Here is a 57,671-nt window from a genome sequence, read left to right as displayed (position 1 = left end):
CAGGAAACTGAACAGATTTTGCAGCAGCAGCAGCAGCACCGATTGCTGCTGTTAGTTGCTCCCGCAAAAATTAGCCAAGATTGCCCTGATTCGTTCCGCCACAATCTGAATATCGAGCTGCCGGCTAAGTTAAGAGCTTTTTTGAACCAGCACTACCCCCCCCATGGAGATTTATGCCCGGTTCAGTTTTACGGAGACTATTTCAAAAAAGCGATTTCTGATATTGATGTGGAGCGGTTGCAGACAGTGTTGTCTCCCGTACCGACAGCTATACTGTACAGCGATATCAGCGATTATGAAGTTAATTTTCATGTGGGTTTTTGGGGAGTCATCAATCAGAGCGTTTCTCTAGTGGCAATGCAGCCTTGGAATTGGGAAGAAGTTTATCACCACTTGGAGGCGGAGGGGAAAGACAAAAAGCTGAGTCTGCGGATTATTAGACAAATAATTGTGACTATTCACAAGTTATTGGCGGCTTTTTTAGCTGATTTGTATTATTTAAATATCGATTTTACTCACGAACCTCAGTTATTTAAATTAGAGGGGGAATTTGCTCAGGAATGGTTTTCTAAAGATTGGGCCCAACCGTATATTGAAACTCTTAAAGAAATTCAGGAGCAACAGCGAATAGTTTATAAGGGAGAGATGCGGCGGCTGGCGCTGCGAGAGGCGAAAGCTAAGGCGGAACGCCAGCGTTTGGAGGAGGCTGAACTCAAACGCAGAGAGGAATCTGAGGCGGCAGCTAAGCGGGTGAAGGAATTAGCTCACAAATTAAAACATCAGAAATGGCGGTGTGTATATACGCTGCCTGGACATTCATCGTTTGTGAATTCTCTGGCGATTAGCCCTGACGGTAAAATTATGGCTAGCGGTAGTTGGGATAAAACTATTAAGATTTGGAATTTAGAAACGGCGGAATTAATTGGCACTCTGACGGGACATTCCGATCGCGTAAATTCGGTTGCTATTAGCTCTGACGGGAAAATGTTGGTCAGTGGCAGTTCGGACGAAACAATTAAGTTTTGGAATTTGCACAGCGGTGATTTGCTGTGTACTTTTCCGGGACATTCTATGGAGGTGAATTCGGTGGCGATTAATCCGAAGCGCCTGGTAATTGCTAGCTGCGGCGGGGCTGATAATACGATTAAGCTTTGGAATTTGCGGAGTGGTGAGTTGCTGCGGACTTTGAGGGGTCATTCTGACAATGTGAATGCGGTGGTTTTTAGCCCGGACGGTAAAATATTGGCGAGTGGCAGTTCGGATGCGACGAGCAAGGTTTGGGATGTGGAAAGCGGCAAGTTGCTGCGGACTCTTTCGGGGTTGAATGTTGGGGTGAATTCTGTGGCGATCGCCCCAGACGGTCAGATTCTTGCTAGCGTTAGCAATGATTATACGATTAAGCTGCGGAATTTGCACACGGGCCGTTTGTTGCGGATTTTAAATACTAATTATGCGAAGGGAAAGGGTGTAACTAATTTAGGAACGAATGAGGCGCTGCATATTTTGCAGAATTATGTGAGTCGAGGCGATTCGGTTGCTATCAGTGGGGACGGTTTGACTTTGGTTAGTGGCTGTGATGATAATACGATTAATATTTGGAATTTGCAGACGGGGGAGTTGTTGAGCGCTCTTCAGGGACATTCGGGTACGGTGTACTCGGTGGCGATCGCACCTTCGGGCAATTTGCTAGCCAGTGGCAGTGCGGATCAGACGATTAAGATTTGGCGCTGCGATTAGTGACTGGGCCCAAAAGCATCGGGCATTGCTCAGAGGAAGAGCATTTTTGTTCCGCCCTTGCGGGGAGAGCTTTTGGGGGAATTTGAAAAAAAAATTGGCTGGGGGGGTTGCGCTGATGACTATAAGTTTGCTATATTAAGTTTCACTGCTGGTGTAACTCAGTTGGTAGAGTAGCTGATTTGTAATCAGCCTGTCGCAGGTTCAAATCCTGTCACCAGCTTTATAGCAGTTTTCAATCGGATTAAATATCGCATTAAATACAGTAGGGACACGGCACTGCCGTGTCCCTATCTGATAGGTGCTATTTTGTTTGTACCTTTGGGGCGGCCTCGCGTATCCACCCCACAAGAGTTCCCCGAAAAATAGGTGCACAAGTTAAATGTGCGACAAATTACAAGGCTTAACCTAACGCAGCGCAAGCTTTTTTCAACCATTCAATTGTTGCTGCATCAAGTACGGGTTCCAGTTTCTCGACTACAGCAGCATGATAATTATTCAACCACGCTAGTTGAGTCTTTGACAGCCGATCGACATTTATCAATTTGCGCTCAAACGGAATATACGTCAGCGATTCAAATCCGTACCAAACGGTACCGTTTTTAGATGGCATTTCCCTGACAACATAGAGATTTTCGATGCGAATTCCGCCCCATCCCGGTTCGTAATATCCAGGTTCGATGCTAGTTACCATTCCGGCTTCCAGGGGATACTGCACAGATTTGCTGATGCCGTTGGGCCCTTCGTGACCGGCTAAAAACGCGCCGACTCCATGCCCTGTACCGTGTCCGTAGTCTAGCTGTTCTTGCCATAATACCGCACGGGCGATCGCATCTAATTGCGCTCCCGTTGTTCCTTTGGGAAATTGCTGCATTGCACAGTTGATGTGCGCGATTAAGACTGTTGTGTAGTGTTCTATTTGTAGCGCCGTCGGTTCTCCGATACTTACTGTTCTCGTATCGTCGGTTGTACCTGCTAAATATTGCGCGCCTGAGTCCAATAACAGTAGTTCCCCCGGTTTTAACGTTATTTCAGGACTGGGGGTGCCGTAATGTACGATCGAGCTATTGGCTCCCGCACCGGCGATCGTTCTAAAAGTTAAAGTCTGAAAATCTGTTTCTTGCTGGTAAAATCTTTCGATGCTTTCCTTGACATCAAACTCTGTCACTACCTTACCATTTTCTAGCTGTTCTGTCAACCACTTTAAAGTCAAAGTTTTCGCTCGACTTGCTTTGAAATTGGCTGATTTCATCTGCTCAATTTCTACGGGATTTTTGCGAGCTTTCATCCCTTCTACCGGATGAGTATCAAAAACTATTTCGATGTTGTAGAACTGCGCTTCTTGATGGTTTAATATTAACTGGTACGTGCCTGCGGTGCTGTGCTTCGGGTCTAAAAGTACCCGAATTTTATGTGGCAAATTTACGCAAGTTTCTAATGTATGCGGATAGTCTGCGTAGGGAAGCAAAGTTACATCCGCCCGCAATTCTTGCTTGATTTCTAGTGAAATTCGCTCGGGATTTGTAAACAAAAACGCTGAATCTGTGGTGACAATGGCATAGGATATGAAAATGGGAATGTGGGGAATATCCGAGCCTCGGAGATTGAACAGCCAGGCTATTTGATTCAGGTTGGTAATCGGAAGCACATCAATGTTGGCTTTTTGCATCGCTTCCCTGACTCTGGCTAATTTTTCGGCGGCGGTTTCTCCTGTCAGGGATACAGGTAGGCTAAATATGGGATCTGCATCAATCGCGGGTAAAGTCTCTGCTGTTTTCCAAGGAGTTTGCGATCGCACTTTGTCTGTCAAATTCTCCCGGATTGGTATGAGATCAATCTCCGCAGTTGCAAATTTTTTCACCCAATTTTGATATTGCTCTGTCGCTACGGTAAATGGGTCAAAACCCATGCGAATTTTTCTTAATTTTTCAGCAGATTCTACAGCCAGTTTTTCTAAAGTTTCAATTAAGGTTAAATTTCCTTCTAAACCGAGTTTCGATATTTGAATAATTCCAGTATCGACTTGCAATTCGGCTTGTTCGTAATAGCGGGAATCCACAAACAACCAAGCGGAATCTTTGCCAACCAACAAATCGCCGGCGGAACCCGTAAAACCGCACATCCAAGCTCGCCTCTGCTTCGCTGCTGGAACTGATAAATTTAAGTGTTCGTCAACCGCTGGGATGAAATAGCAATCTAATTCATAATCTGCCATCAAATCGCGCAAGTCTGCCAGTTTTGCAGCGGAGGTATCTTGGATATTTGTATTTGCTTTTAAGTTAGTGGCAACCATTTAAAAATTTCCTATTTTACTTGTTTAAAATTGTCTTCAAACCTTTAACTAATCTCCTAATACCTGCGGTGGCGGTTGCTTTTTCCAAAGCACCGTAAGCAACGCGCAAATAGCAGCCGCTATCCATGCCGAAGGTTGTACCGGGAAGCACTGCTACGTGATATTCGCGAATTAATTTTTCTACTAATTCCATTGTATCGATTTCAGTATCAACTTTCAAGAAAAAGTAGAATGCTCCAGCGGCCGGGGAAATTGTACACAAACTTTGGATGCTATTGAGTTCGTCTAATACGAGTTGTCGCACAGATGCGATCGCCCTTACATAATTATCGCAGTAACCTCTACCAACTTGCAAGGCTCCCAGCGCTGCATACTGAGAAATTACTGGGGGACAAATTAAGATTGTATCTTGAATTTTTCTCACTGAAACGAGCAAGTGTTCTGGGATTACCATATACCCGATCCGCCAACTCGCAAAGCCGTAGGCTTTGGAGAGGCTAAACAGAGAAATTGTATGTTCGCTGCTGTGGGGAAAAGCGGCGGGCGAACAGTGTTTGACGCCGTTATAAGTAAAATATTCGTAAGCTTCATCGCTGATGTGATAGATGTTGTGCTGGCGACAAAGTTCGTTAACTTCCCGGAGTGCTTCGACCGAATAAACAACACCAGTGGGATTATTTGGGGAAATGGTAACTATGGCTCGTGTTTTGTCAGTAATGGCTTTTTTTATAGCATCGATATTAAGTTGATATTTGGCGTCAGTTTCTACTATCACTGGTCGGCAATTTGCCATAATTGCCGCCATTTCGTGGTTGAAATAATAAGGTGATTGGATAATAACTTCGTCCCCCGCTGAGGTGATAGCGAGAATGGCGTTGGTAAATCCCATATTGCTGCCGGCGGTAACGACAATGCAGTTTTTGCTATTAATTTCTATGTCGTTATCGGTTTTTAGTTTAGCTGCGATTGCATCCTGTAATTGTGGAATTCCTTCGACAGCTTTGTATTTGTGATTGTCGGGATTTGCAAAGAATTCGGGGATTTTTTCAAATGATTCTTGTGGCGGATTGTAGTAAACTACACCTTGTCCTAAAGATATTGTTCCCGGATTTTGGCGAATCAGTTCGCCAACTACGGGAATTATGGGCGACTGCACCGATTGCATTCTAGTGGGGTAATTTTTCATATAATATTTTGTTGCTTGGGGGGTTAACTAAATTATAGATTGAAAATAGCGATCGTGCTAAAATGGAATATCAGCTCATAACAGGAGAAAGTTCCTATGTCAACGATGACTGTCAAAGATGTTGAGCAAGTTCAAACCGCTTTTTCCGAAGCTGGTTTAGATTACCAAATTGAACTAGAAGACGGGAGACTTTCAATTATGGGCCCATCTGACATCGTATCCAGTGAAATCAGCAGCCGTCTCATTGCCTTTCTTTTCGCTTGGGTAAATCCCCGCCGTCTCGGACGAGTTTTTGACTCCGCAGGCGGCTTTATTATGCCAGATACTAACGTCAAAGCGCCCGATGTTTCCTTTGTGCGCGCCGCACGATTGCGCCAAAGTCCGCGTTATTTTGGACAGTTGGTTCCCGATTTGGTGGTAGAGATTAAGTCTCAAAGCGATCGCACGCAGCCTATCGAAACCAAGGTTTTGAAGTTTGTTGAGCTCGGAGCGATTGTTGGAATTGCGATCGATCCTGATGCAGAAACAGTGAAGATTTATCGAGCGGCTGGCGAACCACAAATTTTACAAAATGGCGATATCTTAACATTACCAGAACTTTTCCCCGGTTGGGAATTGCCCGTTTCAGAATTGTGGCCTCCTATCTTTACAGAAGAAGAAACACAATTCTAGAAAAACTACAATATATCGCAACAAGTAGAGACTTAAACTCTTTCAACTTCTATTTTAGAACCTTGGGGGGATTTAGACACTTTAACTTGTGCTGGCAACCTTTCGCCCAATTCTCGAACGTGGGTAATCACTCCAATCAGCCTGTCTCGCTGCCGCAAAGATTCTAAAATTTGAGTAACGCTTTCGAGAGTTTCGGTATCTAAAGTACCAAATCCTTCATCGAGAAACAAGCTGCCCAAGTGAGCTCCTTGAGACAGTTTTTCTGACAAAGCTAAAGCCATTGATAAGGAAGTTGCAAAGGTTTCGCCGCCGGAAAGGGTTCGCACTCGTCTAGCTTCCCCGCCGTTCCAATTATCTGCTACCCAGTATTCGCCGTCTTGGTTTTTTAGTTTGTAGCGATTTTCGGTTAATTCTTGCAAAATTAAGGTGGCGCTGCCGACTAATTCTGCTTCTAAATGTTCTAAAATGTAGGATTGAAATTCGTTGGATTTGAGGTTCTGCGCTAAGGTGTGATAAGTTTGCTCTTGTTCGGTGAAATTTGTGATTTGCTGTGACAGTCTTTCGGCTTGTTCGACATTTTGGGCAGCTACTTGAATCCAAGCTAATAGTTCGGCGCGGTTGTTGTTGGCTTGTTTGAGGTTTTCTTGGGCGGTCTGTTTTGCCGATCGCACTTGTGCTAAATTATTCTCATCGGTAGTTCTGCCTGCGATCGCCTCGCTCAAATCTTTCGCCCGCGTCTCTAACTGAATTTTTGATTCGCGGTGAGAGCGAATAGCATTTTCCCATTCTGATTGTTCCTTAACTGTCGCAACCGCTGCTAAAAATGTCTCTTCTGTGAAATCAGCGGCTGTTAATTTTGCTGACCAATCCATGTTTAACTGCTGTTTATGAGCCTGGGCTTGTCCAAAAGCTTCTCCAGCTTGTTGCTCTCTCTCTGCGGCTTGAATAACCTTATTTTGAGCAGTTTGATATGATTTTTCGGCAACTTTCAGCAGATTTGCCAAGTCTTGCTTGTCTTGTTCTAAGACTTTTGCTAAATTAGCATAAGGTTGATATTCGGTAATTTGATAGAGCGCATTTACACAACTTTGCAACTGCTGCTGCCGACGGTCTGATTCGGCGATCGCATCTTGATATTCCTGCTGTTTAGCTGCTTGAGTGGCCACAGCAAAATTAAATTTTTGTTGAAAATTATCATATTCCAATGATGCGAGTTGGAACTGCTGTTCGGTTTGGCGGTATTGGCGATCGCTTTCTTTAAGGATTGCCAATTCCTGCTGCAACCCCAAGCTTTCCCAATGAGAAGTCTCCAGAACTTGAGTGATTTGCTGCTGCAATTCGGCAAATCTATTCGCAGTTAATTCGAGCATTTGAGCAATTTCCGACTCTTTTTGCCGGCAGGCTGAAACTGCACTTTTTCCCTCAGCAGCCAACCTTTGAGCATATTGAAAAACCTGATTTGCATCCGCCAATTTCCGCCGCAAACCAGCGACATCGACAATATTAGAATCGGGCAAAGGAGGGAGCCGATCGCTCTCAGGATGCACCCCCCCACACACCGGGCAAGTATCGCCAGAATTCAGCGACATTCTGACAGCAGCAACACTCTCTAAACGTGCCGCTTCCGCATTAGCTGTCTGGGCCGCTTCTAACTCGCGATCGCACTCTTTTAGTCGGATTTCTGCTGCTTCTAAATTAGTAGCAACCTCCACATAATTTTGTTGAGCGCTTTCCTTCTCTGCAATAGATTTCTCCAACTGTTCTTGCTGAGTCTTTTGCTGCTTGGTAATTAGCTGCAATTCCATCAATAAGGGTGCAATTTGCTGCAATTGCTCTAAACGCTTTCCTCCCGGCGCATACTGTTCGAGCTGTGCCGCTGCTTGAGTAACTCGAAAACCCGCACCTTGAATTTTAGTGTTAGCAGCTTGCAGTTCTTTATCTGCTGCCATAAAAAAGCGGAGTTTTTCCTGTTGATTTTTTTGGGCAAGCGCAACTTCTTTTTCTAATTGAGCGCGCTGTTCTTCATATACTTTAGCAGCAGCTAAAGCATCTTCGCGAGCCTTAATTTGTGGTGCTAGCACCTCTTCTTTAGCTTTTGCCGCGTCAAATTGCTGCTGCTCTACTGCTAGCTCTGATCGAGCTTTAATTAACTGCTTTCGCGCTGCCACCGAGGCACTTTCGGCAGTTTCATACTGACTCCGAGCCGATCGCACTAAAGCCCAATCTCCCTGTAAATGATTGGCAGCTTGCGCTCTGTCTAAACGCTGTGCTAAAATTGCAACCTCAGCCGAATTAGCATTTAATTGGGCCAGTTGTTGTTGTAACTCTTGCCAGCGAGCTATTTGCGAAAATAGCTGTTCCTCTTCATCTAGATCCTTCTGAGCTTTCATCACAGCGCGATCGAACTGGGGCAACTGCTGCTCTAAAATCAAAAGTTGCGATCGTCTTTGAGCCACCTCCTCAGCCGTCGGCGCACTCAAATCCGCTAGCTGCCTTTCCACCATTTCCCGTTCCTGTTTCAGCAACTTTGCGAGTTCATTTGTTTCCTTCCGCATCTGCTCAAAAATCTCAAATCCCGCTAGCTGCCGCAAAATTTCCCGGCGTTTTGATGTATCCCCTTTAATAAACTCGTCAAACTTGCCTTGAGGCAGAACAATTGCTCGCGTAAAAGTATCAAAATCCATTCCTAAAATCTGTTCAATGGTATTTTGAACAGCAACGATACTCGTCCCCAAAGTTTCCCATTGACCATTTTGCCAGTTGTCCAAAATCACCTTATTTTCAGGAGATTTCGGACGGAAACGCCACCTTCGCGTCACCCGATACTGTGCCGAACCCACAGCAAAACGCAACTGCACTTTTAAATTTTCGCTGCCTTGACTTGCCAAATCACTTACTTGTTTGCCGCTGCGAGTAGTAGTGCCAAAAAGAGCGTAAGTCATCGCATCTAACAGTGAAGATTTGCCCGCACCTGTAGCACCAGTAATTGCAAACAAATCGAGTTGAGAAAAATCTAAACGCTGTTCGCGGTGGAAGCTGGTAAATCCTTCGAGAATAAGTTCGAGTGGACGCATACTGATTTTAGTTTTAGGATTTGGGGTTTTAGATTGTTATATTCAGGTCTACTGTCTTCCTTCTACAGTCTTCCCGATCCCCCCTAACCCCCCTTAACAAGAGGGGACAAGAGTATTATCAAAGTCCCCCAACAACCAGGGGAATTTAGAGGGATCTAGACTCGACTACAAGCGACATTGAGCGTGGGTTTCAGTCTTAACACTATTTGAAATTTGAGATTTTGGATTTTGGATTGTATCTTTTTACCCATTTAATTGTTAACTGTTTCCTTAAACTTCTTGTACAAATTTTTAAATTCCTCCAATACTGCCGGTTTCGGTGTCGTTCCCAAGCGGTTTTGATAATAGTTGCAAAACTCTGCTGCCGGATCGAAATTATTGGGATCGATATTAGTTATTTCTGTTGGTTCTAAGGCTGCATCTGGATAGCGCGGTTCAATTAACAGCGCTTGAGAACAGATTTGGCGCACTCGATCGGCAAGTCCGATTTGCGGACTGTCCAATTCGACAATTACTTTCAAGAAACCCGGATGATACTGATGAGCTTGTAAAGTTTCATCGAGATTGTCGTTATGACATTTAAGCACTTTTAACGGCTTGTGGCAAGCCACAGGCTTAAATTCCACCTTGGCCTGACTTCCCGGCTCAACTTCTATCAAGCAAAATCCTTTTTCCTGTTCCGCTTCTCCAAAATCTAACTGAATTAAAGAACCGGAATAATAAGCGGGAGAAGTCTCAGAAATCCGCTGGTGAATGTGGATGTGTCCGAGGGCAACATACTGAGCTTCCGGGGGCAGAGTTTGCGCTGACAGCAGGTATTTTTCTCGCGTGTAATAAGCGACTTCAGATTTTGCCAATCGAGCGCCGTCAATGCTCATGTGTCCCATGAGAATATTGACAGTATTGTCTCTAAAATCCCTGGTTAAATCTTCCAGTAAATATGCTACGATTTCGCGGTAATCTTTTCGGCGATCGGCATCGCCCGACTGCCAGAGAGAATTAGCATCTAATAGTCTTTGTTCGGAAGCAAAAGGCATGGCTCCCACACAAAGTTTACCACTTTTAGTATTAAGATTAATTGTGCCGCCGTCGGCGGAAAGCCTGGGTTTGCCTAAAGCGCGAACACCGGCGAGGGAAAGCAATTGTGCGATGCTGTCGATGCGGGATGCCGAATCGTGATTACCGGCGATCGCAATTGCGGGAATTCCTGCTGCTTGCAGTTCGCAGAAAAAGTTATAAGCAATGCGTTCGGCGTAAGCGGGAGGGTTGGGCACGTCGAAAATGTCGCCCGCAACGAGCACAGCATCGACATCCAAGGCTTTTGCTTGCTTCAAAATCTGTTCCAGGGCGATCGCAATTTCCGAAGTGCGATCGATTCCTCGAAAACGTCGCCCTAAATGCCAGTCAGCAGTATGAATTATTCGCATAGTACGAGGAGTTTTTTGTTTATGTTAACTGAGATGTTGTACCATTTTCAAGAACGGGCAAGATGCCCGTTCCACAAAGAAGGAATTTCTTGTGGAACGGGCATCTTGCCCGTTCATAAAAGGCTGATTTAAAATGGTAAAATATCTCAGTTTTAATACTTTGTGCGATCGCGGTATAAATATCTGTCACAGTTTATGCCTCTTCCTGTTCTCGAATTGCTGTTTCAATCTCATCAGGATATGCCTCAGCATAAGCCCAAGCATTCGCCAAATCAGCGGCACCCAGAGTCGGATAGTCTTCTAGGAGTTCAGCTTCAGAAATACCTAAACGGCGAGCATTCACCAGCACCCAAACAGGAATTCGCGTTTCTCTGATGCAAGCATCGCCGCCGCACACGCCGGGAGTCTTTTGAATTCCCGACCAAAATTTTCTTAAACTTTGGGCTAGTAATTCTATAGCTTGAGCCTTCTCTTCGGGAGTTAAAGCCAAGAGTTGGGGTTGCAATTCTTTCAGTGTCGTATTTGCCGTTATTGAGTTCATAAATATTAACTTTTTTTGCCATACAGGTATTCTAGCACTGGTGGCTAAATCAAAACTTTCATTCAACAGGCTTCACATCGTGAAACCGAGTATAATCAACCACCCGCCCTCCCGTCGCCGATTTCAAAAGAATATCTACAAACCGCATATTCCACATAATTTCAGACGCCACAAAAGAATGTCGCGCATGAATAGTTTGCGAAACTGTTTCGTCAATTCCTGTTAAAGTAATTACAATTTCCGCTTGCTGTTCCATCAAGTCTTGGGCAGTGAGTTGGTACAAAGGACTGCTCTCGTCAATTGGGTGCATAACCGTCCAAGTTAATGCAAAAACCGGAGAGTGACTCCGCATCAATTGCAAATCGTAAAAACGCCGCATAAATTCTCCTTCCGGTGTTACCTCGTCACGGATCAAAGTAGCTCGCTGCTGCGCTTCTAAAATTTGGTTGAAACGCTGATTTGCCGTGCGGTACATCAGAGTCGGAACGCCGTTAAAAGGAGCGATCACAGCTACGCGGCTGAAGATAACTCTGGCTGTTGGTCGAGAAAATCTAGCAAAAGCCAGTCCCGTCACCATTGCCACTCCCCACAAACCAAAAAGCGCTTGGATCGCGACTATAGTATTAGCGTAATCCGTGCGCGGATACATAGCGCCGTAGCCGATCGTCGCCATTGTTTGCACGCTGAAATAAAAGGCATCTTGGAAAGAACCCGGTCGCGCGTTAGCAATGCAATCTCCTCCCGCCAAGTAAGCTAAAGCAAATAAAGAATTTGTGACTATATAGGAGAGACAAATAAGCATGAAAAATCGCGGCCAAGAAAGAGTTAGCAGCCTGTGGTACAGGTCGGCAAAATGCAGGCGCGGTACTCCCAACTTGACAATATTTAAGGGCAATTGTCCTTTGCGACTGACTAAACGAGCCTGTGGCTGGCGGTTTTGGTGAGTTTTCATTGCGATTTGTAACTGCGGCTGTTTCAATTTGTAACTATTGCTTTGACCGGGAAAACTTATCCTTTAGACTGATGTCTGATTCCAAAAATTCGGATAAAAGCGGAGTTTAGAAATGGTTGAGCTTAACTGGCATGACTATCTCGTTATGGTTTCTTTTGTGGCTTCTATTGCGGGTCTAGTCCTGCTGGGTGATAATCGCAACTCGCAGCCAACGGACGATCGCACTTTGAGCGAGGAAATCCTAATCAAGATGAGCTTTACTTACTGGATAGTGTACTGCATCTCTTTTTTCGGGCTGAAACTTCACCTACCAGAAGATAGCTGGTTATTGCTCAGTTTGAAGCTGACTACGGTTCTTTCTTACTTGTTGACTGCTTCTAGCATACTCAGCCTGCCGCTGCAACGCATGGCTGTCCGACGAGTTGAAGATTAAAAAAAAGGCCTTTGTAGTGAGGACTTCAGTTCTTTCGATCGCGGTGAAGAAAAACTAAAGTCCTGACTGCAAAGCTATTTGATTTATATTACCGGGCAATAAGCTCACAGCTAGCTGTGAGCTTGTTTAATGGTTTATTATCTGAGGGATGCAGACTAACGCGCCCAAAATCGCTAGGGTCGATCGCACTTATACTTGAAATTGCCACACTCTTCATGCTTTCCCTTGGCTGCGGCAATCTCATCGAGTATCCGTTGGCGAAGCGGGTGGGTTAGCACATAGCATGAGGTGGCATTAGTGAGCCGCCTACACTGTATGCGATAGCAAAGCGTGTAGGGGTATGTTACTAACTTAGTTGCTCAGGATTTAAAGCCTTTAGAGCTTTTCTTTTTATCCTGCGGTTTAGACTTTGACTTATTAACTTCGCCTAAAGCTTCCTGAAATAAGTTGTGCAGGTGCAGGGGAACGCTGGCAATTTCCGGGAGTTCGGGTTCTAAGGGTTTTTTAAACTCTTGCAGCAGGGCATCTAAATCGCGATCGATCTGAAAATCTGTACGTTCCAATACAGTTTGCAAAATTTGTTCTAATTTCGCTGGATTAACTTTAGCTAACCGCTGCCAAATCCAGACATTAATTGCAGGATCTTCCAGATAGTTACGCACCAGCTTTTCGTAACCGGGAACGGTTGAAAAGTTTTCGGCTGCTAGCAGTGCAGTAAATTGAGCGTAAGTAGACAAAAAGGTTTGTCCCCAGCGAGGATGAGAAAGTGCTGTCACCTGTTCGGCTTTCTTGAAGCGATCGGGCAATTCGACTTTCGGCATTACCATTTTTGAACTAGCATTGCTGTCGATCATTACCTCAACTGCGTTAGCATCGGCACCTGCTGCCGCGATTGCTGCTGCTTTGACTTCTTCTCGATCGACTCCGGCATCTTCAACAATATCCGCCAGAGATTTACTTTCATCAATGCCGATATCAGCTAGGCGTTTTTTAGTAATGAATTCCTGAAATTCAGCCAACTGTTTATTCAGGTGATATCCCGATAGCGTCAATTCATCACTGCCAAAAAATTCGGTAAAATCTTCATGGTACTTTTCTACTGACTGCCAAGCTTGCTCTAACAATTCCGGGGCATCGCTGTACAGGTTCTTGTTGTGATTTTGCTTGAAATTGCCGATCGCCACCGCCAACTTCGGCTTACCCAATTTCCCCTTCAGGATGGGAGAGCTCGAAAGTATCCACCAGTCATCGGTAAGGGGAGCAATCCGAGCCAGCAAGATTTCTCCTAACTTAAAGCGAGACATTTCTGCTAGAAAATTAGGAGTGTTGGGCTTGACAACGTAGTGCTTTGCTGTCAGCCAGTTCATCAGTTCAAACTTGTCGGGGGAAAGTTGAGTGATTTCAAATAAGCCAGTGAAGCTTCTGTGCTCCCAACTTTCGAGCAAGCTACGATCGCTCTCGGTTAAATCCGGCTGACTTTCGACAAATAGGTCGATCGGCGTTTTGTCTCCGACTTTACCTTCGACTGTAAAACTGTCAATCACTTGATTTTGCTGAGCAATATCGTAGCGCTCGCCGGTCGATCGAGCAGCAGCATAAGCTTCCAAAGCTACCGCCAACTCTCCCTCAGCATCCAGCACAAAGTCAATTAAATTTTGCTTGAGTGTCCAAGCTCTTTCCAACATTTCATCCACAAGTAATACCAATTTTGAATGAGAGGATTTAGATTAACAATTATCGGACTTGAAGCCACCGACGCTTTACGATCCGGCTCCGATTGAAGACAGCCCATCGCGATCGATGTCTCAGTCCTGAATAAGTTTAATTTTAAGGCTAATAGTAAAAAAAAAATGTTAATCTCAAACGGAACCATCCCGATTTTGTAAAAAGCATTTTTTAGGAGTGCGATCGTCCCGCAGAGCAAACCCTCTACGTCTCTAGCGAGTTCTCACAGCGAACAGTCGTGTAAAATAAAAAGCCTGCTGAAAAATGCGATTTCAAGGGAGCATAAAAATACCCTCTCCGATGTAGAGAGGGGCTGAAAATCCCCAAAAACTTTGCTAAACTCGCGTTAAAAACTGTGCCATCTATCAACAACAGTCCAAGGCGCAGCAGCCGGGTTTTTTTTATCAAACACTTCCCTCCATTCCGGTACCCGGCTAAAAATAACCGAAATGCTTGAGTTTGTGTGTCTTCAAGACTGAGAAATACTTGGTTTCAGCCCTTAGCGGCCGTCTTTGTCAATGTCCCCAGGAACAGCGCGTTCCACCCGATCCCAAGCGTCGCGGGTGGCGTGCTTAGCTTTTTCCCAAGTCACATTAGACTTACCGCGATTTGTTTCGTAGTCGCGCTGCAAATCCGGTTCAATCTCGTGGAATTTCTTACCAGTAGCGCCATAGCGGCTGTATCCCTCATAACCGGTGCGGTATGCAGGCTGATAGTCTTCGTAAGTTGCGCTCGTGTCCACGTAAGGACGGGAACTGTAGTTGCTTTGCCAGTAAGCATCTTCTACCGTGGGGTCGATCGCCTCGGCCACACCTTTGCCAACCAAACCGCCACTAAACGAACCCACAACAGCGCCTACAACTGCTCCTACAGGCCCGCCGATGGCACCGCCGATCGCAGCGCCCGCAGCACCGGCACTCGCCGCACCAATACCCGTTCCCACTGGATGAGCCCCTGTTTCCCCCGAAAGCGGGTCGAGGTTAGCATCAGGTTCATGTACCGTTTTTTTGTCATCGCTCATGATATTTTTTTCCTTTTATCTAACTCTAACTATTATTAAATTTACCTTTTAAATTCATATCTATTCATCTGCCTTGAGGATGAAGCTGCTAGCTTTCAAATAAAGGAAATGATAAAACAGTTGTGGATTCAAAAAGTATTTTTACACGCTACTGTCAAGCGATAGGGTGCGCCGAGGCGCACCCTAGATAATTATGTTCAAGTGAATTCTGAGATTTTCTCACTTCTGTACTCACCGAAGCTGTGTATTTACCAGCAACTTGAGTTAGATATAAATCTCTTGATTTATTACTTTCCCGTGACCTTTTCGATCAAATCTTCAGCTTTTTGAACTATGCCTTCTTGCGGGTGTTCTCCCTTGTACTCCTTTAAGCTTTCGTCGTAAGCTTTCTCGACCTTTGCAGGATTTTGAGAAGTTTTGACTATTTCATCGTAAGCTGCTTGGGGATTCAGATCCTCGAAACTTTCTGCGGGGTCAGTCATTTTAGCTTCCGGCTGCGCCTGAGTTCTGTCTTGACCTGCGTAAGCAGCCTGACTGGGTACTAACGCTAGACTTAGCAGACCAATGAAAGCCAGGGTACAGACCAGCAAAATGCTTTGGCTCAAAATTTTTCCGACAGATTTTAAAACCCGCTTCATATCAACTTCTCCTCGTATTTTTCCGCAAAAATTATGGTGTTTGTCGCTTCTTCACTGCGATCGCACATTGACAACCTTGTTTCAAGCGCAATCTTTGTCGCAGCTACCGCATCTAGAGCGAGCCAAAAGGGATGTTTCCCGTTACCTCCCATATCTTAAGCGCCTGCTTGTTATTATTCCTTCTACCAAAAGATAGATTAGTTAGACAAGCGGAACCGATCTCCTAGGAGGTGCGATCGCAATTTCTGCGACGAACCCTATCTAGGGGTTCTCCCATCAATTGCGAACCTTTACTCTTCACCTTTCTTTCTTCGCGTCCTTTGCGTCTTTGCGGTTCGTCAAAAAAACTCATTCACCAAACAGATGCAAATGGCAACAAACAACCGATAACACTACAAAATAACCTGCTCTATCTTGAGGTTTCGATTCTGCATAGCTCGTTCAAATAGCTCAGTAGAAAGAGCTTGTTCAACCGACCAAACGCCCGGTTTTTCCAGTTTCCCTTCTAACATTAATTGAGCTATACTGCCAGTACCAATGCCCGTAGCGGCGGCAGCATTTGGGTGTACCGCTGTCGAGCAAACTTTAGCCGGTTGACCGTTTTTGAGACCTGTCACTTGCGATCGCACTGCCACACCAACCCCACTAAAAGTATTAGTAACACTTGTCATCCCATAACTGACGTAGGAGAGAAATTCAATCACGGAGTTATTTTTGAGCCAGCTAGCAGGCCAATACTTAGCAACAAACCAGGTAAGGTGATTGTAAAGGTCGGGAGACGTACCGAATTTAGTCACAACTGATTTGACCGGGAAAGTTTCGGGCAAAGTGATTGCTTCCGGCATATCAAACCAGTAAACCCCTGTTTTACCGTAGGGCGCGGGAAATTCAATTGTTTCGCGATCGCTGTAGGGTTGTACTTGCTGCCACTTGCGATCGGCCCAAACATCAAAAGGCGTTTGCAAACCTAAAAAAGTAGTTCTCATGACGGTAACACCAGCACCGCCAGAACCTCCGACTACATAACTCAAATGTATGTGTTCTGCTTCATCTAATTGTTCCACATCTCGGCGCACCATGCTATTAGACACACCGGGGAAAATCCCCGTGTTAATAATAGCAGTAATCCCAGCATTTTTAGCGGCTTCGCGCAATTCTAAAGCTCTGCGAGTAAAACTGCGGCTGTCACTGACATCAGTATAATTAACACCTGCTTCGATGCAAGTTTTCAGCACCCCCGCGTCTCGGTAGTGAAAAGGTCCCGCACAGTGAACTACAAGATTAGACTGTGAAACTGCTTTTTGCAGGGCTGTACTGTCCGCTAAATCAAAAGTTTGATACTGCACCCTATCCGGCGGTAATCCCGGCCCAATAGAGGCTTCAGAGTTGCGTCCGGTAACGGTAATTTCTGCGTCGGTATGGGTAACAAGGTCTTCGGCAACGCTGCTGCCAATTCGTCCTCGGCCCCCGACAATCAAAACTCGGTTTGTCATCGCTCAAAAAAGGGTAACGCTAATCTGAGTTTCTATATTTTCACGCATAACTTGCATCTGCACAAAGGATGAATTTGTGATAACTCATATCTTGCACCAATGTCCATAACCCCAGAGGGGCGGGGAAAACCAATAAATCAAACTAATTGCAGACAAGTTCAATAAAGGCCGACCCAAGTATTGACAAGGTTGGGATGTATGACTTAGACTATGAGAATATGAACAGTCCCTAATATTTTTAATACTCCCCTATAATAAACCTCCCCTATAATAAACCAAAAATTAAACACTATGACCGCAGAAGGTAATGTAGCTGATACGGGTATTGTAGAAGAAGTTAACCAACTAATCGCCGAAAAAAAAGCATCAGATAAGTCTGAAGCACTCAAAATATTGAAACAGCAAGCTAAACGCGATAACGATAAAGAAAAAATGGAAAAAATTAAAAGCACCCAGAAATTCTTTGGTGACAGACATAGCCGCTCCAGCGGCAAAAAGAAGAAAATGAAAAGGTAAGCTGCTCAAAGAAACATCTCCTAAAATTAGTCTGCAATTATTGTAGTACCACGAAATTCAGAGAGTTTTGGGGGATGTCGAATTACTCACACTTAGTCATTTTGATACTTGCGTAATGCCATTCAATCTAACTGATGAGTGTGAAAATAACCTAGGCTGGAAGCACTAAAATTTAGGGAGGTGCAAAAATTATGGATAAGCTGACAACTGAAACACTGCTAGATTATTGCGATTCAGATGATTATGCCCTGCAAACAGAAGCATTGATACAGCTTGTAGATGCAGAAGTTTATGAGGCTGTACCGAAGATATTAAGATTGCTAAAATCCGCCGATGAATCAATTAGAGCCGATGCAGCCGAGGCATTAGGTTATCTCGGTTCAGAGGAAGTAGAGACAGTTGGCCTTGCATTAATGCCTTTGCTAAACGATCCTGAAGAACTGGTTAGGTCTGAAACAGTTGAGGCATTGGGAGAACTTGGTTATACTCCTGCGGTTGCACCAATAGAAGATATTCTCAGAAATGACCCTTCGGCACTGGTTCGCGCATCAGCAGCAGAAACTCTTGGATATTTAGAAGAACCATCCGCTATAGAAACTCTGGAACTTTCACTGCTTGATGTTGATGAAGATAAAGCAGTTAGAGGGTATGCTGCTAATTCTATCGGGCTTTTAGGTACGCCGCAGCTATTGCCAAAACTTGAAGAGTATCTAAAATTAGAGCTTCCTTTATCAGTAAAAGCTGAATTGCTGGGAGCCAGGTACTGGTTGGGCGCGAAAGAAGATATCGAGAAGCTATTGAGTTTGTTGGATAATGCTGATGAACATTTAGCAACGATCATCCTGAATATTTTAACAGATTTGACAGAACGGGAGGAGCAGCCAACATTGGCGAAAGATGCACCGGATTTAGAAAGGGTATTGAGGGCGATCGCAAATCGTTTTCCCTTCACAGGGAATCAACCAGAAAAAATTATCGCACTCGCACACTGATAAATCAATACAAACAAACGCAGATGTGATTCATCTGCGTTTATCGGCGTTTATCTGCGCTTGCTAAAAATCTTACTTCTCATTACTCCGAAATACCGACTTACCCTTCGCTTTCAGAGTATTAGCCGCATCTGCGAAAGTCTGCGCGAAAGGCTGCTGCGAGTGCATGAAAACGCGAGCCGTATTGCGTCCCGGCATACCCGAAATCGATCCGCCCGGATGCGTTCCCGCCCCCGTGAGAAACAAACCCTCGATCGGCGTTTTGTAATTCGCCAACTCTGGTAAAGGACGGAAAAATATCATCTGATCCAGCGTCATGTCAACGTGGTAATAATTCCCCTTCAAAGCACCCAAACGCTCTCCCAATTCTGCCGGACTTTCCACGCGGCGGCCGATAATGGAATTCTTGATATTAGGTGCATATTCTGCTAATTTATCAATGCAGCGATCGGCAACTTTGTTTTTCAGCTCATCCGTCCAACCCGTACCGTGTTGGCCGGTTCCTTCAGCATTTTCGATCGTGTAAGGAGCAAAAAATTCAATCCAAGCCGTATGATGTCCGGGGGGAGCCATTGACGGGTCTAGTACTGTCGGAAATACCACATACATCGATGGGTCTGAATCGGGAATTCTGCCAATTGAAGGGTCGCTGTGAGCGATTTCAACGTGTCTCACCGAGTCTGCAATTAAAACCGAACCGATTAAAAATTCGTCCCGATGATTCCAACGCTCAAACTTGGGCATTTCATTGAGAGCTAAGTCTATTTTGAGAATAGTCTCGTTATTGTTAACAATTTTGCGCTCCAATCTTTCCCGCAAATCCGGGTCGGCACTGTCAACATCGCTGGAGTCCATTAAGTGCAGAAACAAGCGCTTAGCATCAATATTAGAAATGACACCTTTTGTAGCGCGGTATTCCGTGCCGCCGGCAACTCGAACTCCCACAGCGCGACCATCATCAACTAATATTTTCTCGACGTGCTGGTCGGTAAGTACCACACCCGAGTATTTTTTCACTACATTAAGCAGCGCTTGCACTAATGCACCCGTCCCTCCGCGCGGTCTTGCCATGCCGGGATTGTGCCTCATTGCCAGCATAATTGCGCCTACAGCCAGGGTTTTTTGGGAAGGAGGCGCGCCGAGTTCTGAGGCGAATCTTGCTAGGGGTGCTTTGATAAATTCCTCGTCAAACCACTCGTTAACAATGTCTTCAGCGCTGGTGAGCATTGTGCGAATAAAGTCCAGCGTTTTGTCGGGGGAACCGATGACTGACAATAAATCTTTGATCTTTGAAATATCGTAGTTGCCCAGAATATCTATGATGGATTTTGGTGGCGCATTAAACATCGGAACCATTGCACCTAAAGCCCGCTGCCAAAAGTCTGTATATTCGGCATATTTTTTAGCATCGCGCTCGTTGTAGCGGGCAATTTCAGCACAAGTTTTTTCTACAGATTTGTGGGCTAAGAAATATTTGCCGTCGGGATGCGGACAAAAGGCAACTGGATCGCAGAAAAGATATTCTAAACCGTGTTTTTCCAGTTCTAATTCTTCTACAACTGGTCCTAAATGGATAAATTCGTGGTCGATCGCGCAAAGATTGAATTTAAAATCCGGCAATTCGGGAATCGCAGCTTCGGTAGTTGCCGCCCCGCCGGGAACTGAACGTTTTTCTAACAAGAGGACAGTATATCCAGCTTTCAGCAGGTAAGAGGCACAGACGAGTCCGTTGTGACCTGCGCCTATGATAATGACATCATACGTTTGCATAGATGAAGTTCTAGAGATAGGATATTTTGCTTATTTTACAAATGTTAACAAGTTGGCTGTCTCTACCAATAGAAATAGATTCATTGTCAGTAAGCCGTTTTAGCATATTACAAAAGATGGAGCTTTAACAAAATGCTGTGGTGCGATCGCCCTTATTTATTCTTAAAGTTACAGAGTGACCGCAGTTCTAAAATCGCGCCAATATTTTACTCTATTTAGCCACATTTATCGACATTCAATTTAAAAATTAAGCAAACGAAGTAAGAAGGAAGAAGAAACAGGAAAGGGGGCATAGGAAATAGGCAAGAGAAACAGTTTTGAGATTGCTTTTTTCCTTGCAACACGGCGAGTGGAAGGAGTTAAGCCCTAGTAAAATTACTTACTTCACACTCAAAACTGCTAGCCCATTACCAATTAGTACATTAAAAGATATTACTTGAGTTGCTGTAGCGCCGCCTCAGCTTTTTGTACACCATCATTGTTGCCTTGCTGGCGGTAAGTATCAAGGGCTTGTTGAAAAGCTTCAATTGCTTCAGATTTGCGATCGCGCGCTTTGAGTGCCGTACCCATATTGTAATAAGCTTCTGCCCTGTTTGGATCGAGCTTGATCACTCGCCCAAAAGTGGTAATCGCTCCTAAAAAATCTTGTTTTTCCAGTTGAATTTCCCCGATTCCTGCGTGTGCTTCCACTAAATTTGGTCGCACCGCAATAGCCCGCTGATAAGCTGCCAGCGCTCCGTCTAAGTCATTTTGACCCTTGAGAAGTTCGCCAATTTCTAACTGCACTTCTGGATTGCGGGGCTCCAATTTTGCAGCTTCTTCAAAAGCTGCTAGCCCTTCGGAAGTATAGCCGGCACGCAACAAAGCAGTGCCTAATTTTAACTGGACACCTGCTTGTTTGGGAGCGAGTTCGGCTGCTTGTTGGAGTACGGTGACAGCACTGGCAAAACTTCCCTGCTGGATCAATACTAAACCCATTGAAGAATAAGCTTGCCAATTTTTCGGATCGAGGGCGATCGCCTCTTGGTATGCTTTAAAAGAACCGCTGTAATCTTTTTGCTGAAAGAGTACCACTCCGAGACCGATCCGGGCATTGACATTTTTGCGATCGAGCTGAGCGGCGCGGCGATAAGCTGTGGCTGCTGCGGGATAGTTTTGTAAATTCGCCATAGCATATCCTAAGGCGTATTGGAAGTCAGCATTGTTCGGTTCCAGACCGATCGCTTGTTGGTAAAATTCTACTGAGGCTTGATAGTTGCCTTGACGCGCTTCTAAATAGCCAATACCAGAAAAAATGCGGGGGTTTTCCGTATCTAAACGTGCCGCTTCCTGATAAATGGCGATCGCCTTACTGTAGTCTCCTAAATCTACCAACTCGCGCCCTTGTCGCAGCAGAGCATCTAAATCTGAATTATTTTGAGGTTTGACTTCAACTGACGTTTCTGCTGAGAGCGCTATCTGCGGCGCTGCGACAGCGAGTCCCGCTACTAGCAACGTACTGAATACCAAGAGACTTTGTTTGTTCACGGCCATTTGTTTCAAAGAGTGTGTGGAATGAAAGAGCGAGTTGCTGTCAGCTTAGCAAGCTGACAACTTATGGTTTACCAGGAATCTTTGAGCGGCGAGATGTAGTAAATCTACAGAACAAGACCCACTCAAAATTTTCGCGACTGAGGCCAACTGATGATTGTAACAACAACTGATATCATCCAAGGAGCAGAAATTCAATCTTACCTGGGAATTGTAACTGCTGAGGTTGTCTACGGCACCAATGCCCTGCGAGATTTCTTCGCGGGCATTCGCGACATCATCGGCGGGCGCACCGGCAGTTACGAGGAAGTGTTTCTCAAAGGACAGCGAGATGCCCTCGCGGAACTGGAAAAACGGGCCCAGCGCCTGGGCGCCAATGCCGTAATCGGGGTGGAAGTTGACACGGGCACGATTAATGTAGACTCGAGCGGGGCTTTGCTGCTGATTACTGCCGTTGGAACGGCTGTAAGATTGCGTTAAGCTGTATTTTCTCTATACGTCCGCATTTCCTGTATACGTCCGCGAACTTTTCTAACGGGATAAAATATTCATCACTCATCAGTCATCAATCATCAGTCATTAGCTAATAGCGACTGGCTGAGGGCTGATGACTTTTTCGTTTCTTTCTTCAGACATAGAGACTGGTTATTTCCCCAGGCAGATATAGTTTTTATCAATCTCAGCCACAATCAATGCTTAGGTGAAAGATTCTTAAAAATTAAAGCAACTCTCAGAGGAAAGAAAAACCTATGTCATACGTAAATAGACCTGTAGATAACGTTGGTACCGAACCCGTGGTTGTGAATTCAATGATGGAATACCACGATCGAGTACGTTGGGGCCCGATTTTTTCGGGTTTGGTAATTGCGATCGGCACACAACTGGTGTTAAGTGCATTGGGTGCTGCGATCGGCTTGAGCAGCATTGCTGGTTCAGGAGCTCCGCGCACTATTTCAGGGGACGTGGGTACCGGCGTCGGCATTTGGTCAATTATCAGTTTGTTAATTAGCTTGGCCGTTGGCGGTTGGGTAACTGCTCGCGCTTGCGGCCCGATGAATCGCAATACAGCGCTTTTGAACGGAGCAATTTTGTGGGCAACCACCTTAACAATTGGCTCTTGGCTGTTAGCAAATGGCGTGGCCGGTACTTTTGGCGTCATAGCTGCGAATGCGGGAGAAGCAATTAATCAAGCGCAGCAAGGCGGGGTCGATTTGCCGAACAGAGCACCTAACGTATCTGCTCAGGATGCTCGCAATATTGCTGGTAATGCCGCGAAAGCTGGTTGGTCGTTTTTGTTCGGCTCACTATTGGGTTTAGTTGCTTCGATGGTAGGAGCATCTGCCGGCGCCCGCACTCCCCGGAATTACTCATAAAAGTTTCGTCAGACACGGAAAGTTTATATTAATGAAAGCACTTTTGTTAAGGTGCTTTTTTGTTGGTTTAATTAGTGAACTATTTTTTTCTCGTTTTCTCGTTCCCAGGTTCTACCTGGGAACGCATTTCTTGAGGCTCTGCCTCCTGGTTTTTAAATGGAGGCAGAGCCTCCGACTCTTTGTTCCCAGGCAGAGCCTGGGAACGAGGAGAAGGAACGAGAAAAACGAGAGAAAGGTGCTTATAGCGCACCCTAGCAATTAAGCGCTGAAGTATTTGGCTGCTGGGTGATACGTGATAATTGCAGTTGTGGATTGTTCGGGATAAAGTTGTTCGCTTTCATCCATATAGAGGTTGATACGATCGCACTTTAACAATTCCAATTGCTTGTACTGATCCGCCATATTCGGACAAGCGGGATAGCCAAAACTGTACCGCGAACCGCGATATCTTTGCGCTAGCATATCGCGAATGTTGTCCGGTTCTTCGCTACCAAAGCCCAATTCCCGGCGAATTCGCGCGTGAGTCCACTCTGCGATTGCTTCCGCTGTTTGTACCGCTAACCCGTGAAAGTAGAGATAGTCGGTATATTGATTGTTAGCAAATAGCTTTTGCGCGTACTCTGTAGCAATTTCTCCCACTGTCGCTACTTGCATCGGAAATACATCGATTTTACCCGATTCTTTGGGGGCGAAGAAGTCGGCAATGCACAGCCTGCGCGCCGATTTTTGCCGGGGAAATGTGAATGTTGCAGCCACAGGCAAGATGCCTGTGCCACTTTCTGTTGTGGGGCGGGCATCTTGCCCGCCATTGATTGTTGTTTGCCCCCCATTCATAATTTGCGGATCGTACAAATGCAAGGAATTGCCTTCAGCTTGACAGGGAAAATACCCGTAAATTGCTTGCGGATGCAGTAACTTTTCGGTGATAATTTTGTGTTTCCACTCTTCCAATATGGGATAAACTTTCTCAGCTAAGAAAGCATCGTATTCTTCCCGCGATTGGTCTTTTGGCTTGCGGAACTGCCACTGACCGGCAACTAAGGCTTGCAAATCTAAGTGCCAGAAAATCTCCTCAAAGGGGATGTCTTCTCCCTGCAACAGTTTCGTACCCCAGAAAGGAGGAGTCGGGCGATCGATATCTGCTGCAACTGCTTCGGAGCGCCTGGTATCAATCACCACAGGAGTGTCTGCTTTATTGGCCTCTTCTACAGTATTTTCTGGCGAAGCTTTAGCTTCTTTAACCGCCCCATAATCATCCTCTATTTCATCTAAAAATCCTTGCAAATCTTCCCATTTACCAGCAGATTTTGCTGGCATTAGTTTGTCCATAAAATGCAAGTCAGAAAACGCATCTTTGCCGTAAATTACTTTACCTTTATAAGTATTTTGGCAGTCTTCATGTACAAACTTGGGAGTCAAAGCCGCGCCACCCAAAATTACCGGAACGGTGATTCCTTTCTGGTTGAATACTTCCAGATTCTCTTTCATGAAGGCGGTGGACTTTACCAGCAAGCCACTCATGGCAATACAGTCGGCTTGGTGTTTTTCGTAGGCTTCGATAATATTGTCAACCGACTGTTTAATACCCAAGTTAATCACTCGGTAGCCGTTGTTTGATAGGATAATATCAACCAAGTTTTTGCCGATGTCGTGAACGTCGCCTTTGACAGTAGCGATGATAAATGTTCCTTTGGCGTTGTCCCCGGATTCGGACTTTTCCATGTGCGGTTCTAAATAGGCAACTGCCGCTTTCATGGTTTCTGCAGACTGCAATACAAATGGCAGTTGCATTTGTCCCGAACCGAACAATTCTCCGACTACTTTCATGCCGTCTAGCAAGAAGGTATTGATAATGTGGAGGGGCGGATAGGTTTCTAATGCTTTGGCGAGTTGGATGTCGAGCCCAATGCGTTCGCCGTCGATAATGTGCTGCTTGAGACGTTCTTCTACCGGGAGGCTGGCGTCTTCTGTACGATCGCGCTTGGTGGTTTTGCCCGCAAACACCGTTGTCAGCTCGCCCAAGGGGTCATAAACGCAAATTTCGCCGTCAAACTCCCGTTCGTCGTAAATGAGTTTACGGCAGATTTCTTGGTGTTTGGGGTCGATTTTGGCGAGGGGCAAAATCTTATTGGCACTGACAATTGCCGAGTCCATCCCGGCTTGCATTGCTTCGTGCAAAAACATAGAATTCAAAACTTGCCGCGCAGCCGGATTCAAACCGAAGGAAATGTTAGAAACTCCTAAAATTACGTGACAGCCTGGTAATTCTTGGCGGATGCGGCGGATCGATTCGATGGTAGCTTTGCCGTTTTTTCTGTCTTCTTCAATCCCGGTAGAAATTGGCAATGCTAGGGTATCAAAAAAGATTTCTTCGGGTGGAATTCCGTAGGCGACGGCGGCGTTATAGGCGCGTTGGGCGATCGCAAATTTTTGGTCAGCAGTTCTGGCCATTCCGTCTTCGTCAATTGTCCCGATAACTATGCCCGCGCCGTATTTTTTCGCCAACTCCAAAACTTGATAAAAACGCGGTTCTCCGTCTTCGTAGTTAGTGGAATTCAGCAAACATTTGCCGCCCGCCACTTTTAAGCCTGCTTCCATCTTTTCCCATTCTGTGGAATCCAGCATTAAAGGGAGAGTGGCATTAGTCACAACGCGGGAAACTAATTCTTTCATGTCTCGCACGCCGTCGCGGCCGACATAATCCACGTTGACATCGAGAATGTGCGCGCCTTCTCGCACTTGTTCCCGGGCCATTGCTACTAAACCGTCCCAGTCTTCGGCGTTTAGCAAATCGCGGCATTTTTTGGAACCGCTGGCGTTGAGTCTTTCGCCGACAATTAAGAAGGAATTATCTTGTTCGTAGGGTTGGGCGGTGTAAATTGAAGCGGCGGAAGGTTCCCAAGTAAATTCGCGGATTTTGGGTTTAAGAGTTTTGCCAATTTCTGATAGTTCGCGGATGTGATCGTAGCGGGTGCCGCAGCAGCCGCCGATGACTTGCACGCCTAAGTCTTCGACAAAGCGCATCAAGGCCATTTTTAATTCTATTGGCGTGAGTTTGTAGTGCGCGTGCCCGCCGATGTTTTCGGGTAAACCGGCGTTGGGAACGCAGGAAACGACGAAGGGCGAATGTTCGGAAAGGTATTTGACGTGTTCGGCCATGCGATCGGGGCCGGTGGCGCAGTTCAGGCCTAAAATGTCGATCGGGTACGGCTGCAAAATGGCTAGGGCGGCGCTGATGTCGGAACCGACTAACATTGTGCCGGTGGCTTCCATTGTGACTGATACCATTAACGGAATTCGCGCACCTTTTTTCTTAAATACTTCTTCAATGGCATTTAATGCTGATTTAATTTGCAGCACATCTTGACAAGTTTCGACAATAAATAAGTCAACCCCGCCGTCATAAAGTCCTTCTGCTTGTTCGGCAAAAGCTGCGGTGAGAGTGTCAAAATCAATGTGTCCTAATGTGGGCAATTTGGTGCCTGGCCCGATCGATCCTGCGACAAATCGAGGTTTTTCTGGTGTGGAAAATTCGGCGGCGATACCCTTGGCAAGTTCGGCGGCAGTTTTGTTGAGATAATATGCTTTGTCTGCCAAATCGTATTCGGCGAGTACGATGGAAGCGCCACCGAAGGTGTCTGTTTCGATGACATCGGCCCCTGCTTCGAGGAATCCCCGGTGCACGTTGGCTACGGCTTCCGGTTTCGTGTGGACGAGATATTCGTTGCAACCTTCGTATTCTTTGCCACCAAAGTCTTCTGCGGTGAGGTTTTGGACTTGCAGGTTGGTTCCCATCGCGCCGTCGAAGACGATGACGGGGCGCGAGGGGTGGTGGAGTCGATCGAGGAATCTGCTATTCATAAGCGGTCAAAAAAAACGCAGGTGCTATATATTTACAATTTTATCTATTGTGCAATATTGTCAACAATTATGTGACTGTTGGCAAACGACTAATTACTGAAGGATTTAATGCTGCTGACAATAGTTCGATCGTACCTGTAATTTTACCGATCGCCCTGGATAATTGTCAAAATTCTGTTGTGGGTGAGGCTGCGGGGGGGAAAACGAGCTAGTTGTGATGGATTTTTTCGCTTAACTGTTGAGGAATTTGGCGAAAATGCGATCGAAATAATTAAACGAGTGATGTTTAAGGGCGATTTAATTCTCGGCTGTCTCGTAGTTAGGCTGATAACTACGATCGCTACTCCTGGTGCAAGTAATGGTTTGAATGTTTGTTCTACTAAGAGACGGAATTCGATCGGAACCCATTGCTTGTTCATCAGATGTTTCTTTGATTAGTAAACGAACTGATTGAAGAATGGTTGGTACCGAAGAAGCGATAGCAAATGGAATTAAGTGGGTACCTGCACAGCTATCTTTATGGATAACTCGAAAAATTCACAAATTAGGTTGTCGGATGGTCTTAAGGGTGTAGAAACAGCAAACATTTTTACATCAGGAGAATTATGACCAAGAAATTGGGATACAAGCCCCTTCTTTAATAGCCGGCTTTTCTTGATTTCTAATATACTCCTTTAAAATCTCTAAAGGCGCACCCCCTACAGAAACAGCAAAATAACTAGGACTTCATAATGCTTCCTTGTAAGGCTTCTTATGTCCAGCCTGTCCGTAGCAACGGCTAGAGACGCCCTTTAATGCGTTAACTATTTGAGAGATAGACAACTTGGTCGGATACTCAATCAGCGCGTGAACATGATTGCCCTCGCCCTTGAATTCCAGCACTTGAAAATTCATTTTTTCTGCCACATCTCGAAACTACTTTTCAATCAAATCAATACTTTCAACTGTAAATATAGACCGACGATACTTTGTAACACAGACCAAGTGTATTGTAAGTTCTTTAACAGAATGGCGTTCCCGCCGGTAAACAGTGGTCATACTTTGCAAACCAATATATAATTCGACCTACAGACCAATATCAATATAACCATGAAAACAAGGTTTCGTTACAGATTCTATCCAACAAGGCAACAGCATGAGAGCTTACCTCAGTTGTTTGGATGCGTCTGGGTAGTCGGGAAAGATGGTCTAGCTCTGTGCAAACCGTCTCAAAAAAAGCCAAGTTCGGTTGAATTACAAAAAGTAGTAATAACCCGACGAAAAAGACCGAATAAAAACTTTGGTTAAGTGAAGCTTATAACATTCATTTACAGCAGTATCTAGCTGATTTGTAAGGCAGCTTTCAAGAACTTTTTCAACTGCTGTAAAGGAAAGCGGAAAGATCGTAAATTTCTGTATTTTATATTCAAGCAAAATAGCCAATCGGCGCGATTTAGGATAGGACGTTTTTCTTTTAGGAATGGCGGTGTCTATTTAGCTAAAATTGGTATCGTCAACCCAGTCTGGTCAAGAAGCCTCCCGTCTGAACCTAGCTCCGTCACAGTAATCAAAAATTGTGCAAATCGCTATTTCCTGAGTTTTTTCGTAGAAGTTCAACCAATTCAATCTGAGGTGAAAAACCAAAGTATCGGAATTGACTTAGGGATGAAAACTTTGGCAGTGATGAGCAATGGTGAAAAAGCTGAAATTCCTATTTATAAAAAGTTAGACCGACAAGCTCGTAAACTCCAACGCGAGTTAGCCCGTCAGCCAAAAGATTCTCAAAGAAGAAATGTAACTCGGATCGAGATTGCTAAATTACATAATCCCATTGCCGATACCCGTAAAGATTTCCTGCATAAAGTGTCAACCAAAATAGTCAAGCAAAACCAAGTGATTATTCTGGAAGATTTGAAGGTGTCAGGAATGCTGAAGAATCGGAAACTCTCAAGGGCGATTAGCCAACAAGTATGGAGAGAATTTAGAACTCTCTGTGAAGCAAAATCCGAGAAATTTGGCAGAGAGTTTCAAGTAATTAGTAGGTGGGAACCTACTAGCCAAGTCTGTGCGGACTGTGGCTTTAAGTGGGGAAAAATTGATCTGTCTATCCGTTCATTGCTTTGCATGAGTTGTGGCACTGATCAAGACAGAGATGAGAATGGGGCTAAAATTAGATAGAAAGTCGGGATGGGGAATCGGCACGACTCTAAACGGGCGCAGAGGGTTTGTCAGATTAGCAACGGTTAGCAGAACCCTATGAAGCGTCAAGAATCACCCCACCTTCAGGTCGGTGAGTATTTTAATGAGTTAGATTTTTCGTTCATCTTTCGCTCAATTGTCCCTCTTACTGAGTCTGCTTATCGTGTAAAGCTTACAACAGGTCACTCAGTTTTCGCTCAGACGCAGAACAGGTTCCCTAGATTGAGCGAGGGTAGGAGCTACGATGGCGGAAAGTGGTAAAATAAGTCAGAAAGCTTAATTCAAATCCTGTCATCCAGATTATAAAATTAAACTGGATATTCCGAAGCAAGTGAGTTTGTTTTGGGCGATCGTCCGGCTGTTTATATTTCGGGTTGGAATAAATTAATGGAGCGGGCGATCGAGCGTTTTAATTCCCTTTTGCTAGAAAATCAACTGTAGCCACTGTTTTGGCAAAGGGAATTATAGAATATATAGAATAAAACGTAAACAATCAGAGCAGCAGTAGAGAATACAGAACAAGTCTTTGTCTTCTCCCTCTGTGATGATTTGGGACATTGTTCAATTACAGCTACTTGCTCAATGCTGAGAACTTTGACTAAGGTTTGAAACCAGAGGTAAGTATAAATACTGCAAGAATGTATAAATATTGCAATAATTCTTAAATACCAGTTCATCAAGATTTACATCTTGAGATAGATGAATTAATAGGTGAATGAGCTTAAAATAAAATCTACTTGTTAGCGTGTCTAAAATTAACCCCAAAACCGGAGGATATTCCAATGCAAATAAGTGGGAAAGGCTTCGGCTCCTGCCCTCGCTGCGAAACAGTACCCGCAAAAATAGAGGGCAGCGGAGGTTTATACCTGTGGTTTCCAGTATCGCACACGCTGACCAAGGTTATTTCTGCGCTGGCTAAGGCTAAACTTGAATTTCGGTTTTTAGAAGAGAGCAAGTGCTTGTACGTTATCCTTGAGGGAATAGCGAGAGAAGATTTTAGCGCCCTAGCATCATCGGTGCTGACAACTCAAGAGTTGAAAGAGACAAAAGTTTTGTGGATGCGCGAAGTTGAACAGCCAAAGCTTAGCGATTTTTATCGTAGCACTTCCTTAGACTCTTTTATTAATTTGAGTAACTATGATTGGCTGTTAGATTTATTGTACGAAGAACGCATTACTACGCATTTTCAGCCCATTGTTTACACCTCAGATACTTCTAAAATTTTTGCCCACGAAGCGCTGCTCCGAGGAATTGACGAGCAAGGAAACTTAATTTATCCGGGTAGGATTTTTGCCCAAGCAGAATCAGCAGGCTTAATTTTTCAACTAGATGTTTTAGCCCGGACTCGCGCTATCCGCGAAGCCCATGTTTACAATATCAAAGAACTACTTTTTATTAATTTTTCTCCCACTTCAGTTTACGATCCCGCTACGTGCCTGCGAAGAACAGTACAGGCTATTGATGAAGCGGGAATTCCTCACAGCAATATTGTTTTTGAAGTAGCGGAATCTCAGCACCCTCCTGATATCGATCACTTGATTAATATTCTGAGGTTTTACCGAGAGGCGGGATTTTTAATTGCCCTAGACGATTTTGGCAGCGGTTCTTCTAATTTAAATTTAATGCACCAACTGCATCCTGATTTTATTAAATTGGATATGCAATTGATTCGCAATGTCCATCAAGATTATTATAAGGCACTAATTACGGAAAAGATGTTAGAAATTGCTGCTCAATTAGATATTAAAACTGTTGCTGAAGGTGTGGAAACTTTGGAGGAGTTTGAGTGGGTGCGGGAACGGGGAGCAACTTTTGTTCAAGGTTATTTGATTGCGAAGCCGACTTCTCCGCCGATAGCAGTTACCAGCTATATTGGTGCTGAACCACTACCTATTTCTGCTTAAATGGTTTTCAGTTGCGATTTGGCGCTACATTGGCTCGTTCCCAGGCAGAGCCGGGGAACGAGAATAACTAGCATCTTAAACGCTCAAATTGCGCCGCAGAAAGCTTTCTAAGGATTCCATTCTCATGCCGTAGATTGATTCCAAGTTTTGCACTTCTTCGGGAGTGCAGAAATACTCGTTACCCAGCAATACGCGCAAAGTTCCTAAATCTTTTTGAGCTTGAGGATTCAATAAACCCAAGGCATTTCTCAAACCGTCAAACACAACCAGTGGCGGGTTGATTACCACCGGTTCGCGATTGAATAAGCGTCCAAAAATGCGGGGAATGTCGTCTCTTGTCAGCACATCCGGGCCACCGACTCGCAGAATTTGGTTGCGGGCGCCTTCGACTGTTGGGGAGTCTGCGGCAATCTTTGCTAAGTCGTCGGTACTGACAACAGAGGTGCGGTTTTTGCCGTCGCCAATCAGCAGGTAAAGTCCAGTTTCTCGAAATCTTTCTGCTAGCGGTAACAAGCTGGAAGCAAAACCTGCAGGCCGCAAGATTGTATAATTCAAGCCGCTGTTTTGCAGGTATTTTTCTACTTCTCGCTTGGCTTTGAATACTGCGGAATCTTCGTATCCCCGATCGACTCCCAGTACCGAAATAAAGACAAAGTGCTGCACTCCGGCTTCTTTGGCGCAGTCGATCAATTCTATGTTAGCGCGGTAGTGTACTGCTTGAACGTCGCCGCCGGTGCCGTGGCTGCTGATGATGTATTGCACTCCTTGGCAGGCTTTTTTAATATCTTTGTCTTGTTTTAAGTCGCCGATAAAAATCTCGGCGCCTCGGTTTTCTAGTTCTGAGTAGCGAGATGCGAGGCGAACGAATGCGCGGACAGGCTTCTCTTGCTGTCTGATTTCTCGTACAATTCGGCGGCCTAGTGCGCCTGTTGCTCCAGTTACTAAGAACATAATTTTTAGTTGTTGGTTGTTATTAACCTTATAACCGATAGATCAAATTTCGACAATTACGGGGGCGTGGTCGCTGGGTTTGATTAATTTTCTGGGAGCAATATCTATTGTACAGTTTTTTGCTTGTTCGTAGAGGGGAGGGCTGAGATAATGGTGGTCGATTCTCCAGCCGTTGTTGCGGGGAAATGCGGCGGCGCGATAGTCCCACCAACTATAATGGCCGCCTTCTGAGGTGAATTTGCGAAAGGGGTCGTTTAATCCTAATTCTATGATTTCTGTGAGTGCGAGGCGCTCGGCGACAGACAAGCCGACGGAGTTGGCATTGGCTTTGGGATTGTGGATATCTCGATCGTCCGGGACGATGTTGAAGTCGCCGCAAATGCACAAGTTGGGGGATTTATCCAGTGCTATTTTGAGGTATTCTTGCAGCAGTTTGAGCCACTTTAGTTTGTACTCATATTTCTCGCTGCCGACTTCGGAACCGTTGGGAACGTATACGCAAATAATGCAAATATCGTCTATAACCCCGGCTATTAGGCGTTTTTGTTCGTCAAAAATATCTGCGGTTTTGTCGCCGAGAAGGGGGGAAAATCCGGTGTTGATTTGCGTTAGGGGCGATCGGCTAAAAATGGCAACGCCGTTGTAGGATTTTTGACCGGAAATGTAGCAGTTGTAGCCCAGGTTGATGAAGGGTTCTAGGGGGAAGTCTTTATCGGGAACTTTGGTTTCTTGGAGGCAGAGAACGTCTGGGGAGTTTGTTTGCAGCCAGCTAGTAACGTGTTCTATGCGGGTGCGGATTGAGTTGACGTTCCAGGTGGCGATTTTCATTTTTTGTTTGTTATATACTCTCTGATTACTGGCGCGATCGTAAAGTGCGATCGCCCATTGGGTTTTACTGTTTCAACTAATGACCGTCGTCCTAAAGATTGCATGACTTTCAATAGTTCGGGCGGTGAGAGTTGCAGGTTTTCTGGTATTTTTGAGATGTCGGCTGGTTCGGGGGTATTGGCTAGCCATGCGATCGCCTGTTGTTCGGATGCGGTTAGGCGATCGAAATGCTGGTGCAGGAGTGATTCTAAGTCACCTAAGAATAGGGTATCATAGGAGAGGAATTCGGAAACGCTGCCGCCGAACAAGTCTTGAATTAATGTGGCAATTATATTTAACCATAAAGGATTGCCTCGGTAAAGGTCGATTAGTTCTGACCATTTTTCCTCTTCTGCTAATCCTTTGTCTCTGAATATTTCCTGTGCTTCCGGCCCTAAACCGTTGAGTTGCAGCGATTTGCAGGGGCGGTTTTCGCCTTCTAAGGCGGCGATTTCTCTGGGTTTTTCCCAACTCAGGAGGATGAGGCAACTGTTGTGGGATGATTCTGTTATTTGTTTGAAGAATGCGCCGTAATTTTCATATCCAGGTTGGTAATTTCCTGCGAGTTGTTGGCTGCTGAAAATGGTTTGGATGTCATCGAGGATGATGAGACAGCGGTGCGATCGTAAATATTCTAGTAGGGGCAATCCCCTGGTGGTTGCCCTTTCTTCTGGATAGGGGGCGGACACCGAGGGGGCGGGCACGGGGGCACCGCCCCTACAGAATTGAATTAACTCGGTTTGGAGTGATGCCAGCGGTGGAGAGTTGCGGAGACTTCGCCAGATGATGTAGTCGAATTCGTGTTGAATTTGTGGGATTAGTTGGAGTGTAAGGGCGGTTTTGCCAATACCGGATAAGCCTAGGATGGTGATGAGGCGGGTGCGGCCTAAAATCCAGTTTTCGAGGGTGGAGAGTTCGGATGTGCGGTTATAGAATAGGTTGGGTTCTGGTGCATCAGCTAAATCTAAATGTACTTTGGGTTCGGAATTGCTTGTTTTTTCGTTAAATTTATTCTTGTCTTGCGGTTCAGATTGTGAGATTTTTAGGGAGTGCAAAGTCTCAGCGGAGACACTACCAATTTGTATATAGTCTTTCCCGAAACATGAGATATTGGAAAATCGCCCATTTTCTAATTTTTCTCTAAAATTTGCTTTGCAAACATCTCCATCTTCTAATGCAACTGATAGAAGTTTCCATAATTTAAAGCCAACCTCTTTAACATATTTCTCTGAACGGTTGTGATGCTGTGCAATTTCTTTATATTTCTGATTGTCCCAAGCGCCACGTAATATAGCTTTTTGCAGACTATCTAAATGTTTTCCCGTAGTAGTCAAAGCTAGATGGTCAACAAATTCTAAGGCTTCTTCAACGTCCATCGGTCACGCAGGTGCAAGGGGTTGACCTGATTGTAACCCAACTAAATATGACTTTTTCAGTAGCAACCAACTAAATGTGACTTTTTATGACCTACTTGGGATAGAAAAAAACTACTAAATATGACTTTATATGGCTTGACAAGATTTGGTATTTAGGAAAAAATTTATACTTAAAACAACAAAAGGTTATGCTAAGCGCTAGTTGTATCTACCTGTTATGACACAACCGAATATTTTGGAACTCGCGAAACAGGGAGATGCAAAAGCGATCGCGCTTCTGCTGAACCGCCAGCTACAAGCCAAGGGCATCACCGCCGCAGCTTCCCTTAAGGATGGTTGTTTACAGGTGATGCTGGAAGCGACAGAAGCGCCTAGTCAGCAAGTCTTGGCCCCGTGGGTGAGTAAGTCGATCGCTGGTTTGGGGGCTGCATCGATTGAGAAAGTCAAGGTTTACGGGCGACAGACGGGCGCAAAGGTGCCGGCGTGGAGTCAAGAGTTTGAAGCGGCGGGACAAAATTTTCCTGTTGCGAATGTAACACAGGGGCGGGCAAGTTCTAGTGATAATACGGAGTCAAATCAGCTTAGTTTGAAGGAACGGGCTAAGCTTGGGGATGTGGAGGCGATCGCCAGTCTGTTAAATCTTCCGTTACAGAATAAGGGGATTAGTGCGACTGCGAGTTTGCAAGACGGTTGTTTGCAAGTGATGCTGGAGGGCGATCGGGTTCCTGATGAGGAGGCTTCTATCAGGATTGTCCGCAGGGAGTTGACGAATTTGAAGGCGGGGGCGATCGCTTCTGTGAAAGTTTACGGGCAGCAGGCGGGTGAGGATTTTCCGGCTTGGAATCGAGAGTTTGAGATAGCGCAAGTACAGTTGACATCAAGTCCAGCGAAATTAAGCGTGAATAATCAAGCTTCAGGTTTTCAAGCGACAATTCCAGACAAAAATACGCCAAAACAACTAGCTCAGTCAGCTTTAAACTTTCTCCAAACAACATTGCTTAGTCATCCAATAATCAGTAAAGTGTATGAACACAGTTTAGTTTTTATCAAAGACAACAAGTACATTATAAAAAACAAAAAAACGATGACCATCGCTATTATATTTATAGCGCTGGTAATAGTTAGTGGGATATTTTTGAATAAAGATGCGAAGTTTCAAAGAGAAGTATATGCTTCCTTTGATAGCTACCCGAAAAAGTCCCAACAAGAAGGATACAAAAAAATGTTTGAAGTATATACCTTCGAGAGAGCAAAACAATATGGTCTAGAGTATTGCAGTGACTTATCAAAAGGTATTAGTGAAGAAGAATTATTCCGTGCCTACAACGATAGACAACTTGAGAGACATATGAAATCTATAGAAAACGGAACTATGAGTGAGCGAGAAAATCTAGATTTATTTGTGGTAGAAGTACAGATACAAGGAGCGGCTATAAAAGTATATTGTCCTCAATTCCAGAATGTAATTGATAAAGTTCCTCTCCAAAAACGTTTAGACAGTACAGATAAATAAACCAAGAAAAAGCTAAAATTAATTTGGTATATAGCTTTTTTAGTAGCAACCAACTAAATGGGACTTTTTATGACCTAGCTGGGATGTAAACAGCCTACTAAATATGACTTTATATGGCTTGACAAGATTTTGTATTTAGGTAATAATCTATACTTAATACTACTCATAAAATATCTATGACTGACTATCCTCTAAGCGCCACCATTTACACAGATAACTCTAACATGGACATTAGTTCTATTGAAGTTAGTCATCAATTATCATTTAGCCATATTAAAGCAGCAGCTCACTTTGCAAAGTTAAGTTATAAAAAAGAAGATGAGTATGATGACAGCCAACCTTCGTCAGAGTTGCTTGATGAACATAGATCGTATGTCATAGGTTCCATAATCACTGCGGTCTGCTATCTTGAGGCTACAATCAACGAAGTGTTTACGGATGTAGAAGATATTTCCCGTTCTAATGAATGGAGTCCTGATGTTGCCCAAAAAATGAAAGAAACGTGGCATAATGAACGAGAGTTAGGACTTATAGAAAAATACGAAAAGGCTCTCTGTATAGTGAAATCAGAAAGCTTTAATAGAGGAGCAGAACCTTATCAATCTGCTGCTTCACTCATTTACCTACGGAATGCCTTAATCCACTATAAACCTGAGTGGGTTGGAACTGGAGAAAGTTATAATAAGACGGTTAATGAAAAATTAAGGCAAAAGTTAGAGAAGAAAATCAAAAAGCTTAACCCAATGACACAAGAAGGAAGCCTTTTCTTCCCGCACCGGTGTCTGGGATATGGTTGCGCTAAGTGGGCTGTGGAATCTTCTCTAAACTTCTCTAATGAGTTCTTTTCTAAAATAGGCTTACCTTCTAACCTAGATCAAGATTACCAATTAAGTTTGAACTTACCAGAGATATAAGCTCGCTCCCTAGATTCTGATATCCTAGTTATTACAAAAGCGCGATCGCCCTTAAATCCCAACTTGTCAAAAAGTGCGATCGCCCTTACGTCCCAACTTGTCAAAAAGCGCGATCGCGCCTCTTCCCCTGTACTTGCAAAAAAATTACATCCAAGATAAACTAGGAAATAGAAACTAAGCAACCTCTGATGCTGAAAGCAAAAATATAATGAAAACTAAAAGCTTCACAGTCATCATTTACAAAGAAGAAGATATGTACATTGCCGAATGTCCAGAAGTCGGCACAATTGACCAAGGCGAAACCATAGAACAAGCGATCGCCAATCTCAAAGAAGCTACAAGGCTCTATCTCGAAGAGTGTCCTTTACCCGACGAAATCACTCCCAGGTTTGTAACTAGCATAGAGGTTAGCTATGCCTAGGTTGCCCAGAATATCAAGCCTAGAAGTAATTCGCGTACTAGAGCGTTTAGACTTTTATCAAGCCAGACAAACGGGTAGCCACGTTGTCCTTAAAAAGCATCTTCCAGACGGATAAATTGTTTGCGTTGTGCCACTCCACCGCGAGTTAAAAATTGGTACTCTCAGCGGTGTTCTAAAGCAAGCAAAGGTCACACCTGATGAGTTTATAGCTAATTTATAAGTGAGAATAACCGGGTTTCCCAGTAGATGAGTTTTTGTAGCTTGTAGGGGTCGATCGCGATCGTAATGAAATAACGATCGCCCTTAAATCCCAACTTGTCAAAAAGTGCGTGAAGCGCAGCTATCCCCTAGAGAATCGCCCCTACATGAATTATTCAAGCTAACTCCGACACACTCAGCCGCCCTTCTACAGGTTCATACTCATCCTCTAAAAGCCAATACTGGGCCTCATCATAACTCTGACTAGAAAACACAACTTTATAACCCTCAGCCGGATCGTATATCCGACAATTTCCCTCAGCGTCACTTAGTAACAAAAGCAGATAAGGCGGTGAAAGATTTGGATCGATCCATACCTCTGTAAATTCCCAGTTATTCTTCACTAAATCGGCTTCGAGGCGTAACGTGGTATCGGTTTTCTGCATCAACTTTTATCTCTCCGCAGTCAAGTAAAAGACGGCTACCATCCGGGTCAACTCTATAACCAATTGATTCAGCAAAAAACTTACCATAACATCGTAGCCCCGAATCGTACCTGGAAATTCTCCATCTTCTATTATGGCTTGAGCTACCTGATTCATAGTAGCCTCATCGTTAAAAATATGAGCAGCACGTCCTTTATTAAGCAGTCTTCTCATTTGTGGCGTGTCTGGCAAGTGTTTAGCAATCTGCCTGCTGTCAAGGGTGATTTGGCGATTAATTCCACTCATTAATTAATTACTGAGCATACAAGTATGATTAAATCATGCGATCGCCCTTACATCCCAAATTGTCAAAAAGCGCGTAGGCGTAACCAGCCGCAGACAATGGGCGCACCATCGCTATGCCTTTAGCAAATCCCAATCACTCAACAGTTGATACTAGGAAATATCGCTCTAAAAAATACTTGACAGTGAAAATCTAGCGGTGTAGTATAGAAGTAGTGCATACAATGAAAAACATGAGACTAAAAAGTTGGGAGTCTCCCCGCAGCGAGGGTAGAAACTCCAAAGGTAAAGGCGGCTCAGCCAGAGCTCGGCAACTCAAAAAGCAACAGCAAACTCTGCGAAAACAGTTAAAAGCTCAACACGATCGACAAAACCACCAACCAAACCATCAAGGGAAGGAAACCGATAATTCCTTCCCTTTTTTTGTATCTTTCCGCTGCTCAATCCCGCTGAATGTTCGGACAAATCGTGCGAGTAATGCTCGCCTGCGAGGGTTGCTCTTGCCAGCAGTTGAGAATGCCTTGCAACTCCCCCTTCAAAGTTTCTAAGGCTGCAATTTGCACGGAAATTTCCTCTACCTTAGCCGTTAGATGCTGCTTCGCTTCAGAGCAAGGCAATTCTCCCCGATCGCGCACTTGTAAAATATCCTTAATCTCATGAAGGCTCAAACCCAGAGCCTGAGAGCGTTTAATAAACGCCAATCTGTTGAATACCATTTCGCCAAACAAGCGATAACCAGCGGGCGATCGCTTTACCGCAGGAGACAGCAAGCCCATCTCCTCATAGTAACGAACAGTTTTCACCGACAAACCACTACAGGCAGCTACAGAGCCAATTTTGTACAGTTTCTCGGCAACAGAAATATTCATACACCAAGCATCCAAGATCGAAAGACTTTCTTGCCCTATCTTTTAGTGCCTCAGATCCAGGGAGTCGATCGGCACATCGCCCAGTCACCATTGCCCAGTAATCTTAATAAGGAGGATTTTTTTTAGACACATTAAGCACGGGCAACTGAGGTCTAGAAGACTGAGGAGGAAGATAGTATTCGGGAGCAGGTGCGGGTTGTTCGGCTCCAGAGCGGTAAATTTGCCACCAGCGGAGAGCCATCGCCACCCCAGCGGTGCCAAGCCCAAAAGCCAATAAAGAGCCACTCGCACCGATGCTGCCGATGGCTGCATCGACAACGCCCACTGTCACAACAAAACTGGTAATTGGTTCTCTACGGTAAGCTGACCTCAAAAGTCGCGTCCACGAAGCATTCATTTGGTTTTACTCTGTTCTATATTTATTTACAAGCTCTAAAACTTAGAGTTGGCGGAACGATCGGGATTTCTAGCTCAAAGACTAGCTTCACCTACATTAATCTTCTCGCCTGTGGGGAATTGTACGGGAGCGAGGCAAAATTGCCAAGCTAGTCAAATCAAAATTCCACCCCATATACACCTCCAAAAGCCAGCTATTGCATTCGGGAACAGATCTCTCTCGACAGAGAAGTCGCTGGGCTTGTTTGTAATTAATATTTTAATCAATTCCCGAATTTGTCGCGGTCAGCAGAAGTCACACCCGCTGCCGTTCGAGTCAAGACAAAGTGTAACGCTGACCGCGCCATTGCTAAAATTAGTTGAGACCTAACCAGGACAGCAAGCCCTGGCCTGTGACATACTCGATAATTAAAGTTAGAGAAAAACCGATCATCGCGGCTCGACCGTTAAGGCGTTCCGCGTAGCTATTGAAGCCAAACTTTGGCTGTTCCAGTTTGGGAGTGACGGTGGGTTGTAGTTGTGTCATTGCTTTGGGTACCTGGCGATCGACGCTATTCAAATGTGAAATCCAATGTTAGTTACAAATCTTAAACATTGCTACTTCTATTATAAAGAGGCTTAACCGCCGTCAACCGTCCCCGAAGAGAAAAAACTGCTGCCAACTAATGCCAATTAATTATACCCGCTCAAAATATGACTAATCAGTTAGATAACGATAAGCTTCCTGTCGCGGTACAGCGAGTAGCCTTTGCCCTTCGTACAACAGGCTGGGTTTGCTTCTGGGTACAGGTAGTGCTAGGGGTGGTAGCGGCGATCATTTTGCTCTTTGCCATCCCCTTCGCCCTCCCCAGGGCTAGCGCCGCTGCGGGTTCAACCAGTGCCGGCACCGGCGGCGGCGTATTTTTTGCCATTTGCGGGCTAGCCGTACTCGCTTACAGCGTATATCGCTCTTTCCGCTTCACCCGCTTGTCAAGACAACTGCGATCGCCCGCTAACGCTGTCCGCCCCAAAAAAGCAGACACCATCAAAGAAGTACGGCTGGCACTTTGGAGCAACTTATCGGGAATGGTACTGACGCTCATCGGCGCAGAAGCCATCAGCGGCACGCTTTTAGCCAAATCTCTAGCTCAGCCGCAAGCCTTGTTCGGTGCCGCAGTTGATTTGGGCCGATTTATTCAGCCCCTAGATATATTTGTCGTACTCGCCAATACTCACGCCACTGTTGCCCATTTTGTCGGGATTTTCGGGGCTCTTTTTTTGCTCGATCGCATCCACAAACAATAGACAATTGGTAAGTGGGAATTGCGACTCTCCCACTCCCACTCTCTCACTCTCCCTCACTCTTCCTCACTCTCCCACTCTCCCCCAACCGACATCCGGAATCACTGCCAACCTGTCGAAGAACGTACTCAGATACCTTCTACCAAGACAACATGAATATCATGGCACTGAAACCCGAGGCTTATTTTGGGGTGACAGATCACCCAACTATTGAAATTTCTCAAGAAAGTTTTCGTTCTGTCCTAGGTCAAATAGAAACTGAACTCCTCTGTAGCGACACCTATAGCCACGCTCTAGCTAGCCTGCAAACAATGTTGGGCGAAGCCGCCTCCGCTGCCGAAATTTTAATTAGAGCAGTTAGCAGAGAAGCCGTCAAGCTCGCATTCGATCGATTTCCCAAACAAAACAAAATTGAACCGCAACTACCCCAAGAGAGTGTTACTGCTGTAAGTCCCGCCATTGAGACGGTGACAGAAATTCAAGCATTGGAGTCACCAGTAGGTGTTCCTGTCTTCTATTGGCGCAGCGCTAGTGTGGAAGCGCCCCCCCAAACCGAGTCCGACACTGAAAATTCCGATCGAGACACTGACACTTCTGAAGACAGCAAACAAGCGCCCCAAGACGAAATTAAAGTCGAGTCGGCTCCACCTGCAACTGTCACCGTCCCCGGAAAATCCTTCCCAGGGTTCGGTTTTCCCAAAAAGCCGAAAAAACTCACCAAGGAAGAAGAAGCAGCTTTAGCCGTTCAAAAGCGAGAAGAGTGCCTGCGGGAGTTGGGTGGAGAATTGCGTAAGGGACGGCAAATTCGCTCCCTATCCATGCAGCAACTCCACAGTCAAACTCTCGTGCCGCTGCACCACATCGAATCGATCGAAAATGGGGAAATCGACAAACTGCCCCAAGATATTTACGTTAGAGGTTTTATCCGCAGACTCGGCGACGCCTTGGGACTAGACGGCAGCGCTATGGCGAATGCTTTGCCCAAACCCGATCCGAGCCCAATTCCCAGTATGTATGTGTCTGTTTCCGATTCCGACTCAAGCGAAGGCTTTCAAATGCGTCCGGTGCATTTGTACATCGGCTACACCGCTTTGATGGCTGGGGCTGTAGGGGGCTTGGGTTGGCTGTCGCAGCAACCCGTGGTGCCAGGAGCACAGGCAGTACCTCCAACGCAGGTAACACCGCCAGCCTCAGTTGCACCGGCTCAGAAGACCCCAGAAAAAGCACCTCAACCGGGCTTGAAGAAGTCTAGCAACGGGGGATTGATGATGGGGGCTGACATGGCGCCGCCGGAGGTGATTTTTGGTTAGTGTGTGTCGGGCGAGCGATCGTCCGACCACTCTCTTGGTCCAGGTGAACTCGGAAAGCTGGTTTCCGAATTCACCTACATACGGATACTTCTTTGAAGAAATAAGTCTTGGAAAGCAATTACGGTTGAGATTTTAGTTCCATCCCCCACCTTCATCCATCTGTGGAGTCAATTCTAAAATCTCAAATCTAAAATCTCAAATCGCCGGGTCGTGTACCCAAAGTGAATTTTCAACTGCATCAGGAAACCCGATATGTGCGATAAACTATCTATTTGACCACTCCTCAAAGAGGTTTCCGATAAGATGAGTTCCCCAGCCACCGCTGCTTTCTCCGATCTCGATCCGCTATCGACTCACTCGCCAACAGTCACGAGTTTGGCAGCACCCGACAGTGCTTTGGTAACGGCGGCTCAACTGCCACAAAAATCTTGGACAATAGAAGATAGTGAGAAACTCTACCGCATTCAAGGTTGGGGCGAACCGTATTTTTCGATCAATGCAGCCGGGCACGTTACAGTTTCTCCCAAGGGCGATCGCGGCGGTTCCCTCGACTTGTGCGAACTGGTAGAATCCCTGAAACAGCGGAATTTGGCTTTGCCCCTGCTGATTCGATTTTCTGATATTTTGGAAGACCGGATCGAGCGCTTAAATTCTTGTTTTGCCAGAGCGATCGCTCGGTACAATTACAAAAATGTCTATCGCGGTGTGTTTCCAGTTAAATGCAACCAGCACCGACAATTAATTCAAGATTTGGTGCGTTTCGGTCAACCCCATCACTTCGGACTGGAAGCCGGATCTAAACCGGAATTAATGATAGCTTTGGCGACATTAAAAACTCCAGGCGCTTTGTTAATTTGTAACGGTTACAAAGACCGCGAATACATCGAAACTGCTATTTTGGCGCAGCGGCTAGGGCAAACTTCCGTAATTGTGCTGGAGCAAATAGAGGAAGTAGAACTCGCAATCGCCGCGAGCAAAGCATTAGGAATTAAACCGATTTTGGGAGTGCGAGCAAAACTCACTACCAAAGGGGTTGGCCGCTGGGGCGGTTCCACGGGCGATCGGGCAAAATTTGGCTTGACAATTCCTGAAATTATCCGTGCAGTCGGCGAACTAGAAAAAGCTGGAATGCTCGATTGTTTGCAGTTACTGCACTTTCACATCGGATCTCAAATTTCCTCAATTAGTGTCATCAAAGACGCCATTCGAGAAGCCAGCCACATTTATGTAGAATTAGCTAAATTGGGAGCTAATATGAACTACTTGGACGTAGGCGGTGGACTCGGCGTTGACTACGACGGATCTAAAACAAACTTCCACGCTTCCAAAAACTACAATATGCAAAACTACGCTAACGACGTAGTAGCGGGAGTGAAAGATGCGTGCGACGAGCGCAAAATCCCGGTTCCCATTATCATTAGCGAAAGCGGGCGGGCGATCGCTTCTCACCAATCAGTGTTAGTTTTTGACGTACTCGGTACTAGCGATGTCCCCAGAGAAGTACCAGAACCAGTAGATGAAAACGCGCACCAAATTCCGCGCAATCTCTACGAAATTTACCAATCTATCAGTCCCGAAAATTACCAAGAAGTTTATCACGATGCTATCCAATTTAAGGAAGAAGCAGTCAGTTTATTTAATTTAGGCTATTTGGGAATTGCGGAACGGGCGAAAACCGAACAGTTGTACTGGGCTTGCTGCGATAAAATACAGAAGATCGCGCGGCTAAAAGAATATGTATCGGATGATTTGGAAGACTTAGAAAAAGTGATGGCGTCTATTTATTACATCAACTTATCTGTTTTCCAGTCAGTACCGGACAGTTGGGCAATTAACCAATTGTTCCCAATTATGCCAATTAACCGACTCGACGAAGAACCAACTCAACGGGGTATTTTAGCCGATCTTACCTGCGACAGCGACGGCAAAATCGACCAATTTATTGATTTGCGAGATGTGAAGTCAGTTTTGGAACTGCATACTCTCAAACCTGGAGAGCCTTACTATTTGGCGCTATTTTTGGGAGGTGCTTATCAAGAAATTATGGGCAACCTTCACAACTTATTCGGCGATGCTAATGCAGTTCACATTCAGCTAACACCTTCTGGCTATCATATCGAACACGTTGTGAAAGGAGACACTATGAAAGAAGTCCTCAGCTACGTACAGTACGATTCAGAAAATTTGGTTGAAAGCATCCGCCGTCAGACAGAAGCAGCTTTGCAGCAAAATAAAATTACTCTTTCCGAGGCCCAACTTTTGCTGCAAAATTACGAGCGGAGTCTCAGCCAATATACTTATCTTCAGTCTTAAAATGTAGGGTGCAATCTACGCACATTACCAGAATTGAAAGCTGAGCTCATAAATGTAAAAGTAGGGTGCGCACTGCGCACCTTACCTTGATTAATTAGCAATTCCCAATTAGCAATTATGCACCATGACCGAGAATTTCAGATATCGCCCGCCGCTCTTCTCCGTGTTGAGTCGGTAAAACTTGGCGAGCGTCAGTAATCAGCCAATCGAGAGCCGCCGCTTGCAAATCGATCGCCGCCCCGGTTTTATCAACGCAGTAGCGCCCGAACACCAGTTTATCAACCAACCGCACCTCCGGGCCCAAACGGGAATACTCAAAAATCACGCTGTTTTCCACAGTCGCGCCACTGCAAAGCCAGCAATTTGGGCCAATCATTGTCGGCCCGACAATTTTCGCTCCATCCTCAATGATCGTCATCCCGCCAATGTAAACAGGCCCAGTAATATCAACCTTATCCCAGTTGACAGCTACATTCAAACCCGCGTAAACACCGGGGCGCACTTCAATTCCGGGAATCGAAACATTTTTAACTTGTCCCAGCAGCACGCTCTGAATTGCCCGCCAATAGTCAGGAACTTTGCCGATATCCACCCACTCAAAGTCCATGCTAATCCCGTAAAAAGGCGCGCCTTCTGCTACTAGCTTGGGAAATAACTCCGAACCGATATCGTATTCCTGGCCCGAAGGGATGTATTTGAATATTTCCGGTTCAAAAATATAAATACCAGTGTTAATGTCGGTACTCAGAGCTTCCTCTACAGAAGGTTTTTCTTGGAAATCTTTAATTTTGCCAGACTCGTCTGTTACTACCACTCCGTAACTGGGAACCTCCTCGCGGGGAACCGATTTCATAACAATAGTAGCGATCGCCCCTTTTTCCCGGTGCCACTTCACAGCAGCAGTCAAGTCCAAGTCAATCAAAGCGTCGCCGCACAGCACCACAAAAGTATCGTCAAAAAACGGCGAGAAATCCTGAATTCGTTTCATGCCGCCAGCCGAACCGAGAGCCTCTCCAATCATTTCTCCCTCCTCAATTCGCCCTTCAAAAGAATAGGCAATTTGTACCCCAAACTTTTGACCGTCGCGGAAGTAGTTTTCAATCACGTCTGCCAGGTGGGAAACATTGACCATAATCTGGTCAAATCCGTGCTGGCGGAGCAATTCAACCAAAAACTCCATCACTGGCTTTTGCAGGATGGGAATCATCGGTTTGGGTATTGTCTGAGTAATGGGACGGACGCGAGTGCCTTTACCGGCCGCCAGAATCATCGCTTTCATTATTAACTTCCTCAACCCTCTGTTAACTGATATCAACTGAACAATTAGATGCTAGCGGTTGCGATCGCATCGATCGCAGCAAAATCCTGACTCCGCCCAAAAACGGGTACAAGTTTCCGACGCGAGCGTCCGGGTCGATTTCAAAATTTTAGACGCTAGTTCAAGCTCTCAGATTCAATGCAAAAGTAAATCTAAAATCTAAAATCTAAAATCTAAAATCGACTGACCTATTTATAGGCGACATCGTACCAGGCTATCAATGACTCTTCCCTATTTGCTTGATTTAAAAAACCAGGAATCGGGAATCAGCAAAAACTTCGCACTCCCGCTGTCCGCATTCGAGACTCAGCAGCAGAATGGCGGCGAGCGAGGTTCTGTCTGGAATTTTAACCGACGCAGCGGCACAGTTATTAGTTTCGCCCGAGAAACTAATACCCTGCAAGCTCAAAGCGCGCGGATTTTAAGGTCTTGGTAAAACTCCTCTTGAAGCAACTCTACTTTAGACTGAGCCGACAGCAGCAACAGTGCCCAAAAAATACCCACACGGTCATGATTTGGCAAGTGAACTTCCCCAGTCGATACCGGGAGTTCTGGGTTGACAGGAGAGTGCAAATCGTTATGATGCCAGAGGTCCAACAATTTGTCCAAGTCCAGCCAACCCTCGTCAATTTCCGAGCCCCGCTGAGCCAGAAACCGTTCGAGTTCGCTAGCAGTTTCTACGAGATTTTCTTGGTGAGCTAGCTCAAAGATAGCCTGAGCTGCTTGCGATCGCATTTTTGAGGTAGGGCGACGCCGGGGGGTAACTGTCTGCTCCATGGCGGCTTTCATGAGCTGCAACTGCTCAATCAGTTCTGGGAGAGTCACCGGGCGTTTTTGCGGTAGTTGAGCTACACCTCGACGGCGCAATTGCCGCTCCAAATGCTGGGGCAAGTGTCGCCCTCCTGAGTGCTCTGCGTCTTCGAGTGTCGCCTCCTCGGCAGACTCTGGATTCGCGGGGGGTTCTGAGAGGACGATACTTTCTGCTTTGAGCAAAACCAGCATGGAAGCGTACAAAAACGCTTGGCCGGAGTGGGACAAATCAGAAAAATCCTTACTTGCATCGCCATCGCAGGCGTTCGTAAGCTTGCTCAAACATCGATCGAAAACTTCAATTACCTTAACGTCCCAAGGATCGATTTCTCCCCGTTCTGCGAGGTCAATTAAAATTGCGATCCCCTCGGAAATCGTTTCTAAACCATCTTGGTCTCGGGAAACGGCCATTCGATTTTAGATTTTAGATTTTAGATTTTAGATTTTAGATTTTGCCTCTGAGAAAACGAGAGAGCATATCAAGTTAATTGGCGGTCATTTCAGCAGTTGTGCCCTCAATGGCTGCTATTTCTAAACTTATCGGTTCTGCACTTTCTAACAAAGGTTGTTTGGCTTCTACTTCAGCTTTATAGCGTTCAAGGTTTTGTTCTAATTCCTGAATCCGCTGCTCTTTTTCGCGAACTTGGCGAATCTCTTGGCGCAACGCGAGGGTTCGCTGCATTCTCGACCACAGACTGAACAGCCAGGCTAGTGTTGCCCCTAATCCGGTCGCTACAATTAGTTCTACGCAAAGCGGAGCTTTAACTTGGACGCCTTTGATAACTTGAATCGCGACTGGCTGTGTATTTTCGATACTGAATAATACTAGAGCCAAGCAAATCAGAAAGATGAAGAAGAAATTTAGCGATCGCATTTTCTCTGTTCCTAATTCTCAATTCAGGTTAAGCAAATTGTTTCTCATTTGTCAACTGTTTTTGGGCAGATTATCCCAGCTTTTTTGATAATATCAAATCTGCTAAATTAACCATAATATCCGAGGATTGGCGGGTTTATTGCAGCTCTGAGAGTTGATTGAAGAGATTGGTTCACCCGCCCCTCTAGGACATATACTTTTTAGGTTTGGCCGATGTTTTGCGATTTGTTGCCGATTCCCAGCGCTGGCAATATTTGATATTTCAAAGCAATCCCCGCCGCCACAAATAAGGCAATAATCAGCGCCCCAATTCCTACGGGACTGGGAATCCAGAATATCGCCTCCAAATAGTTAACTTCTCCGGGTTTGAGCTTCCAAACTAACTGTTTTCCTTGCTGATAGCTTTCGGGAACCAGCGCACCGGCGACAGTTTCAATACTTTCGGCGCCCCAAGGCGTGTTCAAGCTAAAGTCTAGCTCCAAAAGTCCCCCCGGGCTCAGCAGCAGACTGCCATTAGAAGAAAGCAGTGAAAGAGAGCGCAAATCCAATTCCAAACTCAACCGATTTCGCAGCACCAATAACAAATTATTCTGCTTGATATTCAGGTGAGATTCAAACTTCGGCAAATCTGTTTCTAGCGGACTTGCGACCCGATTTTTGGTGGTTGGTGCGACGGGATTGTAAAATTGGTTGAACTTGTCTTGCAACTCGGCTCCATTATTGAAAGGAATCCTCACTAGAACTTCTGTGGGCGAAAGCCGTTTAGTTTTTCCGTCCAGCAACCTCACCCGGCGTTCTACGCTTTTCAACCATTCTGCAACAGTTTCGGTGCTGAAACTCGTCAACCTTTCCCCCAGTTTTATGTGCTGTACGATTTCGCCACGAGTTTGACTCTCAAAGTTCACTCCGACATCGTACTGAACGCATCCACTCACTAGAGTTAAAAGGCAAAAAACCAAAGGTAAAAGAAAGAAAAAGTGCTTTTTCTTCTTCCGAGTTCCATCCTTGAAATTTTGCTCTTTCATTGTACCTTTTTTCCTGTTTTTCCCTATTTGCATGAATTAGCAAAGCGTTGAATTATCGGCAGTATTTATGTGTTTTTATTTCCACGTCTGGACTTGCGAACTGCATACCAAAAACCCAGTTTAGGGGCTGCCGAAGGGCGATTTCACAGATGCTTTGTGGCAGAAACCGGGTTTTTTTGACGTGAGTGCTAACATTTTTCTAGCAGCAGTGTCGGCTTTACCTGGAATTAACCGCACTGAACTTATTGCCTGGAAGCTACACCCAACTGTTGAAACAGCATACTCGGCAAATATGCCGCACCGCCTACCCATTCGGCTTCGCTGCTCAAATCTGCCAAATTTTTAAAGGCTTCAAAAATGCTGCCTGCCACCATTGTATTCTTGACGCGGCCGACAATTTTGCCTTTTTCTACTTTATAGCCTAAGTCCAAATTGACAGAAAATTCGCCAGCTAACTGATTGGACTGACCGGCACCTAAAACCTGCTCTACTATTAGACCTTCGTCCATGCTAGCAATCAAGTCTTGAGTGGCGGTATTTCCTGGGGAAATGCAAAAGTTAGTCAAATCAGGGCCTGGGCGAGACAGTCCGCCACGAAAACCGTTGCCGGTTGATTGTACACCGGCGCGAGCGGCCCACCTGCGATCCCAATAAAATCCGGTGACAGTACCTTTGTCTATCAAGACTTTGCGGGTGGTGGGTGTACCTTCGTCGTCAAAGGGACAAGCAGAAGGACCTAAAGTGGGGTCTTCAAAAAAGGTAAAGCGTTCGTCAAATAAGGTTTCGCCGATTTTGTCGGCTAGGGGAGAGGCTTTTTGAACTACTGCTTGACCTGAAAGGATGGTATCAAACAAGCCGCCGAGGGTGCTAGCAGCGCCTCTGGGGGTAAATAATACTGGGTAGGAACCGCTGGTGATGGTGGCTGAATGTTCGGCGAGGCGGTATTTTTCGAGGAGTGATTCGAGGATGCTGTTGGTGTCGAGGGGACGATCGCGCGCAACGTCGTAACTGTATGCTTGCATAAAATCTTCTCCCTTTACCAAATTTCCCGCGATCGAGCCGCTGACTATTTGGCTGCTTCTTTCGGCATACAAATCTTGCGTGGTGGCAATTTTCACGCGGCCGCTGCGGACGTGGAAGCCGACATCTACCATAATATCGGGATTGTAGGCGTGAACTTGCTCGATGAGGTTTTTGCCGTTTTCGACTAATTCTTGAGTTGTGGGCGGAGTGTAGGTGGTTTCCGGGCCTTTTAGGTGGAAGTTGGAGGCGAGTTCAAATTCTGCGGGGTCGCCGATTTCGGCTGTTTGAATCGCTGCATCTACTAAATCGTCTATCCGCGTTAAATCTGTGGAACTGGCAAAACCGATTTTGCCGTGCGAAATCAGCCGGAGTGCTACGCCTTGCAGTGCTTTAGTTTGCAGGGATTTGAGGCGATTGTTTTCAAATTCTATGGGAGTGTCTTGACTCGACAGGTAGTATACTTCAGCGGCATCCGCGCGTTGAGATGCCAATTTCAAAATCTGTTCTATGGTTGAATCGCTCACAATAATCGCCTTTCTGGTTTGGTCTTTTTTTTATTTTAGCAATTATCGCTATTCAACATCTGACTCCTGCCTCTTGCTCGATAATTAATCGGTGTATCCGTGTCAAAACTACTGGTGGTGCCTTCCTTATTCATTCTTCCTAACCTCAGCTACATCCGTTACATCCGTTAAATAATCCGTTGCCGAACTTCCTTTGCCTGTAATTGTAATTCACACTATTTAAAAACATAGTTAACGGCTGCAAACAGTCGCTCTAAGTCCTGAATTGTATAGAAAAATTTATTTGTTGAGTAAATATTTATAATTTGAGCTTGCCAAACTGCCACATTGCCCCATTAGAAACAATACCAAATAAAGTTTGTTCGGGTTCATTGTTAAGTCGCTGCACGGCGATCATTTCTGCCAAATACTGCCCCCATACTTCATCAAATGCGCTCTCTTTCTTGGCTTCAACTAATATGAAATAGGGCTTGTGAAAAACTACTGTGCCGAGGGGGGAGCGGTTCGCCAATATATAATCTGGAATTCCTAACAGATTCTCATTATAGACTAAGGTTTGGTCACTCCAGAGGAGAAAATTAATTCGATAATTTTCCCAAACTTCTTTTAATACAGGATAAATGATATTTTCACCAATGGCGATTTCCGAGTGGTAAAATACTCCGTCATTGAAAATCAATTCTAATTCATTCTGAAAAACTTCGCTGACTGCAAATTATGTTTCGAGAATAAAATTATCCTATAGGCAACTAATTTTGAATTATTTCGCGACCGCGCTGCTACTTTTATAGTTACTAAAAGGCATTGCTTAACTTCTCTCAGTAGGGGTTAGGTAAGCCTCGGCGCACCCTAGAGATAGAGTTTGTGCGAATGAAAAAATGATTAATAACTAATAAATAAGCCACCTAAAATTAGCCCGATCGCAATTAACGCCACCCAGATAAACCTATTATCTTTCGTATTAACCTGACTCAAATCTATCGGCTCTGGTACGACTGGCTTGGGTTTAGCGTACTTGATATCAGGGTTCGGATTAGCTTGAAAACTGATTGATTGATTTTCATCTAAAGCCGCCAAATCAGGAATTTTCACCATCCATTCAGGAGGGATAGTGAGTTTGGGAGCTTCGAGAATGAACAGCAAGCGCTTTGCTTGTTGGCGGGTTTCTTGGCGGGGATGGCGGGTGAGCGCACGGCAAAGCTCGATCGCCCTTTCTGTATTGCCAGAGGCTTCGTAGGCTGTCACTAGCCACATCTGCACTTCACCGCCCAACCGCGAATTTCGATCGACTAAACCGGTAGCTGTTTCTAAACTCTGCACAGCTTGAGCATATCGGCCACTCTCAAAAGCTACTTGCCCAGCTTGATACTCAGTTTGAACAATTTCTAACTTTTCTGAAGTCACGAGCACCCACCCAATTCACAAATATTAATTCCCAAATTCCCCAAACGCTAGAATTCGCTGTTGTGTTGCGGCATACCCGACTCGTTGTCGCGTTTGGAACCCAGCAAGTCTAAATGGTCTACCTTAATTACCGGCTTCGAGCGATTTGAACCTGTATTGCGGTCTTGCCAGCGATCGAACTTCAAAGAGCCTGTTACGCCAATTAGAGAGCCTTTGCGAACGTAGTCAGCCGCAATCTGCGCTGTTTTGCCCCAGATTTCCAGATTGAACCAGTCTGGTTGATCGCTGTTCTTCGTTCTGCGATTCACTGCCAGCGTCAAACTACACTTAACTGTACCCGACTCAAAATACTTCACGTCCGGGTCGCCGCCGACGCGGCCTACTAAAGTCACAACATTAAGACTCATAAACTTTTTTGGGAATGTGGTCGATCGGTGATGTAGTTAAACAGTCCACACGCGCATTAGCCTCCAAACTGAACTTGGAACAACGCTTGTGAGGCTTCATCCTGATTGTACACCCAGTTAGCAGAACATATTGATGGTGGATGATTGGCAAGTCTGCGCTCAACCTGAGCTCGACAATGTACATTTCTGACTAGACTCAGGATGAAAAACGTAATAGAATCCACCTCGGTTACACTTTTGTAACAACATTATTGCACACAATAGTATTTTAGTTTTTGGGGGGGGTACGAATCAGTGGGTCTTCTCAATCGATTTTCGTTATCTAGAGATATGGGTATCGACCTCGGTACTGCTAACACGCTCGTTTATGTATCGGGCAAAGGTATTGTTCTGCAGGAACCTTCTGTAGTAGCGATCGACCAAGATTTAAAAATACCGCTGGCTGTTGGAGAAGAAGCAAAAAAAATGCTCGGCCGCACGCCAGGAAATGTCATAGCACTGCGCCCGCTTCGCGACGGGGTAATTGCAGACTTCGATACGGCAGAACTGATGCTTAAGACTTTTATCCGCAGAGTTCACGAAGGCCGAAGCTTAGTTTCGCCGCGGATAATTATTGGCATCCCCAGTGGTGTCACCGGAGTCGAGAGGCGTGCTGTCATTGAGGCGGCGACTCAGGCCGGTGCTAGAGAAGTACGGTTAATTGATGAACCCATCGCTGCGGCGATCGGGGCTGGACTGCCTGTTGCTGAGGCGACTGGCAATATGATTATAGATATAGGCGGAGGTACGACGGAAGTTGCGGTTTTGAGTTTGCAAGGTACGGTGATCAGTGAGTCTGTGCGGGTAGCCGGCGATGAACTCAATGAGGCGATCGTCCAATACATGAAAAAAGTTCACAATTTGGTCATCGGCGAACGCACTGCTGAAGAAATTAAAATTCAGGTGGGTTCTGCATATCCAACTCCAGAGGATGACGATGTAATGATGGAAGTGCGGGGTTTGCACTTACTGTCGGGTCTGCCGCGAACTGTTACTATCAAAGGCCCAGAAATTCGCGAAAGTATGTCGGAACCGCTTTCAGTAATTGTGGAAGCTGTCAAGCGTACTTTGGAACGCACCCCTCCTGAATTAGCAGCAGATATTATTGACAGGGGAATTATGCTGGCTGGTGGTGGCGCGCTGATGAAAGGTTTAGATACTCTGATCAGTCACGAAACAGGAATTGTCACTCACGTGGCAGCAGATCCGCTGTCATGCGTGGTTTTGGGAACTGGTAGGGTATTAGAAAACAAACAGTTGGAACGGGTTTTCAGCGGGCAGTCGTCGCGCAATATGTAGTTAACAAATTTGGGATTGTGGATTTAGAAATACGGCTGCAATCTCAAATCTAAAATCCTGACATAACAATTTTAGATTACTGAAATTATGCTAAAAAATACATTCCGAAAGTGGTGGGATCTGCGGCTGCAAATTGCTCTTTTAGGTTTAGCTGTAACTGCCGCTTGGGGAGTTCGACAAACACAAGGTGCTGCTGTATTTGAAGTTTACAATTGGGTGACTCGTCCGTTTCATGCCAACGGCTCTGGGCAAGAGGAACTCATCTCGGCGCGAACTCAAGAATTGCAAGCGCAGCTATTAGAATTAGAAAATCAAAATCAGAAGCTAAAAGAGCTTTTAGGTTACGTTTCGGCTAAGAAACCAGCAGGGATTGTAGCTCCTATTGTCGGTCGCAGCGCAGACCACTGGTGGCAGCAAGTAACCTTGGGGCGCGGCAGTAACGATGGCATTAAAACAGATTTTACTGTGATGGGCCCCGGCGGTTTAGTAGGCAGGGTTGTCAGCGTTACTCCTAATACTAGCTTGGTGCTGTTAGTCAGCGACGCTACGAGTCAATTGGGTGTGGGAATTACCCGCAGTCGCCACATGGGTTTTATGCGCGGGAAAGGCGGAAATCAGGCTGTGATGGAGTTTTTTGAGAATGTTCCCAATGTCAAGCCTGGGGATGCGGTTTCAACTTCTTCTTACAGTCAGTTGTTCCCTCCTGGTTTGCCGGTGGGAAAAGTGGTTTCGGTGGATATGAATAAAACTCCGGCTCCAGAAGCTGTGGTTGAGTTCTCTGCACCGATGAATGCTCTGGAGTGGGCGGTGGTTTACCCCCACTCTAAGCAAGTCGAACCAAAGGATTCGCAGAGTCAATCTTTTGCACCATCTGAGGGAGCACAGCAACAATGAAAGCTTTATCTCGGATGTCTTCGCCGCGATCGCGCCAATTTCTCAACTTCGCAGTTACATTTCTATCGGTGATGCTTTGCATACTGATATTGCCCACTCGGATGCCGGGAATGGAATTGCTGGGAATTGGACCGAACTGGCTGTTAATTTGGTTGGTAGCTTGGAGTATTAAGCGGAAACGTACAGTTTGGGGAGCTGCTAGCATGGGCTTGGTTTTGGGGTTCCTTCAAGATGCGATGACGGCTCCTCATCCCACCCATGCTGTCAGTCTAGTTGTTGTAGGAGTCTTAACAGTTGTTTTGCAGAAAACCTGGTCGATTCCGGTAGATATTGTTGAGAGAGATCCGATCCCGATCGCGTTAATTGTATTTGGGATGGCGGTGGTAGCGGAAACGGTGATGGGGCTGCAATTTTTTTCTATGGGCGATCGGGCTTTACTGGAAATTTGGAGCTATCACCAGCGAGTGGCTTTGTGTTCTGCTATTCTTAGCAGTCTGTGGGCTCCGGTGATTTATTTTCCTCTCAATCGCTTGTGGGAAATGACCAAGAATGTAGAAAAACCTTAGTCAGCGATTAGTTATCAGCCATTGGTCATTAGTCCTCAGTCCTTAGTCAACAGTGAACAGTCAACAGTTAACTGTTCACTAATTACTGTTAACTGTACTCATTCTACTATTACTTGTTGGCCCGAACCTAATAAGTGATGAACGGCAATAATCAAATCGCTGAGAATGAAATTAGGCTGGTGCTTTTGCAGTTGATATCGGCTGCGAATTCCGCAGGTAACGGCAATTGTAGTTATTCCCAATGCTTTGCCTGCGAGGATGTCTGCTTCTGTATCTCCGATCATCCAAGCCGAACCCAGCGATGACTCAAATTCTTCTGCAACTTCAGCCAACAGTTCAGTTTTTAAGGCTGTATAGTTGTGATAGGCGGCATCCGCCATCTGAGTTCCGCGAATGCTGGTAAACAGTCTGGCTAAACCGTAATTTTGTAACAGTTGAACGGCTTGATTTCTCGGCCGCAGGGTGACTAAAATCAGCCGCACGCCGCGGGAGTGCAGGAGTCCGATCGCCCATTGTACTCCCGGCTGGATGCGATCTAAGTGCAACAAGTCTGGCTGATTGACAATCTGACTGACGCATCCGAGAAAAACGTGAATTTCTTCTCCCGACAAGCCGGAACTTTTAGCGATTTCAGCATCGGGTACTCGGTTTTGTTTCATTTGCCAAAACTGCTGTTTGCTGAGGATTTGAAGGTTGAGGTTGATTCCCCTAGTAAGATAAGCTGCTTGAGTGTCGGTCAATCCCTGTTGATAGGTGGCATAGTAGCGATCGGACACATCGACTATGGGCCCGTCTAAATCGCAAAATACCGTCATCCGGGGGGACGAGTCAGCCTCGGATGGTAGCTTGTACTGAAGGTTTTCGGAGTCTTGGGCGACAGCAGTTAACATAAAACGTTAAGTAAATCAAGGGAGTTATACATTTCTCGACTGTAGCAAAAAATGTATAAGTTATAATACAAAAAAATTAATGATTTCATTAAAAAAACCTATTAATCTTTTGAGGATGGGACTCAAGAAAGGCGATCGAGCAAGCCTGCGCGTCGATAAAATTCAGGGAAAAAGTGATTTTTGTGGCTGTTAATATGTGCTTTAGCCATTAAAGTTTAGAATTAAGTTTTTAGTCTTTTGTAATTTACCCATGCTCAAACAAAGCGATTTTGTTAGGAATTCGGACACTAATCGAGTAGAGGTGCTGTCCGAAGCACTGCCTTACATTCAACACTTTGCCGGTCGCACCATAGTGGTCAAATATGGCGGTGCGGCGATGAAAGATAGCAATCTCAAAGACAAGGTGGTTCGGGATATTGTGCTGCTAGCTTGCGTGGGGATGCGTCCGGTTGTGGTTCACGGCGGCGGCCCGGAAATTAATATTTGGCTGGAAAAATTGGGAATTGAGCCGCAATTTAAGGATGGTTTGAGAGTGACTGATGCGGCGACAATGGAAGTTGTAGAAATGGTTTTGGTGGGGAAAGTAAATAAGGAAATTGTTTCGTTAATCAACCAAGCTGGTGGCAAAGCAGTGGGATTGTGTGGCAAGGATGCCAATCTGATTCAAGCTCGTCCAGATGGCCGGGAAGGAATTGGATTTGTTGGTGAAGTCAGCGGCGTGAAAATCCAGATTTTGGAGTCTTTGGTGAACAGCGGTTATATTCCGGTGGTGTCGAGCGTGGCAGCCGATGAAAACGGTCAATCTTACAACATTAATGCTGACACGGTAGCTGGGGAAATTGCGGCTGGTTTGGGAGCGGAAAAGTTGATTTTGATGACTGATACTGCGGGAATTTTAGAGGATTATCACAAGCCGGATAGTCTGATTGCTAAGTTAGATATTCAAGAAGCAAGAGAGTTGGTTGAGTCTGGAGTTGTCTCTGGGGGGATGATTCCGAAAGTTAATTGTTGTGTGCGGAGTTTGGCTCAGGGTGTGAAGGGTGCTCACATTATTGACGGTCGCATTCCTCATGCTTTGCTGCAAGAAATATTTACGGATGCGGGGATTGGGTCGATGATTGTGGCTTCTGAGTTTAGCAGCGCGAACTTAAGGCCTAAGTAATGGGTAAATCCTAGCCTGGGGAGGGCGGGTGCGTGAAATGGGTAAACTCGCTGCGATTGCGTATATCCTAACTAAACCTGCCCCTAAAAACATTGCGAAGGTACTTCTGGGAACTTACTTCAACTAATTCTAACCGTTGTTGGATTTCAGCTTTTCTTAAACTACGATCGAACACTTTAGAGTTTTGGATTCTGTTGCGATTCTTAAGCCGATTTCAAATACGCGATTAGCGCTAGTGTAACTAGAATACGCATCTATTTCTAGTTTACCAGTTGGACTTGTGGGAACTATTGTTGAGGTGTATGAGACGGGAAAGGAATGTCAGTATTTAGTGGAGTTTGCTGATAGTCAAGGGAGTGAATATGCTATGGCTATGTTGAAAGCTGATGAAATTTTAGTTCTGCAATATGAACTGGCAGTTGCTTAGTAAAGCGAGGGGGATAGAAGTTAGATAATGGCGATTCGCTACGGGATAGCTTTGCACGCGCGTACTTTAGGAAAAAGAACAATTGCGCTACACCCAAAACATTAGGAAACTGCTTTGAGGTATTGGGTGACAGGCTTCACATCGATGTCATCGTGCGAAGTCAGTATTTTAAATGACAGGGGATGTCGGCTGCAATCAAAACTTCCAAATCGCGATCGAGCTTTGACAAATTCTCATAAATGCCGACTTGCCTGAGTTACACAAGTTAAAGATGAATCTTTCGAGTCATTCACTCCCGTGTTTTGTACTGAATATCAAAACCTGCCTTTTCCCCAATTTCTTCGATATCCCAGTCTACAAGTGCCATATCCGTCGCTTCAACGGCTAGGGCAATATGACCGGGCGGTATGGGGTCAAGAGGCTCGCAGCAACAACCCTCAGAATGGTTCCATACACTTTGACCTTGAGATTATAGAATTTTCCTGGGGGGGTGACAACCCGCCCCAAACCCATAGTTAGTAAGGATTGAGCCAACTTGTGGTAAAAAAAGATAGGCAGC

Annotated in this window: 53 protein-coding genes, 1 tRNA gene and 2 pseudogenes (1 of these 56 running past the window's edge); 24 read left to right on the top strand and 32 right to left on the bottom strand. The window is 45.4% G+C overall.

What is annotated here, in order from left to right:
* A protein-coding gene (locus QUA33_RS10380; RefSeq protein ID WP_333148530.1) for a WD40 domain-containing protein crosses the window boundary here: on the top strand, positions 1 to 1,737 show its 3' portion. Its footprint begins 423 nt before the window's first position; only the last 1,737 of its 2,160 coding nucleotides appear in the window; its start codon lies beyond the left edge, outside the window; its stop codon occupies positions 1,735 to 1,737.
* Between the two features lie 147 nt (positions 1,738 to 1,884).
* Positions 1,885 to 1,957, top strand: a tRNA-Thr gene (locus QUA33_RS10375).
* Between the two features lie 180 nt (positions 1,958 to 2,137).
* On the opposite strand, the gene QUA33_RS10370 is transcribed toward QUA33_RS10375, so the two are convergent.
* Both QUA33_RS10370 and QUA33_RS10365 read right to left on the bottom strand, forming a co-directional pair.
* Positions 2,138 to 4,027, bottom strand: coding sequence for an aminopeptidase P family protein (locus QUA33_RS10370; protein ID WP_333148529.1), 1,890 nt, complete (start codon positions 4,025 to 4,027; stop codon positions 2,138 to 2,140).
* 16 nt (positions 4,028 to 4,043) lie between these two features.
* Entirely contained in the window at positions 4,044 to 5,213 is a 1,170-nt protein-coding gene (locus QUA33_RS10365; protein ID WP_333148528.1) for a pyridoxal phosphate-dependent aminotransferase, read from the bottom strand.
* A 96-nt stretch (positions 5,214 to 5,309) separates the two neighbouring features.
* On the opposite strand from QUA33_RS10365, the gene QUA33_RS10360 reads away from it, so the two are divergent.
* Complete coding sequence (locus tag QUA33_RS10360; protein WP_333056752.1) at positions 5,310 to 5,885, top strand: Uma2 family endonuclease; 576 nt, start codon at positions 5,310 to 5,312, stop codon at positions 5,883 to 5,885.
* A gap of 32 nt (positions 5,886 to 5,917) precedes the next feature.
* On the opposite strand, the gene QUA33_RS10355 is transcribed toward QUA33_RS10360, so the two are convergent.
* The 4 genes from QUA33_RS10355 to QUA33_RS10340 form a co-directional block, all read right to left on the bottom strand.
* Positions 5,918 to 8,959 carry an SMC family ATPase gene (locus tag QUA33_RS10355; protein ID WP_333148527.1) on the bottom strand — a complete coding sequence of 1,014 codons (3,042 nt, stop codon included), beginning with the start codon at positions 8,957 to 8,959 and terminating at the stop codon, positions 5,918 to 5,920.
* A gap of 251 nt (positions 8,960 to 9,210) precedes the next feature.
* Positions 9,211 to 10,386, bottom strand: a complete 1,176-nt coding sequence (locus QUA33_RS10350; RefSeq protein ID WP_333148526.1) for an exonuclease SbcCD subunit D — start codon at positions 10,384 to 10,386, stop codon at positions 9,211 to 9,213.
* A gap of 193 nt (positions 10,387 to 10,579) precedes the next feature.
* The gene (locus QUA33_RS10345) at positions 10,580 to 10,927 is read right to left on the bottom strand and encodes a DUF433 domain-containing protein (protein WP_333148525.1); all 348 of its coding nucleotides are present in this window, start codon (positions 10,925 to 10,927) and stop codon (positions 10,580 to 10,582) included.
* Positions 10,928 to 10,985: 58 nt separating this feature from the next.
* Positions 10,986 to 11,879, bottom strand: a complete 894-nt coding sequence (locus QUA33_RS10340) for an ion channel (protein WP_333148524.1) — start codon at positions 11,877 to 11,879, stop codon at positions 10,986 to 10,988.
* Positions 11,880 to 11,991: 112 nt separating this feature from the next.
* Here QUA33_RS10340 and QUA33_RS10335 point away from each other — a divergent pair, with 112 nt between their 5' ends.
* A complete protein-coding gene (locus QUA33_RS10335; protein ID WP_333039230.1) occupies positions 11,992 to 12,312 on the top strand; it encodes a hypothetical protein in 321 nt (106 codons plus the stop codon).
* A 359-nt stretch (positions 12,313 to 12,671) separates the two neighbouring features.
* Here QUA33_RS10335 and QUA33_RS10330 read toward each other — a convergent pair whose 3' ends face one another.
* From QUA33_RS10330 to QUA33_RS10315, 4 genes are all read right to left on the bottom strand, one after another.
* Positions 12,672 to 14,018, bottom strand: coding sequence for a hypothetical protein (locus QUA33_RS10330; protein WP_445304617.1), 1,347 nt, complete (start codon positions 14,016 to 14,018; stop codon positions 12,672 to 12,674).
* A 518-nt stretch (positions 14,019 to 14,536) separates the two neighbouring features.
* A complete protein-coding gene (locus QUA33_RS10325) occupies positions 14,537 to 15,058 on the bottom strand; it encodes a hypothetical protein (protein ID WP_333095833.1) in 522 nt (173 codons plus the stop codon).
* A 287-nt stretch (positions 15,059 to 15,345) separates the two neighbouring features.
* The gene (locus QUA33_RS10320; RefSeq protein WP_333148523.1) at positions 15,346 to 15,696 is read right to left on the bottom strand and encodes a hypothetical protein; all 351 of its coding nucleotides are present in this window, start codon (positions 15,694 to 15,696) and stop codon (positions 15,346 to 15,348) included.
* A gap of 392 nt (positions 15,697 to 16,088) precedes the next feature.
* The gene (locus tag QUA33_RS10315; RefSeq protein ID WP_333148522.1) at positions 16,089 to 17,189 is read right to left on the bottom strand and encodes a saccharopine dehydrogenase NADP-binding domain-containing protein; all 1,101 of its coding nucleotides are present in this window, start codon (positions 17,187 to 17,189) and stop codon (positions 16,089 to 16,091) included.
* Positions 17,190 to 17,480: 291 nt separating this feature from the next.
* Between QUA33_RS10315 and QUA33_RS10310 the strand changes: the two genes are divergently transcribed.
* Positions 17,481 to 17,705, top strand: coding sequence for a polymorphic toxin type 34 domain-containing protein (locus tag QUA33_RS10310; protein WP_333095836.1), 225 nt, complete (start codon positions 17,481 to 17,483; stop codon positions 17,703 to 17,705).
* A 191-nt stretch (positions 17,706 to 17,896) separates the two neighbouring features.
* The gene (locus QUA33_RS10305) at positions 17,897 to 18,697 is read left to right on the top strand and encodes a HEAT repeat domain-containing protein (protein ID WP_333148521.1); all 801 of its coding nucleotides are present in this window, start codon (positions 17,897 to 17,899) and stop codon (positions 18,695 to 18,697) included.
* 72 nt (positions 18,698 to 18,769) lie between these two features.
* On the opposite strand, the gene crtO is transcribed toward QUA33_RS10305, so the two are convergent.
* Together crtO and QUA33_RS10295 are read right to left on the bottom strand one after the other, a co-directional pair.
* Positions 18,770 to 20,467, bottom strand: a complete 1,698-nt coding sequence (gene crtO / locus QUA33_RS10300) for a beta-carotene ketolase CrtO (protein WP_333148520.1) — start codon at positions 20,465 to 20,467, stop codon at positions 18,770 to 18,772.
* Positions 20,468 to 20,899: 432 nt separating this feature from the next.
* The gene (locus tag QUA33_RS10295; protein ID WP_333095839.1) at positions 20,900 to 22,000 is read right to left on the bottom strand and encodes a tetratricopeptide repeat protein; all 1,101 of its coding nucleotides are present in this window, start codon (positions 21,998 to 22,000) and stop codon (positions 20,900 to 20,902) included.
* Between the two features lie 150 nt (positions 22,001 to 22,150).
* Here QUA33_RS10295 and QUA33_RS10290 point away from each other — a divergent pair, with 150 nt between their 5' ends.
* Together QUA33_RS10290 and QUA33_RS10285 are read left to right on the top strand one after the other, a co-directional pair.
* Positions 22,151 to 22,477 carry a YbjQ family protein gene (locus QUA33_RS10290; RefSeq protein WP_172184303.1) on the top strand — a complete coding sequence of 109 codons (327 nt, stop codon included), beginning with the start codon at positions 22,151 to 22,153 and terminating at the stop codon, positions 22,475 to 22,477.
* A 269-nt stretch (positions 22,478 to 22,746) separates the two neighbouring features.
* A complete protein-coding gene (locus tag QUA33_RS10285) occupies positions 22,747 to 23,370 on the top strand; it encodes a hypothetical protein (RefSeq protein WP_333148519.1) in 624 nt (207 codons plus the stop codon).
* 258 nt (positions 23,371 to 23,628) lie between these two features.
* Here QUA33_RS10285 and metH read toward each other — a convergent pair whose 3' ends face one another.
* The 3 genes and pseudogenes from metH to tnpA form a co-directional block, all read right to left on the bottom strand.
* Entirely contained in the window at positions 23,629 to 27,231 is a 3,603-nt protein-coding gene (gene metH, locus QUA33_RS10280) for a methionine synthase (protein ID WP_333148518.1), read from the bottom strand.
* Positions 27,232 to 27,374: 143 nt separating this feature from the next.
* Entirely contained in the window at positions 27,375 to 27,650 is a 276-nt protein-coding gene (locus QUA33_RS10275) for a hypothetical protein (protein WP_333148517.1), read from the bottom strand.
* Between the two features lie 184 nt (positions 27,651 to 27,834).
* A pseudogene (gene tnpA / locus QUA33_RS10270) lies at positions 27,835 to 28,269 on the bottom strand (IS200/IS605 family transposase).
* A 51-nt stretch (positions 28,270 to 28,320) separates the two neighbouring features.
* Between tnpA and QUA33_RS10265 the strand changes: the two are divergent.
* From QUA33_RS10265 to QUA33_RS10255, 3 genes are all read left to right on the top strand, one after another.
* The gene (locus QUA33_RS10265; RefSeq protein ID WP_333148516.1) at positions 28,321 to 28,518 is read left to right on the top strand and encodes a helix-turn-helix domain-containing protein; all 198 of its coding nucleotides are present in this window, start codon (positions 28,321 to 28,323) and stop codon (positions 28,516 to 28,518) included.
* Between the two features lie 36 nt (positions 28,519 to 28,554).
* Positions 28,555 to 29,388, top strand: a complete 834-nt coding sequence (locus QUA33_RS10260) for a transposase (RefSeq protein ID WP_333148545.1) — start codon at positions 28,555 to 28,557, stop codon at positions 29,386 to 29,388.
* Between the two features lie 803 nt (positions 29,389 to 30,191).
* On the top strand, positions 30,192 to 31,313 hold the full coding sequence (locus tag QUA33_RS10255; protein ID WP_333148515.1) for an EAL domain-containing protein: 1,122 nt from the start codon (positions 30,192 to 30,194) through the stop codon (positions 31,311 to 31,313).
* Between the two features lie 75 nt (positions 31,314 to 31,388).
* Here the strand turns inward: QUA33_RS10255 and QUA33_RS10250 are convergent, their stop codons facing one another.
* The 3 genes from QUA33_RS10250 to QUA33_RS10240 are packed head-to-tail and all read right to left on the bottom strand — an operon-like array spanning position 31,389 to position 34,507.
* A complete protein-coding gene (locus QUA33_RS10250; RefSeq protein WP_333148514.1) occupies positions 31,389 to 32,264 on the bottom strand; it encodes an SDR family oxidoreductase in 876 nt (291 codons plus the stop codon).
* A gap of 42 nt (positions 32,265 to 32,306) precedes the next feature.
* Complete coding sequence (gene xth, locus QUA33_RS10245; protein ID WP_333148513.1) at positions 32,307 to 33,092, bottom strand: exodeoxyribonuclease III; 786 nt, start codon at positions 33,090 to 33,092, stop codon at positions 32,307 to 32,309.
* Positions 33,089 to 34,507, bottom strand: a complete 1,419-nt coding sequence (locus tag QUA33_RS10240) for an ATP-binding protein (RefSeq protein ID WP_333148512.1) — start codon at positions 34,505 to 34,507, stop codon at positions 33,089 to 33,091. Before QUA33_RS10240 ends, xth begins: the two co-directional genes overlap by 4 nt.
* A gap of 217 nt (positions 34,508 to 34,724) precedes the next feature.
* Here QUA33_RS10240 and QUA33_RS10235 point away from each other — a divergent pair, with 217 nt between their 5' ends.
* From QUA33_RS10235 to QUA33_RS10220, 4 genes are all read left to right on the top strand, one after another.
* A complete protein-coding gene (locus QUA33_RS10235) occupies positions 34,725 to 36,020 on the top strand; it encodes a hypothetical protein (RefSeq protein WP_333148511.1) in 1,296 nt (431 codons plus the stop codon).
* A 176-nt stretch (positions 36,021 to 36,196) separates the two neighbouring features.
* Positions 36,197 to 36,934, top strand: coding sequence for a hypothetical protein (locus QUA33_RS10230; protein WP_333148510.1), 738 nt, complete (start codon positions 36,197 to 36,199; stop codon positions 36,932 to 36,934).
* Between the two features lie 208 nt (positions 36,935 to 37,142).
* Positions 37,143 to 37,355: a type II toxin-antitoxin system HicB family antitoxin gene (locus QUA33_RS10225; protein ID WP_333148509.1), complete on the top strand. Its 213-nt coding sequence runs from the start codon at positions 37,143 to 37,145 to the stop codon at positions 37,353 to 37,355.
* The gene (locus QUA33_RS10220; protein WP_333148508.1) at positions 37,348 to 37,470 is read left to right on the top strand and encodes a type II toxin-antitoxin system HicA family toxin; all 123 of its coding nucleotides are present in this window, start codon (positions 37,348 to 37,350) and stop codon (positions 37,468 to 37,470) included. Before QUA33_RS10225 ends, QUA33_RS10220 begins: the two co-directional genes overlap by 8 nt.
* 259 nt (positions 37,471 to 37,729) lie before the next feature.
* On the opposite strand, the gene QUA33_RS10215 is transcribed toward QUA33_RS10220, so the two are convergent.
* The 5 genes and pseudogenes from QUA33_RS10215 to QUA33_RS10195 all read right to left on the bottom strand — a co-directional run bounded on the left by QUA33_RS10215 (position 37,730) and on the right by QUA33_RS10195 (position 40,072).
* Positions 37,730 to 37,999: a hypothetical protein gene (locus QUA33_RS10215; protein WP_332953703.1), complete on the bottom strand. Its 270-nt coding sequence runs from the start codon at positions 37,997 to 37,999 to the stop codon at positions 37,730 to 37,732.
* Positions 37,947 to 38,212 (bottom strand): annotated as a pseudogene (locus QUA33_RS10210) (DUF6972 family protein). The gene QUA33_RS10215 and the pseudogene QUA33_RS10210 overlap by 53 nt, the downstream one beginning before the upstream one ends.
* 509 nt (positions 38,213 to 38,721) lie before the next feature.
* Positions 38,722 to 39,150: a heavy metal-responsive transcriptional regulator gene (locus QUA33_RS10205; RefSeq protein WP_333148506.1), complete on the bottom strand. Its 429-nt coding sequence runs from the start codon at positions 39,148 to 39,150 to the stop codon at positions 38,722 to 38,724.
* A 103-nt stretch (positions 39,151 to 39,253) separates the two neighbouring features.
* Positions 39,254 to 39,547, bottom strand: coding sequence for a hypothetical protein (locus QUA33_RS10200; protein WP_333070263.1), 294 nt, complete (start codon positions 39,545 to 39,547; stop codon positions 39,254 to 39,256).
* 354 nt (positions 39,548 to 39,901) lie between these two features.
* Positions 39,902 to 40,072: a hypothetical protein gene (locus tag QUA33_RS10195; RefSeq protein ID WP_172186391.1), complete on the bottom strand. Its 171-nt coding sequence runs from the start codon at positions 40,070 to 40,072 to the stop codon at positions 39,902 to 39,904.
* Between the two features lie 167 nt (positions 40,073 to 40,239).
* On the opposite strand from QUA33_RS10195, the gene QUA33_RS10190 reads away from it, so the two are divergent.
* The 3 genes from QUA33_RS10190 (at position 40,240) to speA (ending at position 44,450) form a co-directional block, all read left to right on the top strand.
* Positions 40,240 to 40,830, top strand: a complete 591-nt coding sequence (locus QUA33_RS10190; protein ID WP_333070262.1) for a DUF3611 family protein — start codon at positions 40,240 to 40,242, stop codon at positions 40,828 to 40,830.
* Positions 40,831 to 40,988: 158 nt separating this feature from the next.
* Positions 40,989 to 42,137, top strand: a complete 1,149-nt coding sequence (locus QUA33_RS10185) for a helix-turn-helix domain-containing protein (protein WP_333148505.1) — start codon at positions 40,989 to 40,991, stop codon at positions 42,135 to 42,137.
* A gap of 303 nt (positions 42,138 to 42,440) precedes the next feature.
* A complete protein-coding gene (speA, locus tag QUA33_RS10180) occupies positions 42,441 to 44,450 on the top strand; it encodes a biosynthetic arginine decarboxylase (RefSeq protein ID WP_333148504.1) in 2,010 nt (669 codons plus the stop codon).
* Between the two features lie 115 nt (positions 44,451 to 44,565).
* On the opposite strand, the gene QUA33_RS10175 is transcribed toward speA, so the two are convergent.
* Entirely contained in the window at positions 44,566 to 45,729 is a 1,164-nt protein-coding gene (locus QUA33_RS10175; RefSeq protein WP_333148503.1) for an NDP-sugar synthase, read from the bottom strand.
* A gap of 259 nt (positions 45,730 to 45,988) precedes the next feature.
* On the opposite strand from QUA33_RS10175, the gene QUA33_RS10170 reads away from it, so the two are divergent.
* Entirely contained in the window at positions 45,989 to 46,204 is a 216-nt protein-coding gene (locus QUA33_RS10170) for a hypothetical protein (protein WP_333148502.1), read from the top strand.
* Here QUA33_RS10170 and QUA33_RS10165 read toward each other — a convergent pair.
* From QUA33_RS10165 to QUA33_RS10135, 7 genes are all read right to left on the bottom strand, one after another.
* The gene (locus QUA33_RS10165) at positions 46,174 to 46,989 is read right to left on the bottom strand and encodes a segregation/condensation protein A (RefSeq protein ID WP_333095865.1); all 816 of its coding nucleotides are present in this window, start codon (positions 46,987 to 46,989) and stop codon (positions 46,174 to 46,176) included. The genes QUA33_RS10170 and QUA33_RS10165 overlap by 31 nt on opposite strands.
* Positions 46,990 to 47,062: 73 nt before the next feature.
* The gene (locus QUA33_RS10160; protein ID WP_333148501.1) at positions 47,063 to 47,452 is read right to left on the bottom strand and encodes a lipopolysaccharide assembly protein LapA domain-containing protein; all 390 of its coding nucleotides are present in this window, start codon (positions 47,450 to 47,452) and stop codon (positions 47,063 to 47,065) included.
* A gap of 200 nt (positions 47,453 to 47,652) precedes the next feature.
* Positions 47,653 to 48,477 carry a DUF3153 domain-containing protein gene (locus tag QUA33_RS10155; RefSeq protein WP_333095867.1) on the bottom strand — a complete coding sequence of 275 codons (825 nt, stop codon included), beginning with the start codon at positions 48,475 to 48,477 and terminating at the stop codon, positions 47,653 to 47,655.
* 242 nt (positions 48,478 to 48,719) lie between these two features.
* Positions 48,720 to 50,024: a TldD/PmbA family protein gene (locus QUA33_RS10150; protein ID WP_333148500.1), complete on the bottom strand. Its 1,305-nt coding sequence runs from the start codon at positions 50,022 to 50,024 to the stop codon at positions 48,720 to 48,722.
* Positions 50,025 to 50,322: 298 nt separating this feature from the next.
* A complete protein-coding gene (locus QUA33_RS10145; protein WP_333148499.1) occupies positions 50,323 to 50,703 on the bottom strand; it encodes a hypothetical protein in 381 nt (126 codons plus the stop codon).
* Between the two features lie 203 nt (positions 50,704 to 50,906).
* On the bottom strand, positions 50,907 to 51,428 hold the full coding sequence (locus QUA33_RS10140; RefSeq protein WP_333098952.1) for a tetratricopeptide repeat protein: 522 nt from the start codon (positions 51,426 to 51,428) through the stop codon (positions 50,907 to 50,909).
* Between the two features lie 47 nt (positions 51,429 to 51,475).
* On the bottom strand, positions 51,476 to 51,835 hold the full coding sequence (locus tag QUA33_RS10135) for a single-stranded DNA-binding protein (RefSeq protein WP_333098950.1): 360 nt from the start codon (positions 51,833 to 51,835) through the stop codon (positions 51,476 to 51,478).
* A gap of 330 nt (positions 51,836 to 52,165) precedes the next feature.
* On the opposite strand from QUA33_RS10135, the gene QUA33_RS10130 reads away from it, so the two are divergent.
* From QUA33_RS10130 to mreD, 3 genes are all read left to right on the top strand, one after another.
* Positions 52,166 to 53,173, top strand: a complete 1,008-nt coding sequence (locus tag QUA33_RS10130) for a rod shape-determining protein (protein WP_190738046.1) — start codon at positions 52,166 to 52,168, stop codon at positions 53,171 to 53,173.
* A gap of 87 nt (positions 53,174 to 53,260) precedes the next feature.
* Entirely contained in the window at positions 53,261 to 54,067 is an 807-nt protein-coding gene (gene mreC, locus QUA33_RS10125; RefSeq protein WP_333148498.1) for a rod shape-determining protein MreC, read from the top strand.
* Positions 54,064 to 54,633, top strand: a complete 570-nt coding sequence (gene mreD, locus QUA33_RS10120) for a rod shape-determining protein MreD (protein WP_333070244.1) — start codon at positions 54,064 to 54,066, stop codon at positions 54,631 to 54,633. Before mreC ends, mreD begins: the two co-directional genes overlap by 4 nt.
* Positions 54,634 to 54,731: 98 nt before the next feature.
* Here mreD and QUA33_RS10115 read toward each other — a convergent pair whose 3' ends face one another.
* Complete coding sequence (locus QUA33_RS10115; RefSeq protein WP_333098948.1) at positions 54,732 to 55,523, bottom strand: HAD family hydrolase; 792 nt, start codon at positions 55,521 to 55,523, stop codon at positions 54,732 to 54,734.
* A 250-nt stretch (positions 55,524 to 55,773) separates the two neighbouring features.
* Here QUA33_RS10115 and argB point away from each other — a divergent pair, with 250 nt between their 5' ends.
* Both argB and QUA33_RS10105 read left to right on the top strand, forming a co-directional pair.
* On the top strand, positions 55,774 to 56,685 hold the full coding sequence (gene argB / locus QUA33_RS10110) for an acetylglutamate kinase (RefSeq protein ID WP_333034924.1): 912 nt from the start codon (positions 55,774 to 55,776) through the stop codon (positions 56,683 to 56,685).
* 256 nt (positions 56,686 to 56,941) lie between these two features.
* The gene (locus QUA33_RS10105) at positions 56,942 to 57,112 is read left to right on the top strand and encodes a DUF4926 domain-containing protein (protein WP_333148544.1); all 171 of its coding nucleotides are present in this window, start codon (positions 56,942 to 56,944) and stop codon (positions 57,110 to 57,112) included.
* Positions 57,113 to 57,671: the final 559 nt, after the last annotated feature.

The organism is Microcoleus sp. Pol14D4 (assembly GCF_036701245.1).
Lineage (GTDB): Bacteria > Cyanobacteriota > Cyanobacteriia > Cyanobacteriales > Microcoleaceae > Microcoleus.
The sequence above is the reverse complement of the archived record's forward strand: the minus strand, read 5'-3'. Positions and strand labels throughout refer to the sequence as shown.

Coding starts and splice junctions, on each gene's coding strand:
- QUA33_RS10115 (WP_333098948.1), bottom strand. CDS start 55,523: ATGTTAACTGCTGTCGCCCAAGACTCCGAAAACCTTCAGTACAAGCTA.
- QUA33_RS10265 (WP_333148516.1), top strand. CDS start 28,321: ATGAAAACAAGGTTTCGTTACAGATTCTATCCAACAAGGCAACAGCAT.
- QUA33_RS10275 (WP_333148517.1), bottom strand. CDS start 27,650: ATGAACAAGCAATGGGTTCCGATCGAATTCCGTCTCTTAGTAGAACAA.
- argB (WP_333034924.1), top strand. CDS start 55,774: ATGCTCAAACAAAGCGATTTTGTTAGGAATTCGGACACTAATCGAGTA.
- QUA33_RS10160 (WP_333148501.1), bottom strand. CDS start 47,452: ATGCGATCGCTAAATTTCTTCTTCATCTTTCTGATTTGCTTGGCTCTA.
- QUA33_RS10155 (WP_333095867.1), bottom strand. CDS start 48,477: ATGAAAGAGCAAAATTTCAAGGATGGAACTCGGAAGAAGAAAAAGCAC.
- QUA33_RS10220 (WP_333148508.1), top strand. CDS start 37,348: ATGCCTAGGTTGCCCAGAATATCAAGCCTAGAAGTAATTCGCGTACTA.
- metH (WP_333148518.1), bottom strand. CDS start 27,231: ATGAATAGCAGATTCCTCGATCGACTCCACCACCCCTCGCGCCCCGTC.
- QUA33_RS10175 (WP_333148503.1), bottom strand. CDS start 45,729: ATGAAAGCGATGATTCTGGCGGCCGGTAAAGGCACTCGCGTCCGTCCC.
- QUA33_RS10290 (WP_172184303.1), top strand. CDS start 22,151: ATGATTGTAACAACAACTGATATCATCCAAGGAGCAGAAATTCAATCT.
- QUA33_RS10335 (WP_333039230.1), top strand. CDS start 11,992: ATGGTTGAGCTTAACTGGCATGACTATCTCGTTATGGTTTCTTTTGTG.
- mreC (WP_333148498.1), top strand. CDS start 53,261: ATGCTAAAAAATACATTCCGAAAGTGGTGGGATCTGCGGCTGCAAATT.
- QUA33_RS10345 (WP_333148525.1), bottom strand. CDS start 10,927: ATGAACTCAATAACGGCAAATACGACACTGAAAGAATTGCAACCCCAA.
- QUA33_RS10205 (WP_333148506.1), bottom strand. CDS start 39,150: ATGAATATTTCTGTTGCCGAGAAACTGTACAAAATTGGCTCTGTAGCT.
- QUA33_RS10135 (WP_333098950.1), bottom strand. CDS start 51,835: ATGAGTCTTAATGTTGTGACTTTAGTAGGCCGCGTCGGCGGCGACCCG.
- crtO (WP_333148520.1), bottom strand. CDS start 20,467: ATGCAAACGTATGATGTCATTATCATAGGCGCAGGTCACAACGGACTC.
- QUA33_RS10190 (WP_333070262.1), top strand. CDS start 40,240: ATGACTAATCAGTTAGATAACGATAAGCTTCCTGTCGCGGTACAGCGA.
- QUA33_RS10130 (WP_190738046.1), top strand. CDS start 52,166: ATGGGTATCGACCTCGGTACTGCTAACACGCTCGTTTATGTATCGGGC.
- QUA33_RS10340 (WP_333148524.1), bottom strand. CDS start 11,879: ATGAAAACTCACCAAAACCGCCAGCCACAGGCTCGTTTAGTCAGTCGC.
- QUA33_RS10240 (WP_333148512.1), bottom strand. CDS start 34,507: ATGGACGTTGAAGAAGCCTTAGAATTTGTTGACCATCTAGCTTTGACT.
- QUA33_RS10365 (WP_333148528.1), bottom strand. CDS start 5,213: ATGAAAAATTACCCCACTAGAATGCAATCGGTGCAGTCGCCCATAATT.
- QUA33_RS10360 (WP_333056752.1), top strand. CDS start 5,310: ATGTCAACGATGACTGTCAAAGATGTTGAGCAAGTTCAAACCGCTTTT.
- QUA33_RS10320 (WP_333148523.1), bottom strand. CDS start 15,696: ATGAAGCGGGTTTTAAAATCTGTCGGAAAAATTTTGAGCCAAAGCATT.
- QUA33_RS10185 (WP_333148505.1), top strand. CDS start 40,989: ATGGCACTGAAACCCGAGGCTTATTTTGGGGTGACAGATCACCCAACT.
- QUA33_RS10305 (WP_333148521.1), top strand. CDS start 17,897: ATGGATAAGCTGACAACTGAAACACTGCTAGATTATTGCGATTCAGAT.
- QUA33_RS10295 (WP_333095839.1), bottom strand. CDS start 22,000: ATGGCCGTGAACAAACAAAGTCTCTTGGTATTCAGTACGTTGCTAGTA.
- QUA33_RS10370 (WP_333148529.1), bottom strand. CDS start 4,027: ATGGTTGCCACTAACTTAAAAGCAAATACAAATATCCAAGATACCTCC.
- QUA33_RS10230 (WP_333148510.1), top strand. CDS start 36,197: ATGACTGACTATCCTCTAAGCGCCACCATTTACACAGATAACTCTAAC.
- QUA33_RS10170 (WP_333148502.1), top strand. CDS start 45,989: ATGACTCTTCCCTATTTGCTTGATTTAAAAAACCAGGAATCGGGAATC.
- QUA33_RS10215 (WP_332953703.1), bottom strand. CDS start 37,999: ATGCAGAAAACCGATACCACGTTACGCCTCGAAGCCGATTTAGTGAAG.
- mreD (WP_333070244.1), top strand. CDS start 54,064: ATGAAAGCTTTATCTCGGATGTCTTCGCCGCGATCGCGCCAATTTCTC.
- QUA33_RS10165 (WP_333095865.1), bottom strand. CDS start 46,989: ATGGCCGTTTCCCGAGACCAAGATGGTTTAGAAACGATTTCCGAGGGG.
- QUA33_RS10285 (WP_333148519.1), top strand. CDS start 22,747: ATGTCATACGTAAATAGACCTGTAGATAACGTTGGTACCGAACCCGTG.
- QUA33_RS10250 (WP_333148514.1), bottom strand. CDS start 32,264: ATGTTCTTAGTAACTGGAGCAACAGGCGCACTAGGCCGCCGAATTGTA.
- speA (WP_333148504.1), top strand. CDS start 42,441: ATGAGTTCCCCAGCCACCGCTGCTTTCTCCGATCTCGATCCGCTATCG.
- QUA33_RS10225 (WP_333148509.1), top strand. CDS start 37,143: ATGAAAACTAAAAGCTTCACAGTCATCATTTACAAAGAAGAAGATATG.
- QUA33_RS10315 (WP_333148522.1), bottom strand. CDS start 17,189: ATGACAAACCGAGTTTTGATTGTCGGGGGCCGAGGACGAATTGGCAGC.
- xth (WP_333148513.1), bottom strand. CDS start 33,092: ATGAAAATCGCCACCTGGAACGTCAACTCAATCCGCACCCGCATAGAA.
- QUA33_RS10310 (WP_333095836.1), top strand. CDS start 17,481: ATGACCGCAGAAGGTAATGTAGCTGATACGGGTATTGTAGAAGAAGTT.
- QUA33_RS10235 (WP_333148511.1), top strand. CDS start 34,725: ATGACACAACCGAATATTTTGGAACTCGCGAAACAGGGAGATGCAAAA.
- QUA33_RS10200 (WP_333070263.1), bottom strand. CDS start 39,547: ATGAATGCTTCGTGGACGCGACTTTTGAGGTCAGCTTACCGTAGAGAA.
- QUA33_RS10195 (WP_172186391.1), bottom strand. CDS start 40,072: ATGACACAACTACAACCCACCGTCACTCCCAAACTGGAACAGCCAAAG.
- QUA33_RS10350 (WP_333148526.1), bottom strand. CDS start 10,386: ATGCGAATAATTCATACTGCTGACTGGCATTTAGGGCGACGTTTTCGA.
- QUA33_RS10255 (WP_333148515.1), top strand. CDS start 30,192: ATGCAAATAAGTGGGAAAGGCTTCGGCTCCTGCCCTCGCTGCGAAACA.
- QUA33_RS10355 (WP_333148527.1), bottom strand. CDS start 8,959: ATGCGTCCACTCGAACTTATTCTCGAAGGATTTACCAGCTTCCACCGC.
- QUA33_RS10325 (WP_333095833.1), bottom strand. CDS start 15,058: ATGAGCGATGACAAAAAAACGGTACATGAACCTGATGCTAACCTCGAC.